We start from the raw sequence: 57,671 nt of genomic DNA, 5'->3' as shown, positions 1-57,671 counted from the left end.
GCCGGGCACGTTGTGCACGATAGGCAGTCCGCCCGCGCCCGATCCGCGCCGCATCGACATGGCGCGCGCGATAGGGCGCGAACCGGGGGATCGCACTGGACGACGACGTGCCGGGTTGTTGCCGGTCCAGTTCCACCACGCGCGGGTTGTACGTCAGCGTCGGCAATACCGCCGCGATCGTCTCCGCCCGCACGCCCTGCGCACGCGCCCGTACCGCGACATCGCGCAGATATGCCTGAAACCCCGCCTCGTCCTGCGCAACGGCCGATCCGCCCGCCGTCGCCACCAATAGCGCGGCCAGCGCTGCCTTCACCAAACGCATCCTGATCGCCTCCCGCTGACCGTTCGTTCTTGGCACATGGGATCGCGGGGATGAACCCCCCGTGTCGCAGATCGCGACAGGGGGTTGCGCGACCCCGCCATCGCGCTTTACGCCGGCCGAAGAGGAAGAGTGTCCGAGTGGTTTAAGGAACCGGTCTTGAAAACCGGCGAGCGGGAAACCGTTCCGTGGGTTCGAATCCCACCTCTTCCGCCAAAGCGTCGTACTAGCAGGGCTGGTACGATTCGACTTTCGATTGATTCTAGGCGTTTGCGCCCGGCGCGAGCGTCTATAGACGCGCAAAACGCTTTGTGTAACACTCCGATACTAATGCGGGCGTCTCTGATCCCGAAACTCAAACCGGCAAGACACTCCAGAATTGGCTGGTTCAACCCACCTGCAGACGTTCAAGGCCTGTTTGTCGCTACTGGGAACCTGCCGTTCATTCACCTCGGTTGCATTGCTTCGTTCAACTTGGCTTTGGTCTGAAGAATAGAGCTCGCCAACCTGACCAGCTCACAACCCAGCTTGATCAATCATTGAGGCGACCTCACTAGGCAGTGCAGACTCTAGCTTGGGCAGGAACCGGTTAAGCGCCGTCTGCACGCGCTTGCATGCCACCTGATATGCCTTGTGGCGGATCGCGCGCGTCGCGTTGGTCCGCCAGGATGGACTCTCGCCGAGCAGCGCCTCCCATTTTGCCTCTTCTGCCTGCAAAATCGATAGCGCTAGGCGCAGTCCATCCCGCCGCCCACGTGCATATTCTTCGGACATGGCTAAGTTCTTAATCATGACGCAACGTTGGCCTCGCACCCGATCGTTGGCAAGGCAACTTACTTCGGGTGAGCGGCCGACCGTGTCGCGGGTGGAACGATCCAGGGGCGAACATTCGCGGCGGGTAAGATTCTATTGGAAACGTTTCGTCGGTTCAGAAGCCGCTAAGAGTCCGTTTGAGATTGTGTCAGGCGCTGACGGGTCGGTTGTAGATGACGGTTCGGTTCGTCGCGAAGGGTGGGTCGATGACCTCGCTGCGCCATTTCCTATCGAAGCCGGGCAGCATTTCGAAGCGAGCCATGCCCCCTGAAAACCGGGTAGTTCTTCGTGGATGGTGCGTATCTGCTCACCATCGCCGGCGTCGGTGAAAATATTGCAGCAGATCAAGTCGGTCGTGAGTTCATTGAGCTTGTAGGCGACGATCGCGCTCACCTCGTCGAAGGATACGGTATCGGTCCACTTGCTCGTGACGATCGCGAAGCGTTGACGATGGTGATGATCTCGGCCGTGCGCATCGGTTGTCCGTTCAGGGGGTGAGCCGCCGGAGCATGTTGCTGGCCATGGTAAGATGGATCATCGCCTCCGACACGTCGAGGCTCTTCTCGTAGTCGTATCCGCGTGCGCCAGCGTGTCATCCAGCCGAAGGTCCGCTCGACAATTCAGCGGCGGGGCAGCACCTTGAAGCCGGAGACGTCGTCCGACCGGCGGATGATCTCGACGGTGAAGTCACGCAGCGCGGCCGATTCGAGCAGCGTGGTGCGGTCGTAGGCGCCGTCGCCGAACAGGTGCTTCAGCCATGGCCAGCGACGCCAGTCCCTTCGATAGGCTTAGGACAGGCGTGGCGCTCTCATGACGAGCCTGTCCCATACGGCTTCCTTCCATTCCAACGAAAGGATCGCACCATCAAACCTTGGGATCAAACACCTGGCCCGTTGTTGGCGCTAATGTGATAGTTCCTTCCCGCAGTGCGATGGAGTAGAGTAGTCCTGTTTCCTTCATGACCCGCTCACGAAGTCTGCTCAACATGCCAAGCGTTGCAATACGGAACGCTGGCCAATCTAAGGCGGCAGCTCCGTCCCGCCACGTCTCCAGATAGGATTTCCAATCACGTTTGATCACTTCGAATTCCACTACCAGGCTAGCTGCGTCGGCTGGATCCTTCGATGCAATTATTGCCGGGTAGATGAAGCTGTCCTCCTTTGCCAGATGAGCCTCGACGATCCGAGCGAGCTGACTGAGCAATCAGTCGATTGCGACGGAGCCGCTACGATCACCCGTTGCTAGTTTCTCAACTGCTCCCACCAGCTGATCGATTACGTCATGATCGCGAATTAGGTCTTGATAGTCGGTTAACATCTGCTTCCAAATCCGGCGTTCGATTATTACCTCTTCAGAAGAATGATACCTTGAGCGACGACATAAGTCATTTTCCCTCAGAGCAAGGTTGTCAGGGACGATGCGGCGTCGCAGGGTCTGATCCAAGCGCATGGTTAACAAGTGCGTAATGCTAGAGAGGCGGATTCACATGGACGATGCGATACGGGCGCAGGAGCGTAACTACTGGCTAAAGGAAGCACGCGAACGTGCGCTAGACGTCGAGGCGATACGGACGCGTGGAGATGCTGCCCACGTGCTGGCCGGCGCGGAGTTGCGTCTTCAGGAAGCCGAGGAACGGCTGACCGGTATGCAGGATCCAAAAACCTGACGGAGCACGTTCTGTCGAATCCACCGCCTGCCGGGAAAAGTTGACGAAGACCCGAGAGGGGATCGTATCATGGAAATCGCTGGTACACGCGGCGGCGGTCAGCCAGGCCCATAAGGCTGAGCGTAAACGCTCCGAGCGCGACGGCTGATTGGGGAGTGGGAGAGTAATGGCTGCAATCGGTACCCGGATCGACGAGATTGGTACGCTGGTGCGTGACGGCAGCGCGTTCTACCTGCGTCGTGATTTGGGCGGACGCTACCGGCTAGAACTGCACCGCACGCCGGTAGACGAGGTTGAAAAGCGGGTCCGGCTGATCGGCACTTTGGTCGATACCGATCTCGTTCACGCCGACGGCATCGCGTCGGCATGATCCAAACCGGAGGTAACCTGCAACCGTTCGGCGCAGGAACGATTCGGACCGACTCATACGATTTGCCCCGCCGTCGACCGTGACTCAGATTCGAGACCATGGAACAGCGGATCACCCATGCCTGCGGCCACGAGCAGGTTCATCTTCTCTACGGGTTCGATAGCCAGGTCGCGCGCAAGGCACGCTGGTTATCCACCACAAAATGCCGCGCCTGTTTTGTCGCCGACAAGCAGGCAGAACAGGCAAAGGCTGCAGCACAAGACAGCGCAGCGATCGCGCATCTCGACCTACCCGCATTGACGGGTAGCGAGCGACAGGTCGGTTGGGCAACCGCCATTCGCGCCGGTCGCCTCGCTGCTCTGACTGCTAATCCACACACGCGCGCTGCTGCTGATTGCGACCTGTGCTTGCGGATCGTCGACGCAGAATGGTGGATCGACCATCGTGATTTATCGCATGCGGACCTCATCGCACGAACTGCCGAACTCCTGCCCGTCGCTGACATGCTGGTAAACCATCAGCGGTCCGAAGCTGTCCGGCATGAACGTCCTGCGACGCTATAAAGCGTTTTAGTGCACCACACGGTTCGTGCAGTCGCGCGCGATGCGAGCGGTAGACTCTTAGTTATCAAAGAGTTAAATCGCTGCCGGGGGATTGCTTGGGTGTGGCATGGCCTCCAGTCAAACGCGATAATCTCGGCACCAATGATGGTCGAGGACGCGATCAGAAACATTCAGCGTTCTTCGAGGTGACGTGCCGCAGGGCATGAGGCGATCATCGCTCGCTTCTAATTCGTCCGCCACCTGCAACGGCAGTTAATTCCTCGGAAGGGGTGCCGGGCCAGGCCGCAGACTTGGCAACCTCATTTGATTCAACCCACGCATTCATCTGGAAGAAGCATCTTGCTGGGGCTGAGCTTCGTACCTTTGGTGTAGCACAAAGGGTACAGCGATGAACGGCAGACTTCCGACGCGATCTGCGGACGCACTGCTCGCCGCGCTGCTCTGCGCACCCGGTGTCGCAGAGGCGCATGTAAAATGGTTTTGCGGACCTATCGACAGCTCGGCATCACCAAAGCCCTTCGCTCAGGTCGTGACGCCGTTCTTCGTTGAATTGCTCGCAGTGTTTCTCGGCCTCGTCACGGTTGGTGCAATGCTCGATGCCCTGATCGCACGCTTTGCCCGAACACCGATCGTGCCTATCGATCGTGCTGCGATGCTAAGCGATTCGCTTGTTCGTATTGGCATCGGACTTTACGGCCTATGCCTGTGCGGTAATCTGGCCGTCGTCATGTGGGCAGATCCATCAAGCGGATCGGTCCTGACGCCGGACCTGTACGGAACCAATCGCATGGTCGGCTACGTGCAGCTGGCAATGGCGGCAACGGTCCTGATCCCGCGTCTGTCGATCGTCGCGGCAGCCTTGCTCGTCGGTTTATACGCGGTGGGCATCGCGAAGTTCGGCCCGTTCTACATGATCGACTATCTCTTCTTTCTCGGACTTGCCGCCTACATCGCATTGAGCGATCCGCGGCTAGGCAAGTTCTCTGTCCATCGTTTCCGCGTGTCCATCCTCATCGGATCGCTCAGCTTGAGCCTCATGTGGACGGCGGTTGAGAAGTTCCTGTTTCCACAGTGGACCATTGCCGTACTGCTGCTTCATCCCGGCGTCACCGCCGGGCAACCATTCCCCACCGTCGCCACCATCGCAGGCTTTGTCGAGTTCACCCTGGCGTTCTACCTGCTGGCTGGACGGGAGATACTCGGCCGGGTTGGGGCGGTGTTGCTGGGGATCGTGTTCGTCGCCGCGATGCCAGAGTTCGGCATGCTTGACGTCATCGGCCATATCCCGGTCCTTTTGATCCTGTTGGTCGCGCTGATTACCGGCGAGACGCCATTGCAGACCCTGTCGCGGGGAAGCCAACCGGGCATCCTCGTCTCCGGGTGGAGGGTTGGCGTCGGATATATCGTCGCGCTGGCAACGCTGATGGGACTCTACTACGGGCTACATGCTTTATCGGTCGGCTAAGCTGATCTCAGCCCGTCGCCCCGGCATAACATAATGGACTCAGACCCAAGCTGGCTCGATCGTCGCCTGCGCCACATCGTTACTGAGCGAATTCCACGCGCGTTTTAAGGTGCTGGAGGCCGCGCCGTACCCAGCTCTTGGCAGTTCCGGGCGGCACTCCTGTCCGGTTAGCGACTTCGACGTAGGTCATACCAGGCTCGATGCCGTGCGGTGAGCCTTCTGGTAGGTTGCGTCGATCATGACCGTCTGCGGCTCGGCGCCAGCTGCAGCCAGACCTTCCATCATTCGCGTGAACACACCCGCCTCGCCCCAACGCTTCCACCGATTGTACAGCGTCTTGTGCGGGCCGTACTCGCTGGGTGCATCTCGCCAGCGCAGACCATTGCGGTTCACGAATACGATGCCACTCAGCACCCGCCGGTCGTCTACCCTCTGCCTCCCGTGGCTCTTGGGAAAGAACGGCCGCAGCCGCTCGATCTGCTCATCCGTCAGCCAAAACAGGTCACTCATCCCGGTCTCCTTGCGGAGCCTGAATCAGATCGCGACGCTTACATCAATGGGTCCTGACCCTAGCCAACTCCTGCCTGTTCTTGTTGATCGGTAGCCACGAGGCGCACCAACCGATTGCACTGTATCGCTGCCTCTGGTCATCGCGATCGTCCTGACCCTGATTGGTCGCGTAGCGGCGGTCTATCCGCTCGCCCTGCCGTTCGCACGATCTCGGTTGCCGGCTTTCGGCGACCTATCAGCATGTTTTGGTATGGGGCGGCCTGCGCGGGTGCGGTCGGGCCGGCGCTTGCCCTGGCGGTGCCTGCCAGCGTCGTCGAACGGGCCGAGATCGTTGTGATCACCTTTGGCGTGGTGGCCTTCTCGATCTTTGCTCAGGGATTGACGATGCCGCGGCTGCTCCGCCGATGGAGCCTGACTGAATCAGCCGAAGCAAGGCATTGATACGGCCCTACCTGGAACCGGCGCAGCTTGCCAATGCTTGGACGCTTGAAGGGGAACGGCTTTGACGAGGTGGCAATGGCTAATCCGCCTGCTGACACGCAGGATGTGGTTCAGAGCAGCGTTAGTCAGCGCGTTCGGGGGCGCACTCGCCCTTGCAGGTGCACTGGTTGGACACACCATCTCCTACCAGTTCGCCGCGACCATCGGCGCAAAGTCGGTCGATGGCATCCTGACGATCCTGGCGTCGAGCATGTTGGCGGTGACCACCTTCTCGCTGACCGCGATGGTGTCTGCCTATTCAGGCGCGACCAGCACGATCACGCCCCGCGCGGTCCAGCTGCTGATCGACGACAGCACGGCGCAAAACACGCTCGCGACTTTTCTAGGCAGCTTCCTGTTCGCAATCGTCGGCATCATCGCACTGTCGACCGGGCTGTACGGCGAGACCGGGCGTGTCATCCTCCTGGCCGGCACGGTTGCAGTCATCCTCTTCATCGTCGTCACCCTGTTGCGCTGGATCGAGCATATCACGCGGTTCGGACGGGTGTCAGACACGATCGATCGGGTAGAGCGGGCGGCATTAGCAGCAGTCGACACGATCCCCGTTCCGCTAGCACTCGGCACCGAGCGGACGCAGCTGGAGGCTCGCGGCATGACGCCAGTCATGCCAAAGACGATGGAGCGGGTCACCCACGTCGACGTTGCGGTGCTCGGAAAGCTGGCAGAGGCGATCGGTGCGGATATCCATGTCCTCGCGTTACCCGGCAAGCTCGTCGAACCCGAGCGACCGATCGCGCTTGTCGCGGGCGGGTGCGACGACACTGCGGTCGACAAGGTCAGACAGGCGTTTACCCTGTCCCATCACCGTACATTTGATCACGATCCACGGTTTGGACTGGTCGTGCTATCCGAGATCGCGTCACGCGCATTGTCGCCGGCGGTCAACGATCCCGGAACGGCAATCGCAGTGATCGAAGCGAGTGCCCGTGTGATGTTGCGCTTGGCTGATCATCGGACAAAGGATGGTGCGCAGCTGCCCGCCCGGGTTCATCTCCCGCCGATACACTTTACCGAACTGCTCGACGACTGGTGTCGTCCGATCGCGCGCGATGGCGCGGCGATCGTTGAGATCGGCATCAGGCTGCAAAAAGCCCTTGGTGCATTAGCCCGACACGCCGAGCCGTTCCGACCGCTCATCAAACAGGAAGCGCACGATGCGGCAGAGCGCTCGAAGGCGGCGACGACGAACGAACAAGACCGTATGCTCCTCGAGCACACGCACTATAGCCACTTCGCCGAACCGGGCTAATAGTTCCGACTCGGCAAACCTGACCCAATCCCGGCCATTCGCGACATATTTATCGCTTCCCAGCTGCGGCCATTCGTTCATCTCAATCTCTACCGCTTGTCCCATTTTGAGGACGAACCGATGGCGATGCGGACTGTGCAAGCAGCCACCGAGGTCGCCCCAGGCACCATCGTCCTCAAATCTATAGGATCAGAGGCCGAGTAGGCGCCGATATTCCGCCTCGGCAAACCCGTAGGTGTCGCCAGCGAGCCGCAGCAGCCGCTCGCGATCGCGCACGATCACGCGCCCGCGTACGGAGCGGACAGCCTCATCTTCTTCGAGCTTGTGCAGGGCGTCGGTTACGCTGCTGCGACGGACACCGAGCATGAGCCTGAACTCCTCGTGTGTCATGCAGATGTCGTCCTCGCGCACGCGGTCGTGGTAGAGCAGGATCCATCGCGCCATCCGCCGTTCGATCGAGTGGGCGAGCGACGAGACGATCGTCCTGGACATCTGGGTCATGACCACGTCGACGAAGCGGAGCAGGACGGTTCGGATCTCGGGACGTTCGGCCAGTACTCCGTGCAATGCTGTGGCCGACAGCCTCATAGCCGTGCCGTGTTCGGCCCGCATCACCACGTCATGCGACCAGCGCTTGTTGCCAAGTAGCAACTGCCAACCGATGAACCCCTCGCTTCCGACCAGCGCGACCGCGTAGCGGCGGTCGCCCTCGAGCGAGTCGAGTATCGCAGCGATCCCGGTCAACGGGAAGCAGATGCTGTCTGCCGCATCGCCGGCGCGCGCGATCATGTCGCCGTTGCGAAACGGCATCAGTTCCAGATGCGGCGCAAGGGCGGCGCGGTCAGCGTCATTCAAAAGACGTAGCAGCGCATTCGCTTCACACGGCAGCGCGTTAGACCTGCGCGTCCCATCTACCATCGAAGCCATATCATCCATGCCGTCGCCCTTACTGCCCAACCTCGCTGTCCCAACGCTTGGGTCTACTTTCGTACCGAAACGCTGAAGGTCACCCGATGGTTAGGAAACGAATAGTTACAGGAGGAATATTTGCGCAGAACCATTTCCATGCTGATCGCCGCGTCGACCGCGATCGCAGGTGTTCCAGCTCTGGCCCAGTCGGCACGCTCGGTTACCGCCCCTCCTCCACCACCGCCGTCCGCGACACCCGTGCAACCCTCGAAGGCCGCACCCGACATGCAGTCGGTCCTGGACGCGCTTGCATCGCTCGGCGGCAAGCCGATCGAAACGCTCACGCCTGCGGAAGCCCGCATGCAGCCCTCGGCCGCGGACGGAGCCAAGGCGGCGATGCAGAAGAAGGGAATGCCGACCGCGCCTGATTCGTCGGTGACGACGCAGGACCTGCCGTACGGCAGCGACCCCAAGCAATTCGCGCGCATCTACAAGCCGGCCGGTGCACCTGCGGGTGGCAAGCCGATGCCGGTCATCGTCTACTACCACGGCGGTGGTTGGGTCATTGCCGACGTCGACACCTACGATGCCGCACCGCGGGCCATGTCGAAGGCGCTGAACGCTATCGTCGTCTCGGTCGAGTACCGCCACGCACCCGAGTTCAAGTTTCCGGCGCAGCATGATGATGCGGCTGCTGCCTATCGCTGGACGCTGCAGAATGCGGCGAGCTGGGGTGGCGACCCCGCACGGATCGCGACGGTCGGCGAGAGCGCCGGCGGCAACCTTGCGGTCGCGACCGCGATCTACGCGCGTGACAACGGCCTGACGGTGCCGCGGCACATCGTCTCGGTCTATCCGATCGCGAACAGCAGTATGACGCTGCCTTCGCGGCGGGATTCGGCGAACGCCAAGCCGCTCAACACTGCCATGCTGCCGTGGTTCGGCTACTACTATCAGACGAGCAAGGCGGATGCGCAGGATCCGCGTCTTAACTTGGTCGCCGCCAACCTGCGTGGTTTGCCGCCTACGACGATCATCAACGCGCAGATCGATCCGCTACGCTCGGATGGAGAGACGCTGGCGGCCGCGATGCGGGCGGCCGGTGACAAGGTCGAGCAGAAGACCTTCCCGGGCGTTACCCATGAGTTCTTCGGCATGGCCAAGGTCGTGAACGGCGCCAAGCAGGCGAATGATCTCGCAGTCGCACGGTTGAAGACGGCGTTCGAAGCGCCTGCAACCCGCCGCTGAGCGTGACGGCGGCGGCGTCGAGCCGCCGCCCCCTTGCCGGAGAGGACCAATGACCATGACCCAGACCCCCGTCCGCTATTCTCCCGACGTGGAGGATGTGAAACCCGACGAAGCCGAGACGATCACGAAGCTCAACGAGACGTTCGACAAGATCCTTGAGACGACAGCGGAGGACTATGGTCACGCTGTACGTTCGGTCCACGCCAAGGCGCACGGCTTCCTCGATGGGGTGCTGATTGTCCATGACGGGCTTTCCCCCGAGCTGGCCCAAGGCCTGTTTGCCACCCCGGGCGAGCACAAGGTCGTCATGCGCTTCTCGACCAACGCGGGCGACATCCTGCCGGATACCATCAGCCTGCCGCGTGGTCTGGCGCTTAAGGTGATGGACGTCGACGGTGAACGCCTGCCCGGTGCCGATGGACAGACGCAGGACTTCGTCATGGTCAACGGCCCGGTGTTCCAGAACAAGACCGCCGACCAGTTCCTGGGTAACTTCAAGCTCCTGGCAGCCACCACCGACAAGCTCGAGGGCACCAAGGAAGCGATGTCCAAGGTGTTGCGCGGTGTGAACACCGTGCTCAGCGCGGTCGGGATTGAAAGCCCGAAAGTGCAGACGCTCGGCGGGGCGCCCAACTCGGATCCGCTCGGTGAGACCTACTTCAGCGTCACGCCGTTCCGTTACGGCGACTACATCGCCAAATTCGCGATCTTCCCCGTGTCCAAGGACCTGACCGATCAGACCGACACCACGATCGACGCGACTGGCCGGCCGGACGCCTTGCGGGACGTGATCCGGTCGGAAACCCAGGTGCTTGAGATGGAGTGGGAGGTGCGGGTGCAACTGTGTCGCGACCTCGAGGAGCAACCGGTCGAGGACCCGACCGTCGAGTGGAAGCAGGACGATGCGCCCTTCCAGACCGTCGCAACCATTCGGGCGGCCAAGCAGGACAGCCTGACCGAGGACAAGTTTCAGAAGATCAACGAGGAGATGCGCTTCTCGATCTGGACCGGTCTTGCCGCACATCAGCCGCTCGGCAACATCAATCGGGCTCGTAATGAGACCTACCGCCACTCCGCCGACTTTCGCGCTCGCGTGAACGGCTGCCCATACCACGAACCTGCCGGCGGTCGTGCCTGACCGGCGAAGGTGGCGTTCGGTTCTTTCACGCTGAATATGGGCAGCTCGGCGCGGAGACCAATTGGGCCTTTGGCCGTTCCGAAAGCCGTCGCAGCGATACTTCCACAGCAGCGGCGAAACGGCAGGGCCGACGAAACGTTCGCAAAAGTTTGAACCGCCAGGAGGCTGACAAATGCCGATGATTACCGCCGGCGACCTCAACGTTGAGGTGTCGCTTCACGGCGCGGAGCAGGGACAACCGCTGCTCCTCATCCATGGCTGGCCGGACGACGCGTCGACATGGGACCAGATGGCACCTGCTCTGGCCGCCGAAGGGTTCCGCGTTATCGTCCCCACGTTGCGTGGGTTCGGTGCCACCCGCTTCCTCAACGACGATGCCCTGCGGACCGGCAACAGCGCGATACTTGCGATCGACATGATCGCGCTGCTCGATGCGCTCGGGATCGACCGCTTCATGGTCGCCGGGCACGACTGGGGATCGAACACCGCCGAAGCGCTCGCGGTTGGCTGGGCCGACCGGGTGGAGCGGATGGCCATGCTGTCGACCCCGCCCCGGCTCGGCGGAATGCCGACCCCCCCGTTCGAGCAGACCCAGCGACAGTGGTATCACTGGTTCATGGCAACTGCGCGCGGGGCGGAAGCAGTACGTGCAGACCGGCGCGGGTTCACCCATCTGCATTGGGTCAACTGGTCGCCACCGGGATGGTTCAAGGAGGCCGCGTTCGACTATGTCGCGCGGTCGTTCGACAATACCGACTGGGTCGACGTGACGCTCCACAGCTATCGCGCGCGCTGGGGCGAGGCGGAACCCGATCCACGAAGCGTTTGGCTGGAGGAAAAGGTCAAGGCGACCAAGACGTTGTCTCTGCCGACGCTCTACATCCACGGCGATGCCGACGGCGTGAACCCGCCCTCGACTGCGAACGACGTGCACACAAAATTTGTCGGGCCGTTCGCGCGCATCACCATGACCGAGGTCGGCCACTTTCCACAGCGGGAGAACCCGCAAGCGGTGGTGCGCCACCTCCTTACCCTCTTCGCCGGCAATCCCGCCGTGCTCACCGATGTCACCGATAGGAACCTGTCCATGAAGAAAGCCGCCCCCTATGCCGCCGGGATTGCCGCCATCGGCTTGGTCGCCGCTGCCGCAGCCGGTGTTGCCCATGCCCAGGGACGTAGCGCACAGCTGACGCAGGTGGCGCAGTTCGATCATCAGGCGACCGGCGTGGCGATGACCGAGGATGGACGGCGCTTCGTCAACTTCCCCCGCTGGACCGACGACGCGCCTATCTCCGTCGCCGAAGTGATGAAGGACGGATCCTTACGCCCCTATCCCGACGCCAAGTGGAACAGCTGGCGCAACGCCCGCGCCAACGAACTGCCGGTCGGCGAATATTTCGTCTGCGTGCAGTCGATCGTGCCCGACGGCCACGGTAATCTCTGGGTCGTCGATCCTGGCGCGCCCGGCAACGAGAAGATCCTCGAAGGCGCCCCCAAGCTCGTCCGCATCGATCTGGCGTCGAACACGGTGACGAAGACGATTCTGGTTCCCGGCGACGTCGCGCTGCAGGGCACGTATCTCAACGACATCCGCTTCTCGCCCGACGGCAAGACCGGCTACATCACCGACAGCGGCACGCGCGGCGCGATCATCGTCGTCGACCTGGAAAGCGGCAAGAGCCACCGCGCGCTCGATGGGCACGCCTCGACGCAGATCGACAAGACGGTGAAGGTCACGCTCGACGGCAAGCCGCTGGTGCGTCCCGATGGCCGCCAGCCCGCCTTCGCTGCCGATGGCATCGCGATCTCGAAGGATGGCAAGACGCTCTACTATCAGGCGCTGACCGGCAAGACGCTCTACTCGATCGACACCGCCAAGCTGCGGCCGGACGTCAGCGAGGCCGACCGGGCGGCAGCGGTGAAGACGGTTGCGCAGACCCACGTCGCCGATGGCCTGTGGATGAGCAAGGCGGGCGTGCTCTACCTGACCTCGCCGACCGACTATGCGATCAAGCGGCTGAACGGCGCGACCGTTGAGACCGTCATGACCGACCGCCGCCTGCGCTGGCCCGACACCTTCTCCGAAGGGCGCGACGGGACGATGTACGTCACCGCCAGCCATATCCAGGACACCAACTGGTTCACGCCCGGCGCACCGCCGTCGATCAAGACGCAGCTGTTCTCCTTCCCGCCCGCCAAGTGATCGGACATCCCATGACCTATCTGCGCTATCCCCCGAGCCTTGTGCGGATCAGAGAGGGATCGGGGCAGAATGGCAAGGCGTCGTTGCGAGGCGCTGCCCGTTCGCCCATGAAGGGGCATGGACTTCATGAAGTGGCTCAATTCGCTCGACGAGCTCCTCTATGAGGTGATGAGTTGGATGTTGTTCTTCCCACTGACACTCTGGCGAGCGATCTTTCGGCCCTTTGAGATCATGGGCGAGGTAGAGCGGCAAGCGAGCCTACCCGATGACCAGCAATATGCTGCATCGTTGAGCCCGCCTCTGTTCCTGGCTCTCGGACTCCTCGTCGCCCACACGGTTGCCACAGCGCTTGGCCAAACAGACCATCTTATCGCGAATGATCATGGCCTTGCAGGACTGGTCAGCGATAACAGCACCGCCCTCGTACTACGCGTCATTATTTTCGCGGCCTTCCCTTTGTTTCTAGCCGCCCGTCTCGTTCGGCATCGGAGGATCAAGCTGGACCGAGGTTCTCTGCGCCAACCCTTCTACGCTCAATGCTATCCCGCCGCGATCTTCGCTTTAGGAATGAGTGTCGGAAACAGCTTTGGACTGGACAGCCATCCTTGGGTCAGCATCACCGGGCACGTTCTGGTCGCCGCGAGCATCCTCAACTTTTGGGTGATCGAGAGCCGCTGGTTCGCGCGGGTTCTGGCGATCAGCTACCTACGCGCTTCGGCTAACGTGCTCGTTGGGCTGCTGGAAGGGGCGGCATTCCTACTGTTCGTCGGCTTCCTGTTTACGCGCTGACAGTTGACTCAACCAGCGTGAGTGCCACCAACGCCCTGCACGTTGGTGCTGACCTAACTGACCCACAAGCAGACACTCGCGGGCTCCTTGGGCCTTCCCAACTTCGGCCGTTTGTTCATGTAAGCATATCGTCGCGGACGGGGTCGCATGGATATAGAGGGTGCTGTCAGTCTTACGCGAACCGCTCTCCGCCAGAAGCATGTTGGGCTTTGAGGATGGACGCCTATCCGCAGGGTCGGAACGCCGTCTGATAGGGCGACGGAGCTGTCGAGCCGGCTGTGTTGCTCGTCGAAGGCAAAGCGATTGGCGGCGGGAAGCGCCGGAGCAACAGGCCGCTACTCTCCCGCACCGTCCACCCGCCACCGACATCCCGGCCAACAACAATGATTTCGTGCCCGGCCATCATCAACGCTCACGAAAGTCAGACAGATAGTCCTGCGGGCGAGCCTTATAGCTTCGCCGCCACCGCGTGCTGACCTAAACCTCGTCAAACAGATGCTTGCCGAGCATCGCTAGGGCGGTTCCTGTGCTGGCGCAAAAGAAACCCACTGTCGCCAGCGCGTAGGCAAGCGCTCCCGCCGTACGAGGCGCAACCTGCATCGCGATCAAACAGGTGAGCGCCAGATACGCCAATCCGCACAAGATCAGTCCAGGAATACGAAGACCGATGTCAGCCTTCCACGATCGATGCCACGATGCCATGCCACAACTCTCAAGGTGGCCATCCAGCTATCGGTCCGGACGTAGCATTTCGAGATCGATTCCAGGAAACTGCATAGCGCTGGCGTAGCGTTGCGTTTTTCGAACAACCGCAGCAGCTATTGATCGGCGCGCAATCGGTACCCAACACCAAGTTCGTTGGCGATGATGCTGCCGACCGCGCCCGGCGCTTCCAGCTTTTGCCGGAGATTGCGCACGACGATCCGCAGATACTCGATGCGGGGGTCCTCCCCTGCCCAAGCAACCGCAAGAATGCGGTCGTGCGTCACGACGCGGCCGGCATGACGCGCCAATAGCGCGAGAACGTCGTGCTCCTTGCGGGTGAGGTGTAGTTCCACTGTTCCGCGGCAGACGAGGCGACGATCAAGATCGATCGTAACGTCACCTTTGCGAACGATCTTTGGCGCTGTCTCCGACACCCCGCGGTGGCGAAGGGCGACACGCAATCGAGCGAGCAACTCATCCGTATCGAAAGGCTTGGATACAAAATCGTGGGCGCCAAGATCAAGCGCGGCGACCTTCTCGTCGGTTGCGTCGCGAGCAGAGACGACAAGGATAACGGTGTCGCTGTTCTGCAGGAGGAGCGGGATAAGGCCGAGCCCGTCCCTATCCGGCAGGCCGAGGTCTAGGAGGATCGCGCTGGGGTATTCGACTCCGGCGCGCAGTACGGCATCGCGTCCGTCGGCCGCTTCCACAACAGCATAACCGGCCCTTTCGAGGGTGTTGCGCAACAGGCGGCGGATCGAGGCTTCGTCATCGACGACGAGGATCTTTGCAGGCATCAGATGTGGCTCTCGGAAGTGTTGCGGACGATCAGGTCGGCACCGAATACCAGTGTGAACGCGGCACCTTCTCCGTCGTCCCGGTTTCCAGCTTCGACGCTCATCCCCATCGCCTCGGCAAACGCCTTGACGATCGCAAGGCCAAGGCCCGTGCCGCCAATCGCACGATCAGAGCCCTCGAGGCGGCGGAAGGTCTCGAACACCTCCGCCTCTCGCCCGGGGGGTAAACCTGGTCCATGATCGAGGATGCTCAGCCGTATCTGGCCATATAGGTGGACGCCCTCGACGATGATGTCGGTTCCAGGATCGCCGTAGCGCCCGGCATTGTCGAGGAGGTTGAGCAGGCAATGGTGCAGGAGTTGCGCGTCTACGCGGGCGAGCGGCAGCGATGGTGATACCTGAAGGCGCACGTCATGGCCCTGCAATGCCCGCCGGGCATCGTGCGCGGCGCCGGCGACGGCATCGCTGAGATCGGTGGCCTCGACGTTGAGCTTCAACGCTCCAGCCTCCACCCTCGCCATGTCGAGCAGATTGGCGACGAAGCGGTTAAGCCGCGCGGACTCGCTCTTGATGGTGCCGATGAGTTCCGGCGTCGCACCGTGATCGAGCTGATCCGCCGCGGCGATCACCGCGGTCAGCGGGGTGCGCAGATCATGGCTGACCGACGATAGCAGGGCAGCGCGCAGGCGATCACGGGTCCGTACGGCATCGACGTCGCGCATCTCTGTCTCGAGTCGGAGTCGTTCGAGTACCAGCGCTGCCTGATCGATCAAGCTGGTCAGCAGCGGCAACTGATCGGCACGGATCGGATCGCCGCTATTCTCTTTGGCCGCCCCGATCACCGCCAGCGCCTTGCCCCCTGCCTTGAGAGGCTGGAAGAGCCACTCCGAGGCAGCAAGCGTGCCCGATCCCTTGCCTGCCGACGTGCCGTTGTCGAATGCCCAGTTGGCCGCTGCCATGTCCATCGTATCGAGCCGGTAACCAGGAGCGCTGGCGGCCTGGACGGTGAGACTGGTGCCTCCCGAGGAGGTGAGCAGAACCGTCTGGACGTCGAACAGACGCGCCAGGTCGTCGCAGATCATGCGGGCCGCGACCGATGCGTCGTTGATCGTGCTCAGCTGCCGCAAAAAGCCAGCCAAGGTGGCATTCGTCCGTGCGCTGGCCGCAGCCATATCGGCCTGAGCACGAACGCGCGAGGTCAGCTGGCTGGTAGCGATCGCCACGCCGAGCAGTACGAATATCGACACGACGTTCTCAGGGTTGCTGACGCTCAGCGTTCCCACCGGTGGCAGGAAGAAGAAATTATAGGCCAGGCTGGACGAAATGCCTGCGAACAGTCCTGTTCGAAGACCGAACAGACTTGCGGCAGCCATGACGGGCAACAGAAAGAGCAGGGCAACGTTGCCGAGGTCGAGGATATGGAACAGCGCGCTGGCAAGCGCGGTGACGACTGCCACGAGCAGCAGCGTGACGAGGTAACCGGCAGGCTCGCCCCAGTTGCCACTCTGACGACGTACCGGTGATGAACCCGGTTCCTCCTCCATCGGCAGGACGTGCACGGTGACGCCCGGTGTCTCGCGGATGAGGCGATCGACGATCGAGCCGTGGAGGAGCTCGAACCAGCGCGACCGACGGGACTTGCCTACCACGAGCTGCGTAGCGCGGGCGTCGGTCAGAAAGCCGCGAATGCCCTCCACAACGGAGGTCGCAGGTACGGTCGCAACCGCAGCACCAAGCTGCGTCGCCAAGGTCATCACCGCGGCAACCCGCTGGTGCTGGGCGTCGCTGAAATGAGCGGTCCGCGGCGTCTCAATGAAGAGCGCTGTCCAAGGTGCCCGCAGGCCATCCGCTACCCGCTTGGCCGCGCGCACCAGGCCGTCGGAGCCAGGCAGTTCGTTGATCGCGACGACGATGCGGTCCGAACCCGCCCAGGTGCCACCGACGCCGAGCGCCCGGACATGCTCCAGCATCTGGGCATCGACCGCCTGCGCAGCTCGCCGCAGCGCAAGCTCGCGCAACGCCGAAAGATTGGATTTCGAGAAGAAGTGGCTGAGCGCGCGCGTCGCCTCATGCGGCAGATAGATTTTGCCGGCCTTCAGTCGCTCGATGAGCTCGTCGGGCGGAATATCGACGACCTCGATCTCCGCCATCTCAAGGATGCTGTCCGGCACCGTCTCACGTACCCGGACGCGGGTGAAACTCGCGACGATGTCGTTAAGGCTTTCGACATGCTGGATATTGACGGTTGAATAGACGTCGATGCCTGCCGCCAGCAGTTCCTCGACATCCTGATAGCGTTTGGGATGACGGCCGCCGGGCGCATTGGTGTGCGCCAGCTCGTCGACCAGGACGAGACGTGGACCGCGCGCTAGGACGGCGTCCAGGTCCATCTCCCCCAGTGTGCGGCCCTCATAGGCGATGTTGAGCCTCGGGATGATCTCATGTCCGCGGGTCAGCGCCTCGGTTTCGACCCGTCCATGCGTTTCGACCACGCCGACGACGACATCGGTACCATCACGGCGTCGTGCGGCGCCTTCCGACAGCATCTCGAAGGTTTTGCCGACGCCCGGCGCTGCTCCCAGGAATATCTTCAGCCGTCCCCTCCCCTCCCGCGCGGCTGCACGCAGGAGGGCGTCGGGATCTGGTCTGCCGTCGCCACTGACCGGCATCAGCGCGCGGAGGCGTCCAAAGCGCGGTTCAGGCCAAGCACGTTCACGTGCGGCTCTCCGAGGATGGAGTTTTCGGTCGATCGCATGACGATCCCACGCACCGCATCGACCGACATTGCTCGAACGCGCGCAATGCGGGGTGCCTGAACCAGGGCGGCGGCTGGCGACAGATCAGGGTCGAGACCTGAGCCACTGGCAGTGACGAGGTCGGCCGGAAGCGCGCCCGTCGCGCCTTCCGCCTGCCGGCTGGCGACATCGGGTTTGACCCTATCGACCAGTGCCTGAGACGCTGGGCCAAGGTTTGACCCCGACGAAGCGAGGCCGTCATAGCCCTTGCCGGCCGCCGACGGCCGGGTCTGGAAGTAGCGGTCCGAGGTGAAGGCCTGGCCGACGACGGTCGATCCGATCACCGTGCCGTTTGCGCTCACCAGGCTGCCGTTCGCCTGCGAGGGGAATATCATCTGCCCGATGCCGGTCATTGCCAGGGGGTACAGGATCCCAAGAAGGGCTGCGAAGAGGATCGTCATGACGATCGCGGGCCGCAGGGCGGAAGTGAAGTCTTTGCCCATGATGGTTGTCCTTATGCGAGGCCGATGCCACCGACGACAAGGTCGATGAGCTTGATGCCGATGAAGGGCGCAACGAGGCCGCCGAGGCCGTAGATGGCGAGGTTGCGCGCAAGCAGCGGCCCCGCTGCCATCGGCTTGTAGGCCACGCCCTTGAGCGCCAGCGGCACCAGCATTGGAATGATGATCGCGTTGAAGATGATCGCCGACAGGATCGCGCTCTGCGGACTGCCAAGCGCCATGACGTTGAGCACGCCGAGCCCGGGATAGAGCGCGACGAACATCGCCGGGATGATCGCGAAATACTTCGCAACGTCGTTGGCGACGGAGAAGGTGGTGAGCGCACCCCGTGTCATCAGAAGCTGCTTGCCGAGGCCGACGACCTCGATCAGCTTGGTCGGGTCGCTGTCGAGGTCGACCATGTTCCCGGCCTCGCGGGCTGCCTGCGTGCCGGTGTTCATCGCCACGCCAACGTCCGCCTGCGCCAGCGCAGGTGCGTCGTTGGTCCCGTCTCCGCACATTGCGACCAGCTTGCCGCCCTGCTGCTCCTTGCGGATCAGCGCGAGTTTGTCCTCGGGACTGGCCTGGGCGAGAAAATCGTCGACCCCTGCCTCCGCCGCGATTGCGGCAGCGGTCAGCGGGTTGTCGCCGGTGATCATCACCGTCCGGATGCCCATCTGCCGCAGTTCGCCGAAGCGTTCGCGAATGCCGGCCTTCACCACGTCTTTGAGGAAGATCGCCCCCAACACGCGACCGTTCTTGGCAACCGCCAGCGGGGTGCCACCAGCACGCGAAATCTCGTTGGTGATCCGGCGAAGCTCGGTCGCGGCAGCAGTTTCCTCAACGCCCGGATTGGCCTTGAGGATTGAATCCACCGCGCCCTTCTGCACCAGCATGTCGGGGGTCTGCACCCCGGAGATACGGGTCTGCGCAGTGAACGGGATGACCTCGGCACCCGCCGGTAGCTCGCTCGTGTGAACGCCGAACTTGTCGCGGGCGAGAACGACGATGGAGCGGCCTTCCGGCGTCTCGTCAGCGAGGCTGGCGACCAGCGCCGCCTCCGCCATCTCGGCGTCCGTTGCGCCACCGACGCTGCGGAACTCACTGGCTTGGCGGTCGCCGATCGTGATCGTGCCGGTCTTGTCGAGCAACAGGACGTCAATGTCGCCCGCCGCCTCGACCGCGCGACCGGACTTGGCGAGGACGTTGAAGCGCACCAGCCGGTCCATGCCCGCGATCCCAATCGCCGACAGCAGCGCCGCGATCGTCGTCGGGATCAGCGTAATGAGCAGCGCCGCGAGGATGGCGACCGGGATCGAGCCGCCGGCGTAAGCGGTGAAACCCGGAATGGTCGCGACCGCGATCAGGAAGATGATCGTCAGCCCGACGAGCAGCAGCGTCAGCGCAATTTCGTTCGGTGTCTTCTGCCGCTCGGCGCCTTCCACGAGGGCGATCATGCGGTCGAGGAAACCCTGACCGGGCATCACCGTCACCTTGACCCGGATCTCGTCCGAGATCACCCGCGTGCCGGCGGTCACCGCCGACCGGTCGCCGCCTGCCTCGCGGATCACCGGCGCGCTTTCGCCGGTGATCGCCGCCTCGTTGACCGAAGCGACGCCGGAGACGACCTCACCGTCCGATGGGATCAGGTCATTGGTTTCGACCAGCACGATGTCGCCCATCTTCAGCGCGCTGGCAGGCACAGTCTCACGCTCCCGGCCGTCGCCCTTGAGGCGCTTGGCGGTCAGCTCCGCCTTGGAGGCGCGCAGCGATGCCGCCTGCGCCTTGCCGCGCCCCTCGGCCAGCGCTTCGGCAAACGTGCCGAAGAGGACGGTCAGCCACAGCCATACGACGAGTTGCAGCTTGAAGCCGCTGGTTAGCCCGTCGTTGCCGATGGCGAGCAACACGATCATCAGCGTGGCGACAGCCGCGGTGACGAACATGACCGGATTGCGGATCAGCTCCGCCGGGTTGAGTTTGACGAACGAGGCCTTGATCGCCGGCACGACGAGGTCAGCCGTGAACAGGCTTTTCGATTGGGTCTTTGCCATGTCAGGCGCCCCTTCAGGACAGTTTGACGCTAATCATCGCGAGATGATCGGCGATAGGGCCAAGCGCGAGGCTCGGCAGGAAAGTGAGGCCGCCCAGGATCAGCACGATGCCGACGAGCAGCCCGACCCACAGCCCGCCCGTGGTCGGGAACGAGCCGGCACTTTCCGGCGTGTACTTCTTCGCTGCCAGGCCGCCGGCGATCGCCAGCATCGGCACGACGATGAAGAAGCGGCCGACCCACATCGCAACGCCGAGCAACCCGTTATAATATGGCGTGTTGGCGGTGAGGCCTGCGAACGCAGAGCCGTTGTTCCCGACCGCGCTGGTGAAGGCGTACAGGATCTCGCTGAACCCGTGCGGCCCCTTGTTGAGCGGCCCTGCCAGTCCCTGTTGCAGCACCGACGACAGCGCCGTCAGTCCCAGGATCATTAGCGGCAGCACGGCGATGGCGAGCACCGCAAGCTTCACCTCGCGTGCCTCGATTTTCTTGCCGACATATTCAGGCGTGCGGCCGACCATCAGTCCGGCGACGAACACCGCGAGGATGGCGAACAGCAGGAAGCCATAGATGCCCGCGCCGACGCCGCCGATCACGACTTCGCCCAGCTGGATGTTGAACAGCGGAATCATGCCACCGAGTGCGGTGAAGCTGTCGTGCATGCTGTTAACGGCACCGCACGACGCAGCGGTAGTGACAACCGAGAACAATGCGGATGCAGCGATCCCGAAGCGGATCTCCTTGCCCTCCATGTTACCGCCTGCGACGCCGAGATTGTGCAGTACGGGGTTGCCTGCGGCCTCCTGCCAGTACGTCACGGTGACGCCGGCGAGGAACAGGATCACCATCGCCGACAGGATCGCCCAACCCTGCCGCGTGTTGCCGACCGCCTTGCCGAACGTCCAGGTCAGGCCGAACCCGATCAGGAAGATCGACAGCATCTGCACCAGATTGGTCAAGGCGGTCGGGTTTTCGAACGGATGCGCGCTGTTGGCGTTGAAGAAGCCGCCTCCGTTGGTGCCGAGCATCTTGATCGCTTCCTGGCTGGCGACGGGGCCGAGCAGCAGCGACTGTCTCGCACCTTCCAGCGTCTGCACATCCACCACGCCGGACAGCGTCTGAGGCACGCCGCTCGCGATCAGGAACGTCGCATAGACGATGCTAATCGGGAGCAGCAGGTACAGCGTGACTCGAGTCGCATCCGCCCAGAAATTGCCGATCGCCTTAGCCTCGCGCCGCGCAAAGCCGCGGAACAGCGCGAACGCCAGTGCGATGCCGGTCGCCGCCGACAAGAAGTTGTGGATCGTCAGCCCCAGCATCTGGGACAGGTTCGACATCGTCGATTCCCCGCCATAGCTCTGCCAGTTGGTGTTGGTGGTGAAGCTGATCGCGGTATTGAACGCGAGGTGGGGCGACAGCCCCGCCAACCCTTGCGGATTGCCCGGCAGCACGCCCTGCAACCGCAGCACGGCATAGGTGAACGCCATCAGCGTGGCGTTGAATAGGAGCATGTGCACCGCGTAGCGCCGCCAGCCATATTCCTGGTTGGGGTCGATGCCGGCCAGCTTATAAAAGCCCGTCTCGACCGGGCCGAGGACGGTGTGCAGCGGCGTGCGGCGACCTTCGTACAGCGCGAAGAGGCACGTGCCGATCGGTTTGGTCAGCGCGAGCAGGATGGCGACGAAGCCAAGGATCAGGATCCAGCCCTGGAATGTCATGGGTCCGCTCCTTTCTAGAAGCGTTCGGGGCGGATCAGCACCGCCACGAGGTAGATGAGAAGGCCAAGCGCGGTCAGCGCCGCGAGCGACAGATCGAGGGTCATCGCATCACCTCAGGCGTTGTCGCACAGGCGTGCATAGGCGAGCGTTGCTGCCACCAGCCCGAGCATGACGAGGATCCAAAGCAGGTCGTCCATCAGCTGTTCCTCTTCAAACAGCGGCGGTCAGCGACACGACGAACGTGCTGCCGGCGATATTGCCGGTGCCGTCCTGCCCCTTGCTGAAGCTCGGGCGCAGGTAAGTCGCCTCTCGGGCGGAGATGTCGGTGTCGATGTACGAGACGTTGAACGTCAGGTTCTTCCACGTCGCATCCGCACCCAGCGACCAGTCCCAATACTCGCCTGTTGGTGCGACTGCGGTGGCATTGGGACCCAACCCGTCCTGGCCCCAGCTGTGACCGACGTGTGCCTTGGCGGTGAACGGCGTACCGGTGACAGCGAACGCACCGTCACCCCACAGGTAAAGGTTGTCGTCCTTGTCGCCTGGATCGTTATAGACGCCCGCGGCTGCATCGGTTCCGGTGTTGTACCATTTGCCGATCGCCTGCTGCTTGAGCGCGTACGCTACGCCTGCTGTGAAGGTCGCAGGCCCCGCCGTGCCAGTAAGCTTGGCGTATGGCTCGGCGAAATCAGTCTTATCCGCGCCCCCTGGATACATGTACCAGGTCAGGCCGACGTCCAGCGTCGCGTTCTCAGCAAGCTTTGCCTTGTAGCCGCCGATCAGGTCGAGCTCCATGTTGGCGCCACCGAATGTACCCCAACCAGCAAGGTTGGATGCCCAGGTGCCGATGTAGAAACCGCTGTCGTGCACGATAGTGATTCCACCCTGCACCGCCATTTCGCGATCAGATTGCGAGACACCGCGGAAGCGATAATCCGAAGCGATTGCCGCCGATCCGCTGACGGTGATCGCAGGTGGTGGTGCCGTGTCACCGGTCACCTTGTCCTCAGGCGTCGATTGCGCCTGTGCGACGGCAGGAACTCCAATTAGCACAATGGCGATGAGCGGTAGTGTACGCTTCATTCTTGCCCCCAGCGGAACTGGCTTCCGCTAAGTGAGCGCGGAGCCTTAAGGGCACGCAATTAGGCCTATGCCGCGTAGCAATTCGAGATCGATTCCGGGAAAACGCATATAGCTGGCATATACCTGACGTTTTTACCTCTATCGGTCCTTTCAGTTTAGTTCGTTCAGAGTATCAGGTCTTTTATGACCGCCTTGCTGTAGATCACCTGCGTTGACCTTACGTGAAGCGAAAGACGCACCGTTCCTTCCAAACCGGTCCTACATGCTCGTACACTCAGGATGCCGAACGGAACATATTCGGCCGGTTAATATGCCCGATGAAGAGGTCGAACTAAGAGCATTGCTCAGCTGATACCTTCAACGTCAATGTAGCCACAGTGCGAAGGGTGACCCAATTGCGGCCTTTCAGGCATTCTTCCCACCGCCCGGTATCTGCCGCTTGTTCATGTGAGCGGGCCGACGGCTTAAGCGAGTCCTACTAGCACCAGGGAACGGCTCGGATTGGGGACTTTTCTGCCGGACAGCTTTGAGGATCAAGAGGGTCCAAAGCCGTCGGCGCGTGGTGTCACAACCGTTCGGTTTGGACGCGGCAGACTTCCTAATTGAACCAAGTTACAAAGAGCCCAATGGTTTCTCGAACCCTATTAGCGGCTTGGCTGGGCGCGCTGACCGGGTGGAAAAGCAAAGCGGCGCGCAGCCAGTGCGATTACGAAAGCAATCACCGCCATCGTGGCGACCGCTGGCGGCAGCAGCGGCGTCCCTCCAGTCGTGAGCAGCGCCCCGCCAAGCGCACCACCGGCCGCGATCGCCAGGTTCCATGCTGTGGTCACCATTGCCTGTGCTAGATCGACGCCATCGCCGGCCGCGTCGGCCGACGCCGTCTGCATCATCGCCCCGGCACCACCAAAGCCCAAGCCCCAGATGACGGCACCGGCATAGACGGCAATGCTCTGTTCACCGGCGATCGTCAGGAGGATCGCGACCGCCGCGAACGATCCGATCGCGATCAGAACCAGTTGGCGCAACATCCGGTCCACCAGCCGCCCAACGATCCAGATGCCGGCCAGTGAACTGACGCCGAACGCCAACAGGACGAGATCAACCCGCACTGCCGCAGCCGTCGCGAACGGTGCGATATAGGTGTAGAGGATGTTGTGCGCCGTCATCCAGGCCAAGATGACGAGCAAGATGGGCATGATGCCCGGTGTGGCGACGACGCGACGGAGCGAGGGGCGATCGTCGCCCGTCCGACCGGCGGCATCGGGCACTTTCACGACGATCCAACCGATCAGCACGATGCCGACCGCCGAGAGGATCAGGAACGATCCGCGCCAGCCCACCAGGCTCCCAAGGAACGTTCCCAACGGAACACCCAACGAGAGCGCCACGGGCACGCCGACCATGGCGACCGCCATCGCCGGTCCGGTCTGATCGGGACGCACGATGCTGCGCGCGTAGCCCGCAAGGATTCCCCAGGCGAGACCCGCTGCACACCCGGCGACGAACCGTGCAACCAGCACGAGCGCGATCGACCCGGCCAGTGCCGTCAACGTGTTGCCGATCACGAAGCAGACAATGGTGGCGAGCAGTACAGGCCTTCGGTGAAGGCCTTGCGTCAGACTGGTGAGTGGGATCGCGGCCAGCAGCGATCCCAGAGCATAGACCGCAACGAGTTGCCCCGCGATGGCTTCGGAGACCCGGAGGCCGGACGCGATCTGCGGCAGCAGGCCGGCGGGCAGCGTCTCGGTAACGATGCACAGGAAGCCACTGGCCGCGAGGCCGGACAGCGCTGCGGTCGGCAAGCCCGCCCTCGGACCGGACTCCTCTCCGACGTGGCCGGGCGTAAGGGAAAGCGGCATGATTGTCCTTGGCATTGCTATGATGCCCGCCCCGTTCGAGGGAGCAATCCGAAGCGTGGCTTATTCCGTTAAAGCCCACTATATAAATACCGCTTTATGACGCAAGGTAATTTTATAGTGACCGATAAAGGAAATAGGAGGGCACGAGGACGGCCGCGCGGTTTCGCGCTCGACGATGCGATCGAGGCGGGGCAGCATCTGTTTCACGAGCATGGCTACGAGAAGGTCAGCGTGGCCGCGCTGACCGAGGCGATCGGGATCACTCCGCCAAGCTTCTATACGGCGTTCGGCAGCAAAGCAGCATTCTTCAGGGATGCGTTGCAGCGCTACTCGACGACGGTAGTGCCGCTTGATCGTTTCCTGATCCCAGGCCGATCGCCCCGGACTGCCCTCGGCGACATGCTGACGGCTGCGGCACGCGCTTATTCAGCCCACCCGCAACGGCGTGGTTGCCTCATTCTCGAACACGCCAAGGCGGGGGCGACGGAGTGGGGCATCGTCGCCACGCAGATCGCAGGCGAGAACCGCAGTAGAGTGCAGGCGTTTCTCGAAGCATCCGACATCCCGGCGCCGGCCCGCGTCGCCGATTACGTCGCCACGACCATGCTCGGCCTGTCGTCCGCCGCACGCGAGGGATGGGAGGAAGCAAGGCTGATTGCCGTGGCGGAAACCGCGTCGGGGGGATTAGTCCAGCTCGTGCAGCGCTAACGATCTTAGTGTCAGGCTGTCAGAACCGGTCGGTTGCGACGCTGCAGACGCGACGACGGCTTACTGGGGCTTTGCGTGTGTCAGAGCCCCAGCCAAAAATGTCCGCTTCCAAGACCGGCAGCTTGCCTCGGCTACGTCTGCCTTTGGGTCGCGAGCCGACTGGCAGCTTCGCGGCCAGGCAGACCCAGCTCCGGACAATTGGGGCTGCCAGCGGCTTGTCCGAGATCCGACGTTCGTTCAGCTTCCCGTTATGACCTGGTTTCGAGTGAACAGTTCAGAGGAGCTTGTCGAGCGTGATCGGGAGGTCGCGAACCCGCTTGCCCGTCGCGTTGAACACGGCGTTCGCCACTGCGGCTGCCACGCCGGTAATGCCGATCTCGCCAATCCCGCGAGCGCCGAGCGGCGAGCGTGGGTCGGGGATACCGGTCCAGATCACGTCGATTTCCGGCACGTCCATGTGAGAGGGAAGGTGATAATCGGCGAGCGTCGGATTCATGATCCGGCCGGTGCGCTCGTCGAACAGCGTCTCCTCGGTCAGCGCAAGGCCGAGTCCCATGATCATGCCGCCGCGGAACTGACTCGCCGCGGTGCGCGGATTGAGGATCGTGCCGCAATCGAACGAACCGAGCAGCCGATCGACCCTTACCTCGCCGGTCACGTCGCTGACGCGCAGCTCACAGAATATTGCCGCCGTGCTGTGCATCGCGAACTTGAGCACTTCGAGCGGTGGTGTTCCTGAGGCGGTGACACTGACCTCGTCGCGGTTGGCGCGCGAGAGGATCGAGGCAAAGGTCTCGTGCCGACTTGGCTCCGCGGCACTGGCGAGTCCCTCTTGGCTCATGCGGGTCTCGCCCACCCGCAGTCCGGCGAGGGGGCTGTCGTTGCCGGCCAGGCGCAACAACTCGATGGGCAACTTCTCCGCTGCGGCAAGGATCGCGCCGGCGATCGAGACGGTCTGGCCTGACCCCCCCGCCATCGGCGCGGCGGGGAGTGCGGAATCCCCGATCTCGATCGATACGGCAGCAAGTGGCAAGCTCAACCGGTCGGCCACTTGCTGCGCCAGCACGGTGGCGGTTCCCATGCCCATTTCCTGCCCCGAGCAAGCAAGGCTGGCCGTGCCGTCGCGGCGAACCGTGAGGCGAACGGCGGCGCCGGGCATCCGCATATAGGGAAAGCTGCCGCTGCCGCAGCCCATGCCGACACGCCACTCCCCGTCCCGCTGCGCACCCGGCGTCGGGTTGCGGCGTTCCCAGTGAAAGCGAGCGGCACCATCGGCCCATGACTTGGCCGGGGCATGCTGCGAGAAAGAGACGCCGCTGATCGGGTGCTTGTCGGGCAGATTGCGCAGCCGGAGCTCGATCGGATCGAGCGCCAGTGCATGGGCCAGTTCGTCGACCGCGCTTTCGAGCGCGAAGGTGCCGACCGCCTCGCCGGGAGCGCGCATGAACGTGTTGGGCACCACGGCAAGATCGATGTGCCGCTGGAGAATCTCGAAACTCTTGGAGCGGTACGCGGCCCTCGTACCCAACGTATAGGCTTCTGGGGACGCGCTATAGGGCGGCATCACCGACCAGCCGTCGTGCAGCAAAGCGGTGAAACGGCCGTCCGCGTCGGCACCAATGGCGACGCGCTGCTCAGTCGGGCTGCGGCCGCCGATGATCCGGTAGACGCCTTCCCGGGTGAGCTGAAGCCTGAGCGGTCGGCCGACCATCCGCGCGACGGCGACCGCTACGACCTGATGATCCCAAAACCCCTTCCCGCCGAACCCGCCTCCCACGAACGGCGAGAGCACGCGGACCTGCTCGCGCTTCAGCCCGAACAGCTTGGCTAAGGTCGCCGCCTCCGCCGCGATCATCTGCGTGGTGTCGTGCACGGTAAGGTCGTCATCTGCCCAAACGACGGTCAGCGCGTGCAGCTCGATCGCGTTGTGGTTCTGCCACGGGGTACGGTAAACACTGTCGACCTTGTGGGGCGCGCGTGCCAGCTCGCGCTCGGCGCGCCCGAGGGACACGTGGTTGCGCTCGATGAGCAGCGACGGAATGATGCGCGCATCGGCCTTGGCCACCTCAAAGCGCGTCTCCGCTGGCGCCGCCTCATACTCGATCGCGACCAGCGACGCGGCATGATCGGCTTGCTCCTGCGTCTCCGCCACCACCGCCGCGACTACCTGACCGTTATAATGAACCTGATCATCCTGGAGGATCGGCAGGTTGCTGTTGCCGATGGCGGTCAGGTCCGACATCGCGATCAGCGCTGGGCTGGCGATTCGCGGCATGTTGTGATGCGTGACGACCAGCACCACGCCTGGTGCCGTCTCCGCCGCCGACGTATCGAAATGCACGATCCGGCCGCGTGTAATCGTGGCGTGAACCAGTGCGGCATAACAGAGGTCAGCCACTGCAACTTCGGCTGAGAAGCGTGCCAGCCCCTGCACCTTAACCTCGCCATCGACTCGCGGCGCCTGCCGACCAATCTCGCCGCGCCGTCCGATCAGCGGGTCGGGGGTACCTCCGGGCAGCCACTGCGCAGGCACCCAGCCAAGCGCCCCGCGTACCGAGCCGACGAGGATGTTCTGGACCCGGCTCATGCGCGCGCTCCGCTCAGTTCGGTAAGGACCGCCGCCAGCGTTCGCGTCGCCAGCGGCACCTTGAAGGCGTTGCCCTGCAAGGGTGCGGCGTCCGCGAACTCCGCTTCGGCCGCTCGCGTGAACGCGTCGGCCGTTGCAGGGCCCCCGCGCAGCGCAGCTTCCGCCCGCAACGCCCGCCATGGCTTAGCGGCAACGCCGCCGAGCGCGATGCGCACGTCTACGATCCGATCGTCATCCAGCGTCAGCCCGGCCGCAACCGAGACAAGGGTAAAGGCGTAGCTCGCCCGATCGCGCACCTTGCGGTAAGTGGACCGTAACGCAACGTCCGACAGCGGGACCTCGATCGCGACGATCACCTCGCCTGGCGCCAGGATCGTCTCGATGTCGGGGCGATCGCCAGGCAATCGATGGAAATCCAGCAATGGTACAATCCGTACCCCGGCGGCGCTGGCCAGATGAAGCCGCGCGTCCAGCGCAGCGAGTGCGACTGCCATGTCCGAAGGATTGGTAGCGATGCACGACGGCGACGTGCCCAGAATGGCATGGTAGCGGGTGAACCCGCCGCGTGCGTCACACCCGCTGCCGGGGACGCGCTTATTACACTTCGATCCGGCCGGATCGACAAAGTAAACACAGCGCGTCCGCTGCAGCAGGTTGCCACCGACCGTCGCCATGTTGCGGATCTGCGCGGAGGCACCACCCAGGATCGCCCGCGCGAGCATCGGGTAGCGCGTGCGCACCAAGGGGTGCGCGGCGACTGCGGCGTTGCGCGCCGCCGCGCCGATCACGAGGCTGCCGTCGGCCGACTCCTTGATCAGCATCGATAGCCCGGACACATCGACCAAGGCTGCCGGCTGTTCGACGCCCTTCCGCATCAAGTCGACGAGGTTGGTCCCGCCGCCAAGCAGGCGATGGCCGTCGAGTGCGCCAAGCCGAATCGCATCTGCCGCGCTGCCAGCGCGGTGATAGGAGACCGGCGTCATACCGCGCGCTCCGCCGCGACGGCCATAATCGCGTCAACAATACCGTTGTGCGCGCCGCATCGACACAGATTGCCGCTCATCCGCTCGCGCACCTCGTCACGCGACACCGTTACCGGTCCCGATAAATCGCGCGTGATGTAGCTCGGCAAGCCGGCCTCGATCTCCTCCAGCATCGCCGATGCGGCGCAGATCTGGCCCGGGGTGCAATAGCCGCATTGCAGGCCATCATGTTCCAGAAACGCCGCCTGAAGCGGGTGCAGTGCGTCGGCGCCAAGCCCTTCGATCGTTGTCACCGCTCGACCGTCAACCTGCGCGGCGAGCGTCAAACATGAAAGGACGCGCTCTCCGTCGACCAATACGGTGCATGCGCCGCAGGCGCCTTGATTGCAGCCAACCTTGGTGCCGGTGAGATGCATGCGGTCGCGAAGCAGGTCGAGTAGCGACACGCGCGCGTCGTCAGGCGGTGCGACGTCGGTCCTGTTGATCCTGATAGCCATAAGCCACTCCCGGCGCTGCGTGATCTGCGTACCGAGCATGTTACTACGAAATTCGTACTGTTCAAGGATCGTATGAGATTATCTTTGCCATCATCGCGATCAGTTGCCCCCGCTCGCTCACCGACAGCGGCTCCAGCATCCGCCGATGGAGCTCGCCGTACATCGCCGACATTGCGTTTACCCGCTGCTGGCCCGCGGCAGTTAGGCGGAGCGCGACGGAGCGGCGATCGACGTCCGTTCGGTGGCGCTCTAGAAGGTCGCGCTTGGCCAGGCGGTCGGTCGCCGACGAGATCGTGGTGTTCGCGACGCCGATGAAGCGTGCCGCATCCGTCGGTCCGCAGCTAGGATGCTTGGCGACATAAAACAGAACTTGCTTGTCCAATTCGTTGAGCGGCTTTTCCGCAGAAAGCGCCTCGGCCAGCTTGTACCGGCGCGTGAACAGGTCGAACGCCTCACTCAGTGCTGCGAGTTCCTCGTCGGTGGGCATCGTCATGGTGTCGGCATAGCCTTCTCACGCCCAGTTGTGCCAGCCGCTTTCCGGAGAGCGCGACCGAGCGCTCAATGAGACTGCTCGCCGTAACAAGCCATTAAGCGTGACCAAGCTGACAATGCCGGGGCTGGCCATCGGTGGCGGCGGCCATGGCGGCATGGGCAAGCTCCAAGGCGAACAGTTAAGTGAGTATGCCACCAAGGTGACGAAGAAGGTTCTGCCGGATTGGGGACACTGGCTCCCCGAGGAGTGCGCGTCCGCGCTCAACCCAGTCGTTGTAAATTTCCTTACAGCGAAGTAACCATAGCGATGCCGGCAGCTATCCACCCCGCTCCACTCGATAGCTGCCGGTCTGCCCGCCACCAATCATCGACCTTCGTGAACGCCTAACCGTGCCCCCTTCCCCCGTATCATCCCGACCAATAGTTCCGCCTCGGTTAGCGCAAGCGGCCAATCCGCTCGATCGTCTCCGCAATTACGAGTTCGTCCGGCTGCAGGTCGCCGACCATGCGCAAGAACTCGGGCCGATCGGCGCGCGCGCCCGACGCCTTCTTACGGTACGCCGGAGCGACATGAAAACTAGCCGCTCGTGTACCTGCAACGATGCTCTCCTGTCGGGTAGATACTGTTCATTGAACCGCCCCCGGTTTGCCAAAGGCGTGGGGTTGTGGGTTCCGCTGCCATATCGATGGCATCCGCGGCAGCATAATATTGCTTTTCGGCCTCGGCAGGCGGGATGTTGCCGATGGGTTCAAGCAGACGACGATGGTTGAACCATTCGACCCATTCGAGCGTGGCATATTCGACGGCTTCGAAGCTGCACCACGGTCCCCGCCTGCGAACAGAAGCCGCATAACTCTTACTACATGGCCTGCGGCCGTCATGCTCGACCGGTTCAGCCGGACGCACATCACCGTCCGCGCTCATTCGTTGGAAGGCAAGTTCGCAACCTTCGCCAGCCCAACCGCTCGCTAGACGGTCCGTGGCGTACCCGGTATTGAGGAAGAGTACACCGGACGACGGACAAACCCGGGGGGGAATATGACAGGGCAGGTCGGGGAACCGGCGCGACGGATAGAGGGGTGGAAGTCGATCGCCGCCTATCTCGGCCGCGACCGCTCGACCGCGATCCGCTGGTCGCGCGAGCGGGGCCTGCCTGTCCATGCCCTACCCGGTGGCCGCAGCCGCAGCGTCTACGCGCTGGCCGCTGAACTCGACGCCTGGATTTCGGGGCAGAGGGCACTGCTACCGGACCAGGTGCCCGACGCCATTCCCGACCCGCTGGTCCCGAAACCGCCGCCTGCCCGACCGCCAGCCACCGCCATCGATCCGCTGGCGCTGCCCCGCCCTGCCCCGCCGCGCCACTGGTCGATTGTGCTGAGCGCGCTGGCGCTGCTGGGGGTAAGCGTTGCCGGGTTCGTGTGGATCGACGCCTCGCCCGACCGGCTCGACGTGCCGACGCATGCGCGCTTCGTCGCCGCGCGCGACGACGTGGCGATGCGCAGCGCCCCGCGCCTACACGCCGCCACCGCCACGCTGACCCGCCTTGCCCACGACCATCCCGGCAATGTCGAGGTGCAGGAGGCGCTGGCCGAGGCATGGGTACTGATCCGCGAATTCGGATCGGCCGCTGACACGCTCTGCATCAGCCGGGCTCGCGCGGCGGCGGCGGCGGCCCGCGCCATCGATCCGAACTCGGCCGTCGCCGATCGGGTCGACGGGGTCATCGCCTATTGGTGGGACGGCAAGCCGCAACTGGCGGGCAAACTGTTCCGCCGCGCGATAGCCGATGCCCCGGGCGATCCGCTGGCCCATCTGTGGTATGCCAATATCCTTGCCGACAATGGTGAGGACGCTGCCGCTCAGCGGGCGTTCGACACCGCGCGGACGCTGGCGCCGGGGGCGCCATGGCTGCTCGCCGATTATGGCTGGGGCCTGTGGTCGGCGGGCCGGACGAAGGAGGCGCAGGCGCTGCTTACCACCGTCGCCACCCAGTATCCAACGCTGGCCAGCGTCCACGACGCGCTGAGCGTCACCGCGCTCGCCGCGGGCGATCTCGCCGGCTATGCCCACCACCTGTCCATCCGCGCCCGCGTGCGCGGCGAACCCGAACTACTTGCCTATAGCGCCGCGCTCCGGCGCACAATCGACAGCGACCGGCGCGCCGGCATCGGCTCGGCCGCGACCTATGCGGTGATCCTTAGCCGTGCGGTGTCGATCACCCAGAATGACGACCTGCCGGATCATAGCTGGCCGGCCTTCGTCGCCGCGGTCGCGGGCGACCGCGCGGCGCTAGTCGCGATCCTCGACGAAGCCCGGGCGCGTGGCGAACGATGGGGATCGGCCGGATTCGTCCGCCGCGTCCGAGCGCGCTTTGCCGGCGATGCGCGGATCGATGCCGCGCTGCGGGCCCTGGCACAGCCACCGATCGACACCGCCTGACCAGTCGATATGCCGGATTCCGCACCCGTTTCACGTCGTCACCGCCCGATACGATGCTTTGCGACACATTGCCACCGGACGATTCCGATCGGGCGGGCATAGCATCGAACCGTTCGATAACGACCGGTTCGGGGGACCAGATGACGGGGGTACGCACAGTCGTTTCGACCGAATGGGAGAAGGTCGCGGACCATGGATCGAGGGACCCTGGCCGCGACTTGTATTGGCAGGGCTGCGTCGACCATGCGGACGAAGCCGCCGCACTGATCGACGCGGGCGGTCGCATTCTGCGCACGACGGCGTCCTGCGACGCGCTGCTGGTCACCGGTGGCGACGGCGTGGCGCGCTGGACGCTGCTGCCCTGGGAACAGGCCCGGGTCGACACCGTGCTCGCCCGCGCCACCTCGGAGATCGCGCCGAAGGCAGCCGCATTACGCTATCGCGCCGCCCCTGATCGCGCGCTGCTGATCCTGATCGCGCGGCCGGTGCTATCGGCGATGCGGTTGCTGCACGCCACGCCCGGCGCGGCGGTGGTCAGGCTAATCGACCCGCTCGAGCGCCCTGTGGCGGCACCGGAGCTGTGGCGCGAGGCGTTCGACCTGACCCGTAGCGAGGTCGCACTCGCCGCGTTGCTGATGGCGGGCCATTCGTTGGAATCGGCGGCGGCGGCGCGCGAATGTTGCCAGACGACGTTGCGCGTCCATCTGCGCCACATCTTTGTCAAGACCGGCGTGTCGCGCCAAGCCGATCTGGTCAGCCTACTGGCGCGGTTCGGGCGGGAGTAGCAGCCCCCGCTTCGGCACCCGATGGGTGCCACACCGGCTGCTGCCGCCGCGTCGACCCCTCGCGCGGCGGCAGAGGACCGATCAGTTCGAACCGAAGAGGTCGCGCTTGAACAGCTTGTCGCCGATATTGGCCTGTTCGGGCGCGGCGCGATCGGCGATCACCACGTCGCTTTCGGCCGCGAACGCATCGATGTTCTTGACGACCTTCGATCCGAAGATATCGTCCTCGTCGAGGTTCGGTTCGTGCACGACGTCGATGCCCTACGCCTCCATTCGCTACATGATCCTCTGAATCGACGACTGGCGGAAATTGTGGGCTCGGGCCTCCATGGCCAAGCGGTACACGCCGACCTTTTCGGACGCGCGCGATGATCTGACGGGCGAGGACATCCCTGCGAGTGCGGTTCGCAACGACGATCACGCGGATCAGGTTCTGCGGCACTTCCGAGCAATTGGCGAGCTGCTGCCTAGTATCCTTAGGGAAGCCATAGCCGCCGTAACCGAAGCTCGGATTGTTGTAATGCATGCCGATCCGCTGGTCGAGGCGACGCCCTCAATAATCGGCTTTGCGTTCTTGCCACCAGCGATCCCATAGCTGTCGAGTTCATCGAAGAAGTCGACGCGCATCCCGAGATAGGTATCGGCTAGAAGCTTGAACGCCTCCGCCTCGCGGCTGTCACTGAAGACGACGGCCACATCTTTTTTCCGCATCCTGCAGCAGCACGTCGGCGAGCATCATCGCCCGGTCCGACCGTTCGCCGACGATGATTCGCAAGGGTGAAGATTGTCGTACAACGTGTCTCCTTCAGGGGAATCCTGGGCTGAACACCACGTAAACCGGGTGCAGCCGCTGGCGAGCTTCATCGAAAAAGCCGACCGGAATGGTCGACTTCGCGATGGTCGCCGTCTGCGGTGCGGTGGCCGCCGCCTTGCTGATGACCGCCTCGACCGAGCTAGTGTTGAACTTGTCGGTTTCGACGTCGTACTTGGTCAGGGCGGCGACGATGACATAGCCCGCGCTGTCCAGCGCCGCATCGACAGCTGTGGTCGCGGTCAGGTCAAGCGTGTATTCGGCGAGTAAGTGTTCCAACTCAGCATTGACGGTCGCGACTTGCGGCAGTTGACCGGCGCGACGTGGTCCTCCGAATGTCCACGGCGACGACGGTGCTGTGCTGCACCAGCAGCACCGTCTTCGACGTTCCCATATAAGCAAGCCCGGTAACCGCGATCTTCGTGCTCGTCGCCTCTCGCCCGAACGGCGCATCGCCGCATGAGCAAACCGCCTAGCCTCGGAACGGGCACGTCCCCCCCTGAATGCGGCGTCACGGACGGAAAAGCGCTTCGATTCGAGAAACATTCCAGCTTTTCGGACCATAAAATGTTGCGTAACAAAAAATTGTTGCTGGCCGGGACGGTAGATGCCGTGAATGTCACCAACCCCCGGCAAGCCGTTACAGTATGAAATCTCCCGCGCCGAGCGACGTCGTATAGACTAGGAACGCGAAGTCAGCGACGCCGTCCCGGTTGCTGTCGCCCTGCACTAGCATATAGCCGTCCACCGCAACTTGAAAGCGAAGCTCATAGGTCGTGTGCGTCGTCGTCGTGAACGCTTCGGTTCCGATAAAGGTGAACGCCTGGTTCCCGCTGGCGCTCGACGGGTCGATCGTCGCGAGGTCGATGCGATCCCCGTCCGCCGCGACGAAGTCGGTGATCCGGTCGAGCAGATCGGCCGTTCCGAAGTCGCTCACCTTGGTAAAGACGAAGCGATCCGCCCCCGTACCGCCGGCCATTACGTCGCCGCCGCTGCCGCCGGTCAGCACGTCGCTGCCCGTACCGCCCGCCAGCGTATCGTTGCCGCTGCCCGACGACAGCGTGTCGTTGCCGTCGAGGCCTTGTAACAGATCCGCGCCGCTGCCCGAGGTGATGCTGTTACCGAGCGCGTTACCTACGCCGGTAAAGGCCTTGCTGCTGGAATAGGTCAGTTTTTCTAGGTTGGCACCCAGCGTGTAGCTGACCAGCGAGGTCGTTACCGTGTCGGTCCCCTCGCCAACCGCCTCGACGATCACGTCGCCGATATTGTCGACCACGTAAGCGTCGTCGCCGGTGCCGCCGGTCAGCGTGTCGGCACCGGCGCCGCCACTGAGCGTATCGTTGCCGGCACCGCCGGTCAGCGAGTCCGCATATTTCCCGCCGGTCAGGGCATTGGCGAGGTCGTTGCCGATGCCGGTGAAGCCGGTGGTGCCGTTGAAGCTCAACGATTCGAGATTGGCAGCGAGCGTGAAGCTGGCGAGCGAGGTGACGATCGTGTCGGTGCCGCCGGCCGCCTCGACGATCACGTCGGCGATGTTGTCGACATAATAGGTGTCGTTGCCGTTGCCGCCGTCCATCGTGTCCGCACCGACCCCGCCGTTCAGCGTGTCGTTGCCGACCAGGCCATAGAGCAGGTCGTTGCCGCTGCCCCCGGTCAGACCGTTGGCCAGTTCGTTGCCGGTGCCGGTGAACGCCCCGGTGCCGGTGAACGCGACACTCTCGAAATTGGCGGCCAGCGTGTAGCTGTTCCGCGCCGTGCGCACCGTATCGCGGCCGCCATTCGCCGCCTCGATCAGCAGGTCGTTGCCGTCGAGGACATAGACGTCGTTGCCCGACCCGCCGTCGAGCGTATCGTCGCCCGCCCCACCGTCTAGCGTATCGTCGTCGCCCTCCCCGACCAGCGAGTCATTGCCCGCACCGCCAATGAGATTGTCGTCGCCGGCACCGCCGCGCAGCGTATCGTTGCCGCTGCCGGCGGTCAGGGTGTTGGCAGATGCGTTGCCGGTGCCGGTGAACGCTGCGCTGCCGGTATAGGTGACCGCTTCGAAATACAGCGCCAGCGTCCAGTTCGACAGGCCGGTGTCGATGGTATCGGTGCCGCCACCCGACAGTTCGACCAGCGTGTCGGTGGTGGTGTCGACGAGATAGGTGTCGTTGCCCGATCCCCCCTCCAGACGGTCGACACCCGCGCCGCCGTCGAGCGTGTCGTTGCCCGACCCGCCCGACAGCGTGTCGTTGCCCGCCCCGCCGGTCAGGCGGTTGCTGGATGCGTTGCCGGTGCCGACGAAGCCGGCGGTACCGGTATAGACGAGGTTTTCGACGTTCGCGAACGCGGCGATGGTCAGGCTGCCGAGCGCGGTGCGGACCGTGTCGCTACCCCCGCCCGAGGATTCTACGACGATATCGGTCGACAGGTCGACCTCGTACGTGTCGTCGCCGGTGCCGCCGACCATTGAATCCGCACCCGTCCCGCCGATCAGCGTGTCGTTGCCCGACCCGCCGCTCAGGGTATCGGCCAACGCACCGCCGGTGATGACGTTGGCCAGCGCATTGCCGGTGCCAACGAAGCGCAGGCCGCCGGTGTAGGTCAGGTTTTCGAGATTGGTCAGCGACGCGATCGAATAGGTGCTGATCGTCGCCACCGATCCGCCGGGTAGGTCGGCCTCGACCGTGTCGAGGCCGCCGCTCGCTGCCTCGACGATCATATCGGCCGCATCCTCGACCCGGTACAGGTCGTTGCCGGTGCCGCCGGTCATCGTGTCGATGCCGTCGCCGCCATCGAGGATGTCGTTGCCGGTGCCGCCGATCAGGATGTCGTTGCCATTGCCGCCGTCGAGGCTGTCATTGCCCGCCGGTCCGCCGTCCAGCGTGTCGTTGCCGCCGAAGCCGCGCAGCGTGTCGTCGCCCTCGCCGCCCGTACGATTGTCGGGGGCGTCGTTGCCGTCATACACGATGCCGGTATTGCCGTCGCTGGGCACCAGATCCTGATCGATGAAGCGCAGCAGTTCGACGCCGGTGATCGTGTCGTTGCCATCGGGGCCGAGGCCGCCGCGATTGTCGACGACACGGAACACGCCCGGCGATTCCTGAGTGATGGTATAGTCGGCGCGGACCGAGGAGTAGATGGCGATATCATTGCCATTGCCGCCGTCAATCCGATCGTTGCCGCCGCCGCCGACCAACCGGTCGTCGCCGGCACCGCCCAGCAACACGTCGTTGCCGGCCCCGGCGTCCAGCGTATCAGCACCGCTGTCGTCGCCGCCGGTCAGCGTGTCCGACCCCGACGATCCGGTGATCCGGTCGTTGCCGTCGCCGCCATAGAGGTTCGCGCCGCCGCCGCCGATCGTGTCGTCGCCGGCCCCACCGTCGAGCCACGCATCGGCGGTTCCGCCCAGTTGATCGTTGCCGAGACCGCCGAGCAGCGTGCCCGACCCGGACAAGGTGTCGTTGCCGGCACCGCCGTCCATCCGGTTGGCGCCGTCGCCATCGTTCAGCACGTCGTTGTCGGCCCCGCCGTCGAGCGTGTCGTCGCCCGACCCGCCGGTCAGCGTATCGCTGCCCGCGCCGCCCAACAGGCTGTCATGGTTGGCGTCGCCCGCCAGCACGTCGTTGCCCGTGCCGCCGTCGATGGTGTCGTTGCCGAAGCCGCCGGTGACGGTGTCGTTGCCGGTCCCGCCCACCAGGCTGTCGGCCCCGTCGAAGCCGTCGATCAGGTCGTCATTGTCGCCGCCATCGACCGTGTCGTTGCCCGCCCCGGCGAACAGCGCGTCGTTGCCGCTGCCGCCCGCGATCGAGTCATCGTCGTTATAGCCGAAGATACGGTCGTTGCCGGCCGCGCCGATCAGCGTGTCGTTGCCCGATTCCCCGAGCAGATAGTCGTCGAGCGCGGTGCCGGTCAGCGCATTGGCACCGTCGTCGCCGTGCAGCACGCTGCCGCCGACCGCCCCTTGCGTCACATCGGCGAACTGGATCGTTTCCATGCTGGTCAGGAAATCGGTGCCTCCGCCGCCGCGATTGTCGATGACGTACACGCCGCCATCGCCCGCCGCGACGGTGAAGTTGGCCCGCTGGCCGCCGATGATCGCCCGGTCGGTGCCCGCCCTGCCGATCAGCGTGTCGCTGCCCTCGCCGGCGGTCAGTGTATCGTCGCCGTCGCCACCGTCGAGCAGGTCGTTGCCGCTGCCCGTGGTCAGGATATCGGCCCCCTCGCCGCCCGACAGAGTTCCGCCGCCGGTCAGCGTATCGTTGCCGGCATCGCCCGACAGGACACCGAAGCCGGTCAGCGAGTCGTTGCCAGCACCGCCCGACAGCGTATCGACGCCCGAACCGCCGGTCAGGATGTCATTCCCATCCTCTCCATACAGCGCGTCGTCGCCGGTGCCGCCGTCGATCGTGTCGGCATCCATGCCGCCATACATCAGGTCGTTGCCGGCATCGCCCGACAGGCTGTCGAGGCCCGATCCGCCATAGATGCTGTCGTCGTCGTCCCCGCCGCGCAGCGTGTCGTCGCCGCCGCCGATCGTTTCGACGCCCAGCACCGGACCGCCCACCGGCAAACCGGTGACCGGATCGACCGGTTGGGTGATGATCAGGTCGCCGCCGGCCAGAATATCCTCGCCGATGCCGCCGAGGATCGAGTCATTGCCGGTGCCACCGACGACCAGATCGTCGTCGTCGCTGCCGTCGAGCAGGTCGTCGCCCGCCTCGCCATAGATGCGGTCGGCTTCGGTCCCGCCATCGATGCTGTCGTTGCCGGCACCGGCGAGGATGCTGTCCTCACCCGCCAGACCGCGGACCGAGTCATTGCCACCCTGCCCTTCGAGCGTGTCGTCGCCAGATCCGGCGAAGCGCGGCCCCGACGGATTGGTGACGTTGACCACGCCCGACGACGAACCGGTGGTGATGTCACCGATCATGTCGTTGCCCGTTCCACCGCGCAGCCAGACACCGGGGTTGGCCCGGGCGATGTAATCGGCATCGTCGAAGCGCAGCACGCGGACATTGGTCAGCGTGTCGGTGCCCTCAGGCGATCCGGGGCGGTTGTCGGTCACGGTGACGACGCCATTGGTCTCGGTCACGGTGAAGTCGTTGCGATTGCCGTAATAGCGGACGATGTCAGGGGTCAGCGCGCCCGACCCTCCGCCGTCGATGGTGTCGTTGCCGCCATTGCCCGCAAGGAAATCGCCGCCGCTGCCGCCGTCGATGACGTCGTTGCCGGCGCCGCCCGAAATCCAGTCGGCACCGCCGCCGCCGAGCAGCGAATCCTCGCCATAATTGCCAGAAATGACGTCGTCGCCCTCGCCACCGTCGAGCGTCTGTGCGCCGTCGATGCCGAAAGGGGCGGTGCCGTAGAGCGTGTCGTTGCCGGCATCGCCATAGCCGATCGCGCCGGTATAGACGCCGAGCGCGTCATTGCCCGCTTCGCCGCGCAGGATGCCATAGCCGGTGATGGCGTCGTTGCCGTCACCGCCCAGCGCGTTGCCCGATCCGATGGTGATCGTGTCGTTGCCGGCATCGCCCAGCAACTGGCCGCTGCCCGACAGGACGTCGTCGCCGTCGCCGCCGCTCAAGGTGCCGTCGCCAGACAGCGCGTCGCGACCGGCGCCGCCGACCAGTTCGTCGGTGCCGCCGCCGCCAGTGATGAAGTCGTCGCCATCGCCGCCAAGCGCCCGGTCGTCGCCGGTGCCGCCGTCGATGGTGTCGTTGCCGATGCCGCCGTCGAGACTGTCATTACCCGCGCCGCCGAACAGCTGATCGTCGTCGCTGCCGCCCAGCAGCGTATCGTTGTCGGCCCCGCCGTCGAGCACGTCATAGCCGACGCCGCCGTCGATCAGGTCGGCACCGCGCCCGCCGAAGATGCGGTCGTTGCCGCTCAGACCGAACAGGCGGTCGTCGCCCCGGTCCTGATCGGGATCGTCGATGCCGGTATTGGGCGCGGTGACGCCGGGCGGCAGCCCCGCGCCGCTGATCGAATCATCCAGTTCGGTGCCGGTCAGCGTGTCGTTGCCCGCCGTCCCGTTGAACACCATGCCCGCCGTCGCCGCCGACAGGGCGAAGGCGGCGTTGGCGAAGGTCGCCCGTTCGACGCCCGACAGGCGATCGGCGCCGAGGTTGTGGCGATTGTCGACGACGAAATAGCCGCCATTGCCGTCGCGGACGACCGAGGCGTTCTCGCGCGCCATTTCGAACGAGGCGGTATCCTCGCCATCGCCGCCGGCCAGCGTGTCGCTGGCGTCGCCGCCCGACAGCCAGTCGTTGCCGGTGCCGCCGATCAGGCTGTCGGCACCCCAATTGCCATAGACGACGTCGTTGTCGGCCCCGCCGTCCAGCGTCTGCGCGCCGTCATAGCCATAGGGCTGCCAGCCCGACAGCGTGTCGTTGCCCGCGCCGCCGGTGCCGGTGCCGCCGGTCCCGACCAGCAGCGTGTCGGCACCGATGCCGCCGTCCAAGGTGCCATAGCCGGTCAGGCTGTCGTTGCCGGCATCGCCGGACAACAGGCCGGTCGCATAGATGTTGCCGGTGATCCGGTCGTCGCCGTCGCCGCCATAGAGTGATCCGTTGCCGTTCAACGTGTCGTTGCCGCTGCCGCCGAGGATGCGGTTCAACCCGCCGACATCCTCGACATAATCGGCATCCGCTCCGGCATCGATCGTGTCGTCGCCAAGGCGGCCATAGACGGTGTCGTTGCCGTCGCCCGCGCTGATCGAATCCGTGCCGGTGCCGCCGTCGATATAATCGTTGCCGGTCCCGCCGGTCAGCGTGTCCGACCCGGAATCGCCGGTCACCACGTCGTTGCCAGCACCAGCATCGATGATGTCGTTGCCGTCGTCGCCGCCCAGACGGTCGTTGCCGGCGAGGCCGGTGATGGTGTCGTTGCCGCTGTCGCCGATCAGGATGTCGTCGAACGCGGTGCCGGTCAGTACCAGCCCGACATTGCTGCCCGGCAGCGTCTGTTCGTCGCCGCTGTCGAACTGGAGCAGCTCGATGCCGTACACCCGGTCGGTGCCGTTGGGGCTGCCGCCGCGCAGGTCCTGCACGGTGATGCTGCCGTCGCTGTTGTTGACGATGCCATAGTCCGACCGGCGGCCGTTATAGATGAGCTTGTCGAAGCCCGATCCGCCATAGACGGTGTCGGTCCCGCCGCCGCCCAGGATGGTATCGTCGCCCGCACCGCCGAGCAGCGTGTCGCTGCCGCTGCCGCCCCAGATCGAATCGGCGCCCGATCCGCCGTCGAGCAGCAGGTCGCTGGCATAATAGCCCGACAGCGTGTCGTTGCCGTCATTGCCCTGTCCGCTGCCGCTCGACACATAGACGACGTCGTTGCCGTCGCCGCCGCGCACCAGCCCCGATCCGTTCAGCGTGTCGTTGCCGGCTTCACCGTCGAGCAGGCCGCTGCCGCTGACGCTGTCATTGCCGAGGCCGCCCGTCAGCGTGCCGTTGCCGCCGATCGTGTCGTTGCCGTCGCCGCCCGACAGGACGTTCCCGTTGTCGTCATAGTCGGTGATGCGATCGTCGCCCGCGCCGCCGTCGATCGTGTCGGCCCCCGCGCTCTGGACGATGGTGTCGTTGCCGTCGCCGCCGGCGATGCTGTCGCCATCGGCACCGCCGTCGATCCAGTCGGCCCCGATGTCGCCGTCGATCGTGTCGACCCCGGCCTCGCCGTAGAGCACGTCGTTGCCGGCGCTGCCCGCGACGCTGTCCGCGCCGGTGCCGGCGACGATCCGGTCGTTGCCCGCCCCGCCGTCGATCGTGTCGTTGCCGTCGCCGCCGGTGATGCTGTCGTCGAACGCGGTGCCGGTCAGGCGGTCGGCGGCCGTCGTGCCGCCGACGACGATGCCGGTGTTGGCGGCGGTCACGTCGAAATCGAGGTCGGTGAAGCGCAGCGTGGCGATGCCGCGCACCTGATCGGTGCCGTCGACGCCGCGCCCGTCGCGGTTGTCGGCGACGATATAGCCGCCATTGCCATCGCGGATAACCGATGCGAAGGCGCGCGTCCCGCCATACAGCGCGACGTCGTAATCGCCGCCGCCGACGATCGTGTCGTCGCCATCGCCGCCGTCGAGCGTGTCGTTGCCCGCCCCGCCGTCGAGGCTGTCGTTATCGGTCGACACGCCCCCGCCACGACCGCCCGACAGCGTGTCGGACCCGTCGCCACCCAGCAGAGTCTCGCGCGTGCCATGGAAGCCGGTCAGGCGATCGTCGCCCGCACCGCCGTCCATGGTGACCGGTCCGCTCCACGGATAAGCGGTGGCGATAGTGTCGTTGCCCGCCTCGCCATAAGCGGCACCCGACACGATGTTGATCGCGTCGTTGCCGATCCCGCCGAGCAGCGTTCCCGACCCCGACAGCGTGTCGATGCCGTCGCCACCGATCAGCGTGCCCTCGCCCGACAGCGCATCGTTGCCGACGCCGCCATCGAGCAGCCCGCTGCCCGAGAGCGCGTCGTTGCCGATGCCGCCCTCAAGCGTGCCGGTGCCGATCAGCGTGTCGTTGCCGGTATCGCCGTACAGGCGGTTGCTGCCGAGGCGGTCCTCCAACCGGTCGTTGCCGGTGCTGCCGCGCAGCGTGTCCGACCCGCCGTCGCCATACAGCCAGTCGGCATCGTCGCCGCCGTCGAGCACGTCCTGGCCCGTCCCGCCCCAAAGCGTGTCGTCGCCCTCGCCACCCTCCAGCGTGTCGCGGCCCGACTGGCCATAGAGCACGTCGTTGCCGACGCCGCCACGCACCGAGTCATTGCCGAACCCCGCATCGATGATGTCGAAGCCCGAATTGCCGTACAGCGTGTCGTCGCCGGCCAGCGTGGCCGAGGTCAGCGTCGCATTGGGAATGCGGTCGTCTATGCCGGCCGAGTCCTGCCAGAAGATGCCCGGCGTGCTGACCAGCGCATATTCGTCGTCGTCGAACTGGAGCAGCTCGACCCCCGACAGCGTATCGGTGCCCAGCGGGCTGCCGGTGCGCAGATCGGTCAGGATCGTGGTGCCATTGGCCCCGGCGGTGACCGAGAAATCGGCCATCCGCCCGGCGACGCGGACCATGTCCGATCCGCTGCCGCCGTCGATGCTGTCGGCACCGGCCCCGGCGAACAGCAGGTCGTCGCCCGTACCGCCCAGCAGCGTATCGGCCCCCGCGCCACCGTCGATCGTGTCGGCGTCCGTGCCGCCGTCCAGTCGGTCGGCCGACGCCGATCCGCGCAGGCTGTCATTGCCGGCATCGCCGGTCATCTGCACGCCCGCACCCGCCGACGATGCGTCGAACGTGTCGTTGCCGGCACCGCCCGTCGCGGTGCCGCTGTTCAGCGACATCGCGTCGTCGCCGTCGCCGCCGTCGAGCGATCCCGACCCGAAGAGCTGGTCGTTGTCCGCCCCGCCCAGCAGGGTGCCGGTGCCGCTCAGATAATCATTGCCCGCGCCCCCTTCGATCCGGTTGGTGCCGGTCAGGTCGGTGATGGTGTCGTTGCCGGCATCGCCGCGCAGCGTGTCGTTGCCGGTATCGCCCTCGATCCGGTCGTCGCCGGCACCGCCCGAAATCGAATCGTCGCCGCCATTGCCGTCGATGGTGTCGTTGCCGCCCAGCCCCTCGATCGTGTCGTTCGAGTTCGATCCCGGCAGCGAATCCGCCGCCTCGCTGCCCTGGATCAACAGGCCGATGCCGCTCGGCGAAATCGACGGGGTGAAGTTGTAGAGGGTCAGTTCCTCGGACACCGACGTGTCCATGCCCCGCAGGATCGCGATCGTCTTCCAGCCCGTGGCGGTGCCGGCGGCGTCGAAATCGGCTTGCAGGAACAATTCGCCCGCCGCGCCCAGCAGGCGCATATGCCCGGTCAGGAACGGGTTCTGGCCGGTGGTGAAGTTGGTGAAATAGGCCACGACGTTCGACACGTCGAGCACATCGCCGCCGGTACCTGCGGTGAAGTTCTGGATGACGTCGGCAGCGCCGTCGCCATAGCGCAGAGAATAGCCGTTCAGGCGGAACACGTCCTGGCCGGCGCCACCGTCGAGCGTGTCGACAAAGGCGTCGTAACCGGCATTGTCGAAATAGTCGTCGCCGGCATCGCCGGACACGACGCCGCGGACATAGCTGAACGTATCGTCGCCATCGCCGCCCGACACGGTGTTCTGGCCATATTGGTCGTTGAACCAGTCGCTGCCGTCGCCACCCGACAGGCTGTCGTCACCCTGCCCGCCATCAATCCGGTCGCGGCCCGCACCGCCGAGGATCGTGTCGCGGCCCAGGCCGCCATCGATCGTGTCGTCGCCGCCCAGCCCCTCGATCCGGTCGGGGCTGCTGGTACCGTCGAGATCGTCGTCGAACTGCGTACCGGTGCGGGTAACGCCGACCGGACCGACGCCATTCGTGAAATTGTCGTAGTTGAGCGCCGTCGCGACGACATTCTGCAACCGCGCGACCGTCTGCCAGTCAAGCGTGGCGGCGGTGCCGTCATGATCGACCTGCAACAGCGTATCGGCACCGTCCTGCAACAGCCGCATATGGCCGGTTTCGAACGGATTGCCGCCGTCGACACCGGACATATAGCTGGTGCCGAGGTTGATGACGTCGCCACCGGTGCCGGCGGTGAAGTCGGTGATCGTCGTTATTCCGGAACCCGCCACCGGATAGCGGGTCGAATATTCGTAGAAGTCGTACGTATCACGGCCAAGACCACCCGTCAGCGTGTTCGTGACGGCTTGCCCCTGCCACGAGCCGATATTGTAGAACAGGTCGTCGCCATCGCCGCCATCGATGACGTTCGTACCACCATAGTCGGACAGCCGGTCATTGCCGGCACCGCCGCTGATCGTATCATTCCCCCAAGTACCTTCGATCGTGTCGTCGCCAAGCCCGCCGCTGAGGCTGTCATTGCCATCGCCGCCGTCGATCGTGTCGTTTCCGGCATCGCCGACGATGGTGTCGTTGCCGCCATCCCCGGACAGATTATCGTTGCCGGCCCCGCCGACGATGCTGTCGTTACCGTTGCCGCCGCTCAGCGTATCGTCGCCAAGGCCGCCGGTCAGCGTATCGCGATCGTTCGACCCGGTGACCCGGTCGTCGCCGTCGCTGCCCTGCTGCAACTGGCCAGCGCCGTCGATGCTCCACCCACCGGTGAAGTTCGCGGTCTGGAAGGCGGCGGGCAGGACGTTCTGGAACCGGATCAGCGTCGTCCACGCATTGCCGCCGCCGTCGCGGTCCCATTGCAGCAGCGTGTCGGTGCCGCCATCGGCGGTCAGCCGGAAATGCCCGTCGGTCCACGGATTGACCGTTCCGGTGTAATTCTGAAGCTGCCCAAGCAATTGCGCCACATCGACGACGTCACCGTCCCCACCGGTCGCGAAGTCGGTGATGGTCGTCTGGACCTGTTGCCCATAGGGATAGAAGACATAGCTGTCGCGACCGGCACCGCCGGTGATGGTATCCGCGCCGGTATTGTAGCCGACATATTCGAACCGGTCGTCGCCGGCCCCGCCGTCGATGCTGTCCGCGCCGGTATAGTCGCGGAACAGGTCATTGCCATCGCCACCGAGCAGCGTATCGTTGCCGTCGTCGCCGTCGATCGTATCGTTGCCGCTGCCGCCATCGATCCGGTCGTTGCCGCTGCCGCCGCTCAGATTATCGTTGCCGGCCCCGCCCGCCAGCGTGTCGCCGTCTTCCTGCCCGCTCAGATTATCGTTGCCGTCCCCGCCGGTCAGGCTGTCGTTGCCGATCCCGCCTTGCAGTTGGTCGTTGCCGGCATCGCCCGACAGCGTGTCGTTGCCCTGTTCGCCATAGAGCAGGTCGTCGCCGTCACCGCCCGCGACGGAATCATGCCCGCCATTGCCGTCGACCGTGTCATCGCCCGACCCGCCGATGACGGTGTCGGCATCGATCGTTCCGACGATACGATCATTCTGCGCCGATCCGGCAATGTTCTGACCGACCCCGGCCGGATCGATGCGCACGTCACCGATGACGAAATTGTCGCGGGTAAAGGTCGCGCCCGCCTTTCCGACGAAGGTGATGAGGTCGACCCACGTCGCCCCGCCGGTCGCGCCGTTCCAGTCGACCTGCAACACCCGGTCGCTGCCGCTGACCACCAGTCGCAGATAGCTCGACGCGAACGGATTGGTGCCGGGGACATAGCCGGTCATATAGCTGCTGAGCGACGCCAGCGAGACGACATCGCCGTCCGCCCCGACCGCGAAATCGGTGATGCGATCGGCGGTCACGCTACCGGGCGAAACCGACGTCAGTTCATAGGTATCGCGCCCGTCGCCGCCGGTCAGCGTATCGGTGCCGCCGCTATAGCCGACATAGCGGAAATAATCGTCGCCGGCCCCGCCGGTGACGCTGTTCGCGCCCTGATAATCCTGAAACCGGTCGTTGCCGTCACCACCGGACAACGTGTCGTTGCCGGCACCGCCGTCCAGCGTATCGTTGCCAATGCCGCCATCGAGACTGTCGGCCTCGCTATTGCCCGACAGATTATCGTCCCCGCTGCCGCCGATCAACGTGTCGAGGGCAGCACCGCCGTCGAGATAGTCGTCGCCCGCACCGCCCGACAGCAGGTCGTTGTCGCCCTCGCCATAGAGCGCGTCGTTATCGTCGCCACCGTCGAGCGTGTCGTTGCCGGCACCGCCCATCAGCTGGTCGTTGCGCTCGCCGCCGCTGATCGAATCCGCGCCGTCATTGCCATAGAGCGTGTCTTCGCCCTGCGCGCCGTTGATGGTGTCGTTACCGGCCAGCCCCGAATAATTGTCGCGGCCCACACCGGTGAAGCTGTCGGCACCGGTCGTGCCGCTCTGCGTCGCCGCGACGCCGGTCGCGCGCAGGTCGGGGGTGAAGTTGTCGGGGGTCAGTGCGGTCGCGGTGACGTTCTTGAGCAGCAGATATTGCTGGAAATTGTCGCCGCCGCCATTCTGGTCGAAATCGACCGCGGTATCGCTGCCGACCTGGCGCAGCCGCATCCAGCCACCCGAGATCAGCTTGGTCGCGTCCATCTGCGCGCCGCCCAGCGACAGCCCCGCCTGATCGAGGACGATCAGGTCACCGCCGCTGCCGGTGGCGAAATCGGTGATCGTGCTGACGACCGGCGTCTGGTTGAACAGGTAATAGAGGTTGTAGCGATCGCGGCCGGTGCCGCCGCTATAGCTGTCATTGCCCTGATAATAGCCGACATAGTCGAATCGGTCGTCACCAGCCCCACCGCTGAACGTGTCTGCGCCGGTATAGTCGCCGAAACTGTCGTCGCCGTCGCCGCCGACGAAGCTGTCTTCGCCCTGCGAATAGCTGAAGCTGTCGTCGCCTGCCCCGCCGTCGAAAGTGTCGTTGCCGGCGTCGTTGGCACCGAACACGTCATTCCCGTCGCCACCCGACAGGCTGTCGTTGCCCGCGTCGCCCTGCAGCGTGTCGTTGCCGGCTCCGCCGATCAGCGTGTCGTTGCCGGCATCGCCATCGAGGATATCGTTGCCGGTGCCGCCATCGATGCTGTCGTTGCCGGTGCCGCCATAGAGTGAGTCATCGCCCCCCAGCCCGGAAAGGGTGTCGCCCATCGGCGTCCCGTCGATCCGCTGGCTGTTGGCATCGCCGGTTAGGGTCGCGCCGACAAAGCCGGGACGATACCAGGTCGCGAAATTGTCGGCGGTGAAGGCGGCCGGGTTCGTCACCCCTTCGAACCGGGCGATCGTCCGCCACGCATAGCCGGTGGCGCCGGCGTCGTTGTCGACCTGCAATATGACCGCGCCGCTTTCGGTGGTGAAGCGCAGATAGCCGGCGGTGAACGGGTTGGTCGACGGGTCCCAGTTCTGGAAATAATCCGTGCTGATCTGCAACCGGTCACCACCCGTACCGGTCGCGAAGTCGGTGATGACGGTCAGATTTGCCGTCGTCGTCGGATAGGCCGACAGGATATAGGTATCGCGCCCGGCCCCGCCGGTCACGGTATCGACCGACCCGCCATAGCCGATTTCGCTGTTGAACGTGTCGTCGCCATTGCCCAGATCGACCGTCGCATTGCCGACATTGCTGTAATAGCTACCTTGCACGCTGTCGTTGCCAGCCCCGGCAATGACCGTGTCGTTGCCCAGATAAGCGATGATCGTGTCGTCGCCATCGCCACCGATCAGGCTGTCGTCGCCCGAACTGCCATCAAGATAGTCGTTGCCCACATCGCCGGTCAGCGTGTCGTTGCCGCCTTGCCCATAGAGCCGGTCATCGTCCGCGCCGCCTTCGAGGTCGTCATCGCCTTCATCGCCGTTCAGATAATCGTCGCCGTCGCCGCCGAGCAACGCGTCATTCTGCCCGCCGCCATACAGGGTGTCGTCGCCGGTGCCGCCGTCAATGCTGTCCGCGCCATAGCCGCCGTTCAGCGTATCGTTGCCGCCTAGCCCGGTGATGGTATCGCCGTCGCTGGTGCCGTTGATCTCCTGCGCCAGCGCGCTGCCGGTCAGCACCAGCCCTTGCGCATTGGGTGCATAGCTCAGCGTGAAATTGTCGCGGGTAAAGGCGGCGGGCGCAATCCCTTCGAAAGTCAGCCACGTCGCCCAGTTATTGGCGCCGCCATCCGGGTCGATCTGGAGCAGGGTGTTGCCGCCGCTGGCGATCAGCCGCAGATGCCCCGTCGTGAACGGGTTCGCGCCGGTGGCGAGGTTGGAGAAATTCCAATAGCCGTCGACGACGTCGCCGCCCGCCCCGCCTTCGAACCCGGCGATCGTGTCCGCGCCCTGCCCGGCATAGTAATAATAGGTCTGGAACGTGTCGCGTCCCGCCCCGCCGACGAAGCGGTCGGTGCCGGCGCCATAGCCGACATAGTCGAACCGGTCGTCGCCATCGCCGCCCAGCAGCGTGTTGTTGCCTGCGTAATCGCTGAAAACATCGTTGCCCGCGCCGCCGGTCAGGCTGTCGTTGCCGGCATCGCCGTACAGCGTGTCGTTGCCGTCGCCGCCCGCGACCGTATCGTTGCCGGCATCGCCAGAGAGCGTGTCGTTGCCCGCCCCGCCATCGAGGCTGTCATTGCCCGCATTGCCGTTCAACACGTCGCCGCCGACGCCGCCCGACAGGGTATCGGCGACCAGTGACCCGTTCAGCACGTCGCGTCCTTCGCCGCCGGTTAGGACATAGCCCTTGTCGGCGGGCGCATAGCCGATGAAATTGGCGGCGGTCATCGCGGTCGCGGTCACGCCGTTCAGTTGCAGCACCGACACCCAGCCATAGCCGGTGCCCGCGCCGTCGCGGTCATATTGCAGAAGCGTGTTGCTGCCCGACTGCAACAGCCGCAGGAATCCGGTCGCGAACGGATTGGTGCTCGAATCCCAGCCCGACAGATAGGAGGTGACGTCGTTCAGGTCGATTACGTCGCGGTTCTCGGTGCCGCCGGCCACGAAGTCGGTGACGATATCGGTGTGCTGGTTCGACGCGTAATAATAGAGGCCATAGCCGTCAATTTTCAGAGTATCGTTGCCCGCGCCCAGCGTGATCGTGTCCGCGCCGCCCGCTTCGTTCCGGCCGCTGCCGACGGAGCGGATCTCGTCGTCGCCCGCCCCGGCATCGATCCGGTTCGCGCCGGCATTGTCCTCGAAGATGTCGTCGCCCGCGCCGCCGATCAGCGTGTCGTTGCCGGCCCCGCCAAGGATCGAATCACGCCCGTCGCCGCCGTCGATCGAATCGTTGCCATATCCGCCGATCAGCGTGTCGCCCATCGATCCGCCGCGGACCGTATCATTGCCGCCGCCGCCGTCGATCCGGTCGGCAAAGGCCCCGCCGTCGATCAGGTCGTTGGAATCGGTGCCGGTCAGCGTATCGTTCAGCGGGGTGCCGGCGATCGTCTCGCCCACCCCGGTCGGGCTCCAGCTCGGCGCGAAATTACTCGCGACCAGTGCGGTGGCGGTGACGTTCTTGAGCACCAGCAGCGTCTTGATGCCGTGCGCGGTGCCGCTGGCGTCGATATCGATGCGGATCAGCGTATCGCTGCCCGCCTGCACCGCGGACAGGAACCCGGTGAGGAATGGGTTGGTGCCGGCGCTATAGCCGATCAGGTCGTTGACGACCTCGGACAGGTCGATGACGTCGCCCGATGCCCCGGTAGTGAAGTCCGTGACGGTGTCGGCAAGGAAGCTCAGCGGGAAATTGCGGACGCCATAGCCGTCGACGCGCAGCGTGTCGCGACCCGCGCCGGTGGTGATCGTGTCGGCACCGCCAACGCCATCACCACCCATGCTACCGACCCAGTTGAACGTGTCGTTCCCGGCTCCGCCGTCGAGGACGTTGCTGCCGCGATAATCCTCGATGAAATCGTCGCCCGCCCCGCCGCGCACAGTGTCGTTACCGTCATTGCCGTACAGCACGTCGTTACCGTCGCCGCCGTCGATGCTGTCGTTGCCGGCATTGCCGTACAGCGTATCGTTGCCGCCGTTGCCGGCGATGCTGTCGTCCGTGGAAGTCCCGGAATAATTGTCACCACCAGTGGTGCCGCTATAGTTCGCCATCTGCCATCCCCCACGTCCGAAGGCGCGCCCCCGCCATCGTTATCAACGATCCGACCCATTGTCGGAAATGCACTACATAATGGTTACTTGAACGTAAATACTCAATAGTCTTACCAGTATATTGACGGAACATTATCCTATTACTCACATCTACCCCGAATGGAGTATTGCGGTTGGACATATTGTTTATTCACCAGAACATGCCGGCGCAGTTCAAAAACCTCGCGCCGGCCTTGGCCGCCTCGGGGAAACATCGCGTCGTCTTCGTAACTCGCGGTAAAGGCACCGATATTCCCGGCGTCCGCTGTGTCGGCTATGAAGCGCCACGTCCGGCCAATCCGACCACCCATCATTATGTCCGCCTGTACGAAGCCAGCGTCAGATACGGGCAGCAGGTCGCGCGCACGCTGCTCCAGCTGAAACGCGAAGGATTCGTGCCGACGATCGTCATCGGCCATCCGGGCTGGGGCGAGATGATGTTCGTGCGCGACGTGTTCCCGCGCGCCGTAATCCTCAGCTATGCCGAATTCTATTATCATGGCGCCGGGGCCGATGTCGGTTTCGATCCGGCACAGCCCGCCGATCTTGATGCCGTGTGTCGCACGCGTGCGCGCAATGCCCATCTGCTACTCAGCCTCGACATGGCCGATGCCGGCATCGCACCCACCGAATGGCAGCGCAGCCGTCATCCCGAAATCTTTCAGCCCCGCATCCGAACCATCTTCGACGGCGTGGAGACCAATGTCGTGAAGCCCGATCCAGCGGCGCGATTTCGCCTGCCTGACGGGCGCACGCTGTCGCGGCAGGATGAGGTCGTCACCTATGTCGCCCGCAACCTCGAACCCTATCGCGGTTACCCGTCCTTCATCCGCGCGCTCCCCGCCATTCTGCGCGCCCGGCCTGCAGCGCAGGTCGTCATCACCGGCGGCGACCAGGTCAGCTATGGCGCGCCCGCTCCCGAAGGGCGGTCGTGGCGCGAGCAGATGGAGCTGGAGGTGCCGCTGAGCACCGGTCCGTTCGCCGATCGCATCCATTTCACCGGCAAGCTGCCCTATGCGAACTATTTGTCGCTGCTGCGCGTCTCCAGCGTCCACACCTATCTCACCGTGCCGTTCGTGCTTTCATGGTCGTTCATTGAGGCGATGGCGACCGGCTGCGTCATGGTTGCGTCGGATACCGCGCCGGTGCTCGAATTCCTCGAACCCGGCATAAATGGGCATCTGGTCCCATTCCACGACCCCGCCGCCATCGCCGACCGGATCATCGCTGCCCTCGCCGATCGCGGCGATCACCTAAGGCTGCGCAAAGCCGCCCGGGCGACCGCCGTTGGGCGCTGCGCTTTGTCGGTCTGCCTGCCGCGCCAGATGCAGCTGGTTGAGCAGCTGACGGGAGTGACGATTTAGGATCTGTCTGGAAACGCGCTAAAGGGCGAGTATCAAGGCGGTGCTGGCCCGCTCCTCCTCCCGGCCAGTTTTTTGAGTGTGCCTTGTGGGTGGCCGGGAGGGCGGGGGCCGGCACCCAAAACGCGCAACTGCGCGTCTCCAGATAATTTCTCAGGCACCCTTGGCCAGCGGCCGGAAGCGATAGCCCGTGCCGGGCGAATTCTTTGGTAGGGCGTGATATGCGCCGGGTGCATGCCCTGTGCCGCGCGGCTGCGTACCGCATCCGGGTCAATGCGTGGTTTGCCGCCCTTGTAGACGCCTTTCTCGCTGACTTGCGATGGTCAGACGATAGCGAGCCAAACCGCCCCGCCAGTTTCGACGGTTTAACTCAAGTCCGTAGGCCATCCGGCTTGTAATAATAATGGATGTGCGGTTTCCGCTGTCGCTGCGCAACGTCGAGGACCTGCTGTTCGAACGCGGCATCGACGTTTGCCACGACACCGTGCACATGTGGTAGAACATCCGTTCGTCGGCTCAGGGCCGAACTTCGTCAATTGTCAGCTCAACGCCCTCGTTATAGCATCAATTTTGATTAAAAGGCTGGTTGGGTTGGGTTGCCCTTACTCCGACGGACAAAGCAATCGGCAACTGCCATGGCGCAACTCCCAATAATATCGCAATTCTAAGTCAACGATCCTTGAGCGGAAATTGCCAAAACACCAGCCCTTTCTGATAAGGCGGCAGCCGCGCTACAGAGGATATTCCACACACATCCTCTTAAACCGCTCGCGCGCTTGCTGCTATTTCTGCCGCTTCAGGCAATCAGTTCAGTAGCCGATATCGTAAGGCTCAGGCTCTGTGATCACCACGGCAATGAAAGACTCATTTGACGTATATGTATCGTGCGTCTAACAGGTGAGTATGAACGAGGCTGAATTTCTGTCGGGCTATGATCCCGCATCCTTCTGTGCTGTTGCGGTGACGGTCGACGTTGTCCCACTGACATTCCACGAAAACCGCTTACGTCTACTAGCAGTACGGCGAACGACGCACCCCGAACGGGGTCGACTCGCCCTACCAGGTACGTTCGTCCGCGCCGATGAAACGCTTGATGTTACCGCGCAGCGCGCGCTTCGCGAAAAAGCGGGCTTCGATACGCAAGTCGAGCAGTTCGGGGCGTTCGGCGCTCTGAAACGCGATCCACGGATGCGCATTATCAGCGTTGCGTACATGGCCCTAGCAACGTTCGATCGGCTCGAACCCGTTCTGAATGACGATCGAATGTTGCTGGCGCTTGATGGCAGTGTCGCCCGGGGGGCAAATGGTCGCAAAATTCCATTGGCATTCGATCATGCTGAGATCGTCGGAACAGCGCTCAGTGTCCTGCGCCGTGACCTCGACAGCACCGCCTTCTCCTTCGGTCTTTTGCCCCCGGCCTTCTCGCTGCGAGAGTTGCAGCAGGTGCACGAAGCGATACGCGGGCAATCTTTGAACAAGCCCGCTTTTCGCAAACGATTAGTCGAGAGCGGCCGCATCGAACCAACCGGGATCCGCGAGACCGACAAGGGATACCGGCCGGCAGAACTGTATCGCGTGCGGGGAACAGACAATGCGTAACATACTGCGAACCAGCGAGAGCCATCCGCTCCACATCGCGACAATATCTGCGGGCCCCGGTCTCGGACGTATCGGACTGACTTTTTGTCCGGGGAAGAAGCAGGCGTCGGCACTTACCGGGGCATGGGGCCGTGATGTCGATCTCGATGTACGGACAATTGCGATGTGGGGCGCGGCCGCTGTCGTAACCCTGATCGAACCGCATGAGTTTGATCAGCTTCAGGTCGAGGGTCTCGGCGACGCCATCCGCGGCCAGCATATGGACTGGCTTCATCTGCCCATCCCTGACGTATCGACGCCTGGCACTGCGTTCGAAGCGGCTTGGTCAAAAGTCGGGCCCGGACTTCGGTCGCGTGTCCGTGCAGGCTTCGACGTGCTTGTTCACTGCAAGGGTGGGTTGGGCCGTGCGGGCATGATCGCAGCGCGCCTTCTGATCGATCTTGGGCTAGACCCGGTGCAAGCAATCACTTCCGTTCGTGCGGTAAGGCCGGGTGCGATCGAAACGAGCGCCCAAGAGAAGTATGTTCTCGGTCTGCGACCGCTACCCCCCGTTTTGCCGAACGTGCAATCAGCAGCACGGCGCGACCGGGCGATCGGCGCTCTCGTTGGTCTCGCTGTCGGCGACGCAGTCGGCACGACGCTGGAGTTTACGCGCCGGGACCAAATGCCCGCACTGACCGATATGGTCGGCGGGGGACCGTTCAGCCTTAAACCAGGACAATGGACGGACGATACTGCGATGGCGTTGGCGCTCGCCGACAGCCTGATCTCGAATTTGACACTGAATGAAGACGATCTGATGCAGCGCTTCGTCTGCTGGCATCGCGAGGGCGAGTACTCTTGCACGGGACGCTGCTTCGACATCGGCATTACGACACGCCAAGCGCTGTCCCGCTTCGAACGAGACGGCAATCCGGTTGCTGGCGCCACCGACCCTTACACCGCTGGCAACGGTTCGCTGATGCGATTGGCACCGGTCGCGATTGCCGCTTGGAACAACGCTGCGCAGCGCCACGATCTGGCTGAACGCCAAAGCCGAACAACGCACGGGGCCGAAGAGGCAATCGATGCGTGCATTGCCTACTCGGATCTCATCGCCGAGGCAGTTGGTGGTTTGCCGCATGATGCCATCCTAACACCGCGTGCTTGCGGACTTGCTCCTTCGGTTGCCGCTGTTCTCGCCGGCAGTTGGCAGGGCAAGGCGCGAAGCACGATTCAGTCTTCCGGCTATGTGCTGCATTCGCTGGAAGCGGCACTATGGTGTGTGGCGCGCACCGGCGACTTCGCCAGTGCCGTGTTGCTCGCCGCCAATCTCGGTGACGATGCCGATACGACCGCTGCTATCACTGGTCAGCTCGCGGGCGCGCTTTACGGCTACGAAGCGATACCGATCACATGGCGATCAAAGCTCGCATGGCACGACCGTCTGGTAGCCGCTGCAACCGCGTTGCACGCATGAACAAGTGCACTTCAGCGGAATGGCAGGCATGCTTCGGCACAGATGCGCCACAACGCCTGTCGGCGATCGCGCAACAGGCGATCGCTTGGCAGGAGCAAGTTCTGGTGCATGGAGACGTCTCGCCGGCAATTGCGCGAGACCTGCGTGTCGTCGCTAGCGAGGTTGCCGCTGCTCGGACCAAGGAAGCCCTCCAGGCTGTGCCTTCCGCGCATCAGGATCGTACAAGTACTGCATCACGCACTGCTCATACCCGGAACGCCGTTGCGCAGGCCGGTAGATCGGCATTGCCAACGGCCTCCAGCCAATTGCAGCCTGGCACGCGCCTCGTGAAAGCCCATGGCGGACGCAATCACGTCGTGCAGGTGACGGCGAGCGGTTTCGACTATGAGGGCCAGCAGTTCGCGTCGTTGTCCGCGATCGCTCGGCATATTACCGGCACGCACTGGAACGGCCTCTTATTTTTCGGGCTTCGCCAGCGGAAGACTTATCCGCGACGCGCCCATGTCTAAGTCAGTGCGTTGCGCAATCTACACTCGCAAGTCGAGCGAAGAAGGCCTCGAACAATCTTTCAACTCGCTACATGCGCAGCGAGAAGCTTGCGAAGCCTACATTCTGTCGCAGAAGCACGAAGGTTGGACGCTGGTGCCAACTGCCTTTGACGACGGTGGCTTCTCTGGCGGTTCGATGGACCGTCCCGCTCTGAAATTTCTGCTAGCCGAGGTGGAACAGGCCAATATCGACATCATCGTCGTCTACAAAGTCGATCGCCTGACCCGCAGTCTCGCCGATTTTGCGAAGATGGTCGATCGCTTTGATGCCCGCTCGGTGTCGTTCGTCAGCGTCACGCAGGCATTCAATACCACGACCAGCATGGGGCGCCTGACGCTCAACGTGCTGCTCTCGTTCGCCCAGTTCGAGCGCGAGGTGACCGGCGAGCGCATTCGCGACAAGATCGCCGCGTCCAAAGCCAAGGGCATGTGGATGGGCGGCATGGTGCCGCTCGGATATGACGTCGTCGACCGGCAGTTGGTGATCAACGAACTTGAAGCGGAGCATGTTCGCACGTTGTTCAAGCTGTACGCCGAGCACCGTGCCGCCGATCTGGTGGTGTCGCTTGCAAAAGCGCAAGGCATCCGTGGCAAGCATCGTGGTCGCGTCCAAAGCAACAGCGTCATCACGCGTGGCTCGCTGTACCGGATCCTCGCCAACCCGGTCTATGCTGGCGAGATTGGCCATAAGGGCAAGCGATATCCCGGCCAGCATGACGCCATCATCGCTCTGCCATTGTTCGAGGCAGTCCAGTCGATCCTCGATGGCAACCGGCGCAAGGCGCATGGTACCACGAGTTCGCGTAGCCACGCGCTCGGCGGAAGGGTGTGCGACCCGACCGGCACCTTACTCACCGCAACGCATACCCGGAAGGGCAACTCAAAGTACCACTACTATGCGAACGATGCACTTCGCTTGCCGGCCGAACAGTTCGAAACGTGCGTTGCTGGTGCTCTAGCCGAGCGCCTGGCAACGCCCGGCAGCGTTGCCGCGCTACTGCCTGACCTCGGGCTGCTTACAGGCGACGTTCTTGAGCGGGCGGCAGATCTAGGTCACCGGCTCGGTTCAGCATCGCCGCGTGAACGTGGAAGCGTACTGGCCTCGGCTATTGCAAAGGTAGTGGTGCGCAAGGACGACTGCGTCGTAATGCTTGCACACGCTGCGTTCGGCTTGGAAGACATAATGCACGACGTTGTCGTGCCGGTAGCATTAGCCCGACACAAATCGAAGTTGCAGCTAGTTGTTCCCGGTGCGCAGCCCCCGACCCCTGACCGCAGCCTGATCGAAATGGTGGCGCAGGCGCGCAACTGGTTCCAGTTGCTACGTTCCGGCGAAGTCACGACGCTGGTTGAGATCGCCGACCGATATGGTTTGAGCGACAGCTATGTACGCAACGTACTGCCCGCTGCCTTCATCGCACCCGACATTGTTACCCGTATCGTTGAAGGTCGACAGCCGCCGTCGTTGACCGTTCGCAAGCTGCGAGACCTACTCCCCTTACCCACTTCATGGGACAAGCAGCGAGCGCTTCTGGACGTATAAACTGACAAGTTTGCGTCGTTTTCTGCTTGCATCATAGCCCACGTCAGACGATCCAGAACCCGCTCCCGAGATACGCGGGAGCGGGGCGTGGAAACCCCTTCGCTAGGGCCGATCGACATTCAGGATTCCCAAATGTGTTGAAGGCTGATTCATAGTCATCCGTGCTGAGGCGCGGA

General features: G+C 64.0%; 39 protein-coding genes, 1 tRNA gene and 4 pseudogenes (1 of these 44 running past the window's edge). 21 read left to right on the top strand and 23 right to left on the bottom strand.

Going from position 1 to position 57,671, the window contains the following annotated elements; all coding sequences use genetic code 11:
• On the bottom strand, positions 1-322 hold the 5' end (the start) of the coding sequence (locus IFT55_RS00360) for a lytic murein transglycosylase (protein WP_192088432.1). The gene continues 701 nt to the left of window position 1, outside the view; the window shows 322 of its 1,023 coding nt (coding positions 1-322); it begins with the start codon at positions 320-322; its stop codon lies off the left edge, out of view.
• Between the two features lie 123 nt (positions 323-445).
• Between IFT55_RS00360 and IFT55_RS00355 the strand changes: the two genes are divergently transcribed.
• Positions 446-535: transfer RNA gene (locus IFT55_RS00355), tRNA-Ser, on the top strand.
• A gap of 300 nt (positions 536-835) precedes the next feature.
• Here IFT55_RS00355 and IFT55_RS00350 read toward each other — a convergent pair.
• Positions 836-1,093 (bottom strand): hypothetical protein, encoded by a 258-nt coding sequence (locus tag IFT55_RS00350; protein WP_192088431.1) that lies wholly within the window; start codon positions 1,091-1,093, stop codon positions 836-838.
• A gap of 327 nt (positions 1,094-1,420) precedes the next feature.
• Between IFT55_RS00350 and IFT55_RS00345 the strand changes: the two genes are divergently transcribed.
• Positions 1,421-1,630, top strand: a complete 210-nt coding sequence (locus tag IFT55_RS00345; RefSeq protein ID WP_192088430.1) for a hypothetical protein — start codon at positions 1,421-1,423, stop codon at positions 1,628-1,630.
• Here the strand turns inward: IFT55_RS00345 and IFT55_RS17310 are convergent.
• A pseudogene (locus IFT55_RS17310) lies at positions 1,620-1,902 on the bottom strand (transposase); the annotation flags it as partial. The gene IFT55_RS00345 and the pseudogene IFT55_RS17310 sit on opposite strands and share 11 nt — an antisense overlap.
• A 94-nt stretch (positions 1,903-1,996) precedes the next feature.
• Positions 1,997-2,335, bottom strand: coding sequence for a hemerythrin domain-containing protein (locus tag IFT55_RS00340; protein ID WP_192088429.1), 339 nt, complete (start codon positions 2,333-2,335; stop codon positions 1,997-1,999).
• A 283-nt stretch (positions 2,336-2,618) separates the two neighbouring features.
• Between IFT55_RS00340 and IFT55_RS00335 the strand changes: the two genes are divergently transcribed.
• The 4 genes from IFT55_RS00335 to IFT55_RS00320 all read left to right on the top strand — a co-directional run bounded on the left by IFT55_RS00335 (position 2,619) and on the right by IFT55_RS00320 (position 5,196).
• Entirely contained in the window at positions 2,619-2,798 is a 180-nt protein-coding gene (locus tag IFT55_RS00335; protein ID WP_192088428.1) for a hypothetical protein, read from the top strand.
• 166 nt (positions 2,799-2,964) lie between these two features.
• Positions 2,965-3,168 carry a DUF5818 domain-containing protein gene (locus tag IFT55_RS00330; RefSeq protein WP_192088427.1) on the top strand — a complete coding sequence of 68 codons (204 nt, stop codon included), beginning with the start codon at positions 2,965-2,967 and terminating at the stop codon, positions 3,166-3,168.
• Positions 3,169-3,266: 98 nt separating this feature from the next.
• Positions 3,267-3,731 (top strand): hypothetical protein, encoded by a 465-nt coding sequence (locus tag IFT55_RS00325; RefSeq protein WP_192088426.1) that lies wholly within the window; start codon positions 3,267-3,269, stop codon positions 3,729-3,731.
• Between the two features lie 388 nt (positions 3,732-4,119).
• Positions 4,120-5,196, top strand: coding sequence for a hypothetical protein (locus IFT55_RS00320; RefSeq protein WP_192088425.1), 1,077 nt, complete (start codon positions 4,120-4,122; stop codon positions 5,194-5,196).
• Positions 5,197-5,388: 192 nt separating this feature from the next.
• Here the strand turns inward: IFT55_RS00320 and IFT55_RS00315 are convergent.
• A pseudogene (locus IFT55_RS00315) lies at positions 5,389-5,706 on the bottom strand (transposase); the annotation flags it as partial.
• Between the two features lie 240 nt (positions 5,707-5,946).
• Here IFT55_RS00315 and IFT55_RS17305 point away from each other — a divergent pair.
• Positions 5,947-6,147 carry a hypothetical protein gene (locus tag IFT55_RS17305; protein WP_249403498.1) on the top strand — a complete coding sequence of 67 codons (201 nt, stop codon included), beginning with the start codon at positions 5,947-5,949 and terminating at the stop codon, positions 6,145-6,147.
• A gap of 61 nt (positions 6,148-6,208) precedes the next feature.
• Positions 6,209-7,456 carry a DUF2254 domain-containing protein gene (locus IFT55_RS00305; protein ID WP_249403497.1) on the top strand — a complete coding sequence of 416 codons (1,248 nt, stop codon included), beginning with the start codon at positions 6,209-6,211 and terminating at the stop codon, positions 7,454-7,456.
• Positions 7,457-7,645: 189 nt separating this feature from the next.
• Here IFT55_RS00305 and IFT55_RS00300 read toward each other — a convergent pair whose 3' ends face one another.
• Complete coding sequence (locus tag IFT55_RS00300; protein WP_192088424.1) at positions 7,646-8,392, bottom strand: Crp/Fnr family transcriptional regulator; 747 nt, start codon at positions 8,390-8,392, stop codon at positions 7,646-7,648.
• A 129-nt stretch (positions 8,393-8,521) separates the two neighbouring features.
• On the opposite strand from IFT55_RS00300, the gene IFT55_RS00295 reads away from it, so the two are divergent.
• From IFT55_RS00295 to IFT55_RS00280, 4 genes are all read left to right on the top strand, one after another.
• Positions 8,522-9,613, top strand: a complete 1,092-nt coding sequence (locus IFT55_RS00295; protein WP_192088423.1) for an alpha/beta hydrolase — start codon at positions 8,522-8,524, stop codon at positions 9,611-9,613.
• A gap of 55 nt (positions 9,614-9,668) precedes the next feature.
• Positions 9,669-10,751 (top strand): catalase family protein, encoded by a 1,083-nt coding sequence (locus tag IFT55_RS00290; protein ID WP_192088422.1) that lies wholly within the window; start codon positions 9,669-9,671, stop codon positions 10,749-10,751.
• A gap of 172 nt (positions 10,752-10,923) precedes the next feature.
• Positions 10,924-12,954 carry an L-dopachrome tautomerase-related protein gene (locus tag IFT55_RS00285; protein WP_192088421.1) on the top strand — a complete coding sequence of 677 codons (2,031 nt, stop codon included), beginning with the start codon at positions 10,924-10,926 and terminating at the stop codon, positions 12,952-12,954.
• A 126-nt stretch (positions 12,955-13,080) separates the two neighbouring features.
• Positions 13,081-13,743 carry a hypothetical protein gene (locus tag IFT55_RS00280; RefSeq protein WP_192088420.1) on the top strand — a complete coding sequence of 221 codons (663 nt, stop codon included), beginning with the start codon at positions 13,081-13,083 and terminating at the stop codon, positions 13,741-13,743.
• Positions 13,744-14,220: 477 nt separating this feature from the next.
• On the opposite strand, the gene IFT55_RS00275 is transcribed toward IFT55_RS00280, so the two are convergent.
• The 9 genes from IFT55_RS00275 to IFT55_RS00235 all read right to left on the bottom strand — a co-directional run bounded on the left by IFT55_RS00275 (position 14,221) and on the right by IFT55_RS00235 (position 25,190).
• On the bottom strand, positions 14,221-14,445 hold the full coding sequence (locus IFT55_RS00275) for a hypothetical protein (protein WP_192088419.1): 225 nt from the start codon (positions 14,443-14,445) through the stop codon (positions 14,221-14,223).
• A 116-nt stretch (positions 14,446-14,561) separates the two neighbouring features.
• On the bottom strand, positions 14,562-15,245 hold the full coding sequence (locus tag IFT55_RS00270) for a response regulator transcription factor (RefSeq protein ID WP_192088418.1): 684 nt from the start codon (positions 15,243-15,245) through the stop codon (positions 14,562-14,564).
• Positions 15,245-17,914, bottom strand: a complete 2,670-nt coding sequence (locus IFT55_RS00265) for a sensor histidine kinase (protein WP_192088417.1) — start codon at positions 17,912-17,914, stop codon at positions 15,245-15,247. The genes IFT55_RS00270 and IFT55_RS00265 overlap by 1 nt, the downstream gene beginning before the upstream one ends.
• Positions 17,914-18,483, bottom strand: coding sequence for a potassium-transporting ATPase subunit KdpC (gene kdpC, locus IFT55_RS00260; protein ID WP_192088416.1), 570 nt, complete (start codon positions 18,481-18,483; stop codon positions 17,914-17,916). The genes IFT55_RS00265 and kdpC overlap by 1 nt, the downstream gene beginning before the upstream one ends.
• 11 nt (positions 18,484-18,494) lie before the next feature.
• Positions 18,495-20,531, bottom strand: coding sequence for a potassium-transporting ATPase subunit KdpB (kdpB, locus tag IFT55_RS00255; RefSeq protein WP_192088415.1), 2,037 nt, complete (start codon positions 20,529-20,531; stop codon positions 18,495-18,497).
• A 13-nt stretch (positions 20,532-20,544) separates the two neighbouring features.
• Positions 20,545-22,248 carry a potassium-transporting ATPase subunit KdpA gene (gene kdpA, locus IFT55_RS00250; RefSeq protein WP_192088414.1) on the bottom strand — a complete coding sequence of 568 codons (1,704 nt, stop codon included), beginning with the start codon at positions 22,246-22,248 and terminating at the stop codon, positions 20,545-20,547.
• A 14-nt stretch (positions 22,249-22,262) separates the two neighbouring features.
• Positions 22,263-22,352: a K(+)-transporting ATPase subunit F gene (gene kdpF / locus IFT55_RS00245; protein WP_192088413.1), complete on the bottom strand. Its 90-nt coding sequence runs from the start codon at positions 22,350-22,352 to the stop codon at positions 22,263-22,265.
• A 106-nt stretch (positions 22,353-22,458) separates the two neighbouring features.
• Positions 22,459-23,331 (bottom strand): TorF family putative porin, encoded by an 873-nt coding sequence (locus IFT55_RS00240; protein ID WP_192088412.1) that lies wholly within the window; start codon positions 23,329-23,331, stop codon positions 22,459-22,461.
• 644 nt (positions 23,332-23,975) lie between these two features.
• On the bottom strand, positions 23,976-25,190 hold the full coding sequence (locus tag IFT55_RS00235; protein ID WP_192088411.1) for an MFS transporter: 1,215 nt from the start codon (positions 25,188-25,190) through the stop codon (positions 23,976-23,978).
• Between the two features lie 117 nt (positions 25,191-25,307).
• Between IFT55_RS00235 and IFT55_RS00230 the strand changes: the two genes are divergently transcribed.
• Positions 25,308-25,898 (top strand): TetR family transcriptional regulator, encoded by a 591-nt coding sequence (locus tag IFT55_RS00230; RefSeq protein ID WP_192088410.1) that lies wholly within the window; start codon positions 25,308-25,310, stop codon positions 25,896-25,898.
• Between the two features lie 274 nt (positions 25,899-26,172).
• Here IFT55_RS00230 and IFT55_RS00225 read toward each other — a convergent pair whose 3' ends face one another.
• The 4 genes from IFT55_RS00225 to IFT55_RS00210 all read right to left on the bottom strand — a co-directional run bounded on the left by IFT55_RS00225 (position 26,173) and on the right by IFT55_RS00210 (position 30,458).
• Positions 26,173-28,485, bottom strand: a complete 2,313-nt coding sequence (locus tag IFT55_RS00225) for a xanthine dehydrogenase family protein molybdopterin-binding subunit (protein ID WP_192088409.1) — start codon at positions 28,483-28,485, stop codon at positions 26,173-26,175.
• The gene (locus IFT55_RS00220) at positions 28,482-29,468 is read right to left on the bottom strand and encodes an FAD binding domain-containing protein (RefSeq protein WP_192088408.1); all 987 of its coding nucleotides are present in this window, start codon (positions 29,466-29,468) and stop codon (positions 28,482-28,484) included. Before IFT55_RS00220 ends, IFT55_RS00225 begins: the two co-directional genes overlap by 4 nt.
• On the bottom strand, positions 29,465-29,965 hold the full coding sequence (locus IFT55_RS00215; RefSeq protein ID WP_192088407.1) for a 2Fe-2S iron-sulfur cluster-binding protein: 501 nt from the start codon (positions 29,963-29,965) through the stop codon (positions 29,465-29,467). Before IFT55_RS00215 ends, IFT55_RS00220 begins: the two co-directional genes overlap by 4 nt.
• Before the next feature lie 61 nt (positions 29,966-30,026).
• The gene (locus tag IFT55_RS00210; RefSeq protein WP_192088406.1) at positions 30,027-30,458 is read right to left on the bottom strand and encodes a MarR family winged helix-turn-helix transcriptional regulator; all 432 of its coding nucleotides are present in this window, start codon (positions 30,456-30,458) and stop codon (positions 30,027-30,029) included.
• 100 nt (positions 30,459-30,558) lie between these two features.
• On the opposite strand from IFT55_RS00210, the gene IFT55_RS00205 reads away from it, so the two are divergent.
• Complete coding sequence (locus IFT55_RS00205) at positions 30,559-30,756, top strand: hypothetical protein (RefSeq protein WP_192088405.1); 198 nt, start codon at positions 30,559-30,561, stop codon at positions 30,754-30,756.
• 136 nt (positions 30,757-30,892) lie between these two features.
• Here IFT55_RS00205 and IFT55_RS00200 read toward each other — a convergent pair whose 3' ends face one another.
• Both IFT55_RS00200 and IFT55_RS17300 read right to left on the bottom strand, forming a co-directional pair.
• On the bottom strand, positions 30,893-31,060 hold the full coding sequence (locus tag IFT55_RS00200) for a recombinase family protein (RefSeq protein ID WP_446740701.1): 168 nt from the start codon (positions 31,058-31,060) through the stop codon (positions 30,893-30,895).
• Positions 31,035-31,292 (bottom strand): annotated as a pseudogene (locus IFT55_RS17300) (hypothetical protein); the annotation flags it as partial. The gene IFT55_RS00200 and the pseudogene IFT55_RS17300, both read right to left, overlap by 26 nt.
• Positions 31,293-31,496: 204 nt before the next feature.
• On the opposite strand from IFT55_RS17300, the gene IFT55_RS00190 reads away from it, so the two are divergent.
• Entirely contained in the window at positions 31,497-32,897 is a 1,401-nt protein-coding gene (locus tag IFT55_RS00190) for a tetratricopeptide repeat protein (protein ID WP_192088404.1), read from the top strand.
• Positions 32,898-33,037: 140 nt separating this feature from the next.
• Positions 33,038-33,682, top strand: coding sequence for a helix-turn-helix transcriptional regulator (locus tag IFT55_RS00185; protein ID WP_192088403.1), 645 nt, complete (start codon positions 33,038-33,040; stop codon positions 33,680-33,682).
• An 81-nt stretch (positions 33,683-33,763) separates the two neighbouring features.
• On the opposite strand, the pseudogene IFT55_RS17760 reads toward IFT55_RS00185, so the two are convergent.
• Together IFT55_RS17760 and IFT55_RS17280 are read right to left on the bottom strand one after the other, a co-directional pair.
• A pseudogene (locus tag IFT55_RS17760) lies at positions 33,764-34,887 on the bottom strand (nucleotide sugar dehydrogenase).
• 246 nt (positions 34,888-35,133) lie between these two features.
• The gene (locus tag IFT55_RS17280) at positions 35,134-50,946 is read right to left on the bottom strand and encodes a calcium-binding protein (protein WP_249403493.1); all 15,813 of its coding nucleotides are present in this window, start codon (positions 50,944-50,946) and stop codon (positions 35,134-35,136) included.
• A 173-nt stretch (positions 50,947-51,119) separates the two neighbouring features.
• Between IFT55_RS17280 and IFT55_RS00030 the strand changes: the two genes are divergently transcribed.
• The 5 genes from IFT55_RS00030 to IFT55_RS00005 all read left to right on the top strand — a co-directional run bounded on the left by IFT55_RS00030 (position 51,120) and on the right by IFT55_RS00005 (position 57,495).
• The gene (locus IFT55_RS00030) at positions 51,120-52,349 is read left to right on the top strand and encodes a glycosyltransferase family 4 protein (protein WP_192088402.1); all 1,230 of its coding nucleotides are present in this window, start codon (positions 51,120-51,122) and stop codon (positions 52,347-52,349) included.
• Between the two features lie 900 nt (positions 52,350-53,249).
• Positions 53,250-53,945 carry an NUDIX hydrolase gene (locus tag IFT55_RS00020; protein ID WP_192088400.1) on the top strand — a complete coding sequence of 232 codons (696 nt, stop codon included), beginning with the start codon at positions 53,250-53,252 and terminating at the stop codon, positions 53,943-53,945.
• Positions 53,938-55,404, top strand: a complete 1,467-nt coding sequence (locus tag IFT55_RS00015; protein WP_197976266.1) for an ADP-ribosylglycohydrolase family protein — start codon at positions 53,938-53,940, stop codon at positions 55,402-55,404. The genes IFT55_RS00020 and IFT55_RS00015 overlap by 8 nt, the downstream gene beginning before the upstream one ends.
• Positions 55,401-55,913, top strand: a complete 513-nt coding sequence (locus IFT55_RS00010) for a DUF2924 domain-containing protein (protein ID WP_192088399.1) — start codon at positions 55,401-55,403, stop codon at positions 55,911-55,913. Before IFT55_RS00015 ends, IFT55_RS00010 begins: the two co-directional genes overlap by 4 nt.
• Entirely contained in the window at positions 55,906-57,495 is a 1,590-nt protein-coding gene (locus IFT55_RS00005) for a recombinase family protein (protein WP_192088398.1), read from the top strand. The genes IFT55_RS00010 and IFT55_RS00005 overlap by 8 nt, the downstream gene beginning before the upstream one ends.
• Positions 57,496-57,671: the final 176 nt, after the last annotated feature.

Source organism: Sphingomonas sp. CFBP 13720, from assembly GCF_014842075.1.
GTDB lineage: Bacteria > Pseudomonadota > Alphaproteobacteria > Sphingomonadales > Sphingomonadaceae > Sphingomonas.
Note: the sequence above shows the minus strand (reverse complement) of the source record. Positions and strands in the feature narration are given on the sequence as shown.

Excerpts from the sequence above, each read along its gene's own strand:
- IFT55_RS00350 (WP_192088431.1), bottom strand. The coding sequence starts at position 1,093 with ATGTCCGAAGAATATGCACGTGGGCGGCGGGATGGACTGCGCCTAGCG.
- IFT55_RS00335 (WP_192088428.1), top strand. The coding sequence starts at position 2,619 with ATGGACGATGCGATACGGGCGCAGGAGCGTAACTACTGGCTAAAGGAA.
- IFT55_RS00330 (WP_192088427.1), top strand. The coding sequence starts at position 2,965 with ATGGCTGCAATCGGTACCCGGATCGACGAGATTGGTACGCTGGTGCGT.
- IFT55_RS00325 (WP_192088426.1), top strand. The coding sequence starts at position 3,267 with ATGGAACAGCGGATCACCCATGCCTGCGGCCACGAGCAGGTTCATCTT.
- IFT55_RS00320 (WP_192088425.1), top strand. The coding sequence starts at position 4,120 with ATGAACGGCAGACTTCCGACGCGATCTGCGGACGCACTGCTCGCCGCG.
- IFT55_RS17305 (WP_249403498.1), top strand. The coding sequence starts at position 5,947 with ATGTTTTGGTATGGGGCGGCCTGCGCGGGTGCGGTCGGGCCGGCGCTT.
- IFT55_RS00300 (WP_192088424.1), bottom strand. The coding sequence starts at position 8,392 with ATGGATGATATGGCTTCGATGGTAGATGGGACGCGCAGGTCTAACGCG.
- IFT55_RS00295 (WP_192088423.1), top strand. The coding sequence starts at position 8,522 with ATGCTGATCGCCGCGTCGACCGCGATCGCAGGTGTTCCAGCTCTGGCC.
- IFT55_RS00290 (WP_192088422.1), top strand. The coding sequence starts at position 9,669 with ATGACCCAGACCCCCGTCCGCTATTCTCCCGACGTGGAGGATGTGAAA.
- IFT55_RS00285 (WP_192088421.1), top strand. The coding sequence starts at position 10,924 with ATGCCGATGATTACCGCCGGCGACCTCAACGTTGAGGTGTCGCTTCAC.
- IFT55_RS00280 (WP_192088420.1), top strand. The coding sequence starts at position 13,081 with ATGAAGTGGCTCAATTCGCTCGACGAGCTCCTCTATGAGGTGATGAGT.
- IFT55_RS00275 (WP_192088419.1), bottom strand. The coding sequence starts at position 14,445 with ATGGCATCGTGGCATCGATCGTGGAAGGCTGACATCGGTCTTCGTATT.
- IFT55_RS00270 (WP_192088418.1), bottom strand. The coding sequence starts at position 15,245 with ATGCCTGCAAAGATCCTCGTCGTCGATGACGAAGCCTCGATCCGCCGC.
- IFT55_RS00265 (WP_192088417.1), bottom strand. The coding sequence starts at position 17,914 with ATGCCGGTCAGTGGCGACGGCAGACCAGATCCCGACGCCCTCCTGCGT.
- kdpC (WP_192088416.1), bottom strand. The coding sequence starts at position 18,483 with ATGGGCAAAGACTTCACTTCCGCCCTGCGGCCCGCGATCGTCATGACG.
- kdpB (WP_192088415.1), bottom strand. The coding sequence starts at position 20,531 with ATGGCAAAGACCCAATCGAAAAGCCTGTTCACGGCTGACCTCGTCGTG.
- kdpA (WP_192088414.1), bottom strand. The coding sequence starts at position 22,248 with ATGACATTCCAGGGCTGGATCCTGATCCTTGGCTTCGTCGCCATCCTG.
- kdpF (WP_192088413.1), bottom strand. The coding sequence starts at position 22,352 with ATGACCCTCGATCTGTCGCTCGCGGCGCTGACCGCGCTTGGCCTTCTC.
- IFT55_RS00240 (WP_192088412.1), bottom strand. The coding sequence starts at position 23,331 with ATGAAGCGTACACTACCGCTCATCGCCATTGTGCTAATTGGAGTTCCT.
- IFT55_RS00235 (WP_192088411.1), bottom strand. The coding sequence starts at position 25,190 with ATGCCGCTTTCCCTTACGCCCGGCCACGTCGGAGAGGAGTCCGGTCCG.
- IFT55_RS00225 (WP_192088409.1), bottom strand. The coding sequence starts at position 28,485 with ATGAGCCGGGTCCAGAACATCCTCGTCGGCTCGGTACGCGGGGCGCTT.
- IFT55_RS00220 (WP_192088408.1), bottom strand. The coding sequence starts at position 29,468 with ATGACGCCGGTCTCCTATCACCGCGCTGGCAGCGCGGCAGATGCGATT.
- IFT55_RS00215 (WP_192088407.1), bottom strand. The coding sequence starts at position 29,965 with ATGGCTATCAGGATCAACAGGACCGACGTCGCACCGCCTGACGACGCG.
- IFT55_RS00210 (WP_192088406.1), bottom strand. The coding sequence starts at position 30,458 with ATGACGATGCCCACCGACGAGGAACTCGCAGCACTGAGTGAGGCGTTC.
- IFT55_RS00190 (WP_192088404.1), top strand. The coding sequence starts at position 31,497 with ATGACAGGGCAGGTCGGGGAACCGGCGCGACGGATAGAGGGGTGGAAG.
- IFT55_RS00185 (WP_192088403.1), top strand. The coding sequence starts at position 33,038 with ATGACGGGGGTACGCACAGTCGTTTCGACCGAATGGGAGAAGGTCGCG.
- IFT55_RS17280 (WP_249403493.1), bottom strand. The coding sequence starts at position 50,946 with ATGGCGAACTATAGCGGCACCACTGGTGGTGACAATTATTCCGGGACT.
- IFT55_RS00020 (WP_192088400.1), top strand. The coding sequence starts at position 53,250 with ATGAACGAGGCTGAATTTCTGTCGGGCTATGATCCCGCATCCTTCTGT.
- IFT55_RS00015 (WP_197976266.1), top strand. The coding sequence starts at position 53,938 with ATGCGTAACATACTGCGAACCAGCGAGAGCCATCCGCTCCACATCGCG.
- IFT55_RS00010 (WP_192088399.1), top strand. The coding sequence starts at position 55,401 with ATGAACAAGTGCACTTCAGCGGAATGGCAGGCATGCTTCGGCACAGAT.
- IFT55_RS00005 (WP_192088398.1), top strand. The coding sequence starts at position 55,906 with ATGTCTAAGTCAGTGCGTTGCGCAATCTACACTCGCAAGTCGAGCGAA.